Here is a 57,671-nt window from a genome sequence, read left to right on the forward strand (position 1 = left end):
AAGAGGAACAATCGCCTTGATGCAAAACATTGCAGTGCAAGGACTTAAAGGATTGGAGACGAACGGACTCGAACCGTCCACCCTTTGATTGCGAACCAAATGCTCTACCAGATGAGCTACGCCCCCAAATCTTTAAAATAATATCAAATCGGCCAGAAAAGCGCAATCTCTTGCTAAAAATCAATATAGGATTTAAAATGGTAAAATCACACTTATAGAGGAATTTATGGCACTTTCTATCCGCGAAAAATACGCAGACATGTTCAAGTCGCTCGCAAATCTTTCAGTGGCAGCGGCAAAAATCGACGAGACAAATGTTTATCAAAAGGAAAACCCGCAGACTCGCAAATTCATGGATATGCTGGTCGCTGACAATATGGCGGAAGGAAGCCGTCTTGAAGGCAAAGAAAATTTCCGTGCATTCCTGGACGCAGTAAAGGGCGGCAAGCACGGTCTTATTCTCATGGAGCATTATTCAAACACAGACCTTCCGGCCCTCTGCTATCTTTTGGAGCACGATCTGGGCGATGAAGGCAAAGACCTTTCAAAGAGAATCGTCGCAATCGCCGGAATGAAGCTCAACGAAGCAAATCCCCTTGTCCGTGCCTTTGCAGAAAGCTTTACCCGAGTCGTAATCTACCCTACCCGCTCACTCACCAAGGCCGAAGAAAAGGCTCAGTCTGAAGAAGAGCGGATCGAAGAAGAAAAACGCGCACGCACAATCAACCTGGCTGCAATGAGGGCTATGGACAAGTGCAAGCGTGACGGAGAAGTTATCCTCGTATTCCCAAGCGGCACCCGCTACCGCCCGGGCCACCCGGAGACAAAACGCGGTCTTCGCGAAATCGATTCATACCTTCGCATGTTCGATGTAATGATTTTGGTAACAATCAACGGAAGTGCACTCACAATCGACATGAACAACCCGGATGACATGCTGGCTGATTTGGTTGCGCCGGACGTACAGATTTTCACAGCAAGCCCGGTTATCGACTGCAAGCAGTTCAGAAAAGATTACCTTGCGACCCTTCCAAAAGAAGAGCAGGATCCAAAACAGAAGGTAATTGATCATATCATGGAGATTTTTGACGAGCAGCACGAAAAAATCGAAAAGTTGCGCTAGGGATTGTAGCCGCTTGTTCGCGAAGCGAATGGAGCGATAGCGTAACGGCGAAAAGCCCGACCGGCAGCCGAAGGCTGACGGTAGCGCCCTAGGAATCAATCTTCTTTAAAATCTTAATGAGGCCGTTCTTGTCGACTAGATCGATAGGGCGGCCTTCTGCGTATTTACGGCCTTCCTCACTAAAGAGACCCGCTGTAATACAGACGCCCTTGTCGGCCTTTGCCTCTGTGACCCGCGCATGGAATTCACGCACATACAAGTCAGCAACGGCACCAGTCGTTCGGTAGAATCTGAAAATATGAGTTTCTTCGGAGCGGACGAATTCAACGCTGACCAGAATCTCGATGTTCTCCGGCTTAACGGCAATGTCAACGATTTTTGTGACAGCCTTCTGATAAAACTTGAGGACGATTTTACGGCAGAGGGCAACATAGTCGCTCGAACTTGCCATGAGATAGGTCTGCAAATTTTTGTTCTGGTTGAGCTCGGAATAGCGGGCAAGGAGCTGAGGAACATCCTTGTACTGAGGATTGACAGCCTGGATAGACTGGAGATACTCAATACCCTTACCGATTATCTTCTGGGCAAAGTAAGCCAGGGCAAGACGGTAGCGGGTTTCGATTGAAATTTCCGGAGCCGCATTCTGATGCTTGAGGCCGATTTCAAAATCCTGGACAGCCTTGTCAGCTTCACCCTGCTTGAGATGATACATGCCGGCCGCAAGACAGGCCTTTGCGCCGAATTCCGGATCCGGACGAAGGTGCATGAAGACTTTCATTGCCTTGTCGCCGTAGCCGCTTTCGTTCATGCCGTCGGCCATAGCAAAAAGAGCCTCTTTGTTCTCAGGATTTTCGTCCAGAGCCCGCTTGAGGTATGGAAGTGATTCTTTGTAATGCTTTGCTTTATAAAGAGATAATCCGAGCGGAGAAGCGATTCCCGTTGCCTCAGGCTTTACGACAACGACCCTTTTGAAGCGTGGAACAGCCTTGTCAAACTCGTTGTTTTTGTAAAAAGCCAGACCCAGATAATAGTTGACTTCAAAATCGTTTGGATTAATCTGAACCGCCGTGCTCAAGCCCTTAAATGATTCGGCAATTTTATCAAGCTTGACCGCACAAATTCCCTGGCGGAGAGAAGCCTTGAAAACGTCGATTTCTTTATGGGCCGGCGCAATGCTCATCTGCGTTTCGTAAATCGGGTAAGCCTTATCCCAGGCACGCTCGTTATAATATAAATCGCCCAAAGCCATGAGGGCGTCAGGATTGTGAGGGTCCTGAGCGAGTTTTCGAGTAGATTCCTTTAAAATCTGGGCACGAGACTTCTGCTTGCCCTTTTTGCCCGTCTTTTTGCGGGTGGCAACTGAGAGAATAATTGCGCCAAAAGCAGCTATGATGACAACAGCGATTAAAGTACTCATATCGTGTCTATTATCGGCAGATTCTTATTATTTCCTTAATTCTTCAACGAATTCGGCGATTCTGTCCAAAGCTGTCTTCATTTTGTCGATTGCGGTTGCGTAACAACAGCGGATGTGACCTTCGCCACCCAGACCGAAAACGCTTCCTGGAACTACGGCAACATTGTGCTTCTGGAAAAGTTGGGTGGCAAATTCTTCGCTGGAAATACCGAGATTTTTGATGCTCGGGAACATGTAGAAGGCACCGGTTGGCTCTGGAACTTCAAGGCCCATATCGCAGAAAGCCTTGTACATGAGGTTTCGCCTCTGCTGATAGCTTACGCGCATTTTTTCAACGTCTTTCCAGCCGTGGCGCAGGCCTTCGACAGCCGCATACTGACTGAAAATCGGAGCACAGATTGTATTGTAGCCGTGGAGCTTTACGATTTGAGCCAGGACTTCTGAAGGAGCCGCAATGTAGCCGATTCGCCAGCCAGTCATTGCGAAAGATTTTGAGAAGCCGTTGAGGACAATTGTGTAGTCCTTCATGCCAGGGAAAGAGCCGACTGAAACGTGCTCTGCTCCGTCGTAGGCAAGCTCGCAGTAAATTTCGTCTGAGATACACCAGATTTGATTCTTGACGACGACTTTTGCGATTTTTTCAAGCTCGTCTTTTGGAATCATGGTGCCGGTCGGGTTGTTTGGCGAACACATCATGACGCACTTGGTCTTTGGTGTGATTGCCTTTTCAATCTGCTCGGCAGTCGGGTAGAATCCGTTTACGCTTGTATCGATTGGAACGACTTTTGCCCCGGTCAATTCTGCAAGCGGAGTGTAGTTTACGTAGCAAGGCTGAACGACGATGATTTCATCCCCAGGGTTCAAGATTGCGCGCAAAACGGCATCAACGCCCTCAGAAGCACCGACTGTAATCAGGATTTCGTTCTTTGGGTTGTAGTAAAGGTTGTAACGCTCCATGTATTTGGCGATTTCTTCACGAAGCTCAATCAAGCCCCAGTTTGAAGTGTATGAAGTGTGACCTTTTTCAAGATGGTAATATGCTTCCTCGCGGATTACCCAGGGAGTCGGGAAATCTGGTTCACCGACTGAAAGTGAAATTACGTCGTCATGACCAATCAGCATCTCAAAAAACTTGCGGATGCCCGACGGCGGAATATTCTGCATTGATTTTGATAATCTATCTTCTCTAGTATTCATTTAATTCTCCAAAATGGCTTAAGCCATGACTCCCTCACGGCGGTCTGATTCGTCCTCAACATAAAGAACGTCATTTTCTTTGTAAGTTTTGAGAAGGAAGTGAGTCTTTGTAGAGCGCACACCTTCAAGAGTTGAAAGCTTCTGGGCGACAAAAAGCGCGACTTCACGCAAATCATCACCTTCAATAACGACCTTCAAATCGTAGCCACCGCTCATCAGATAAAGCGACTTGACCTGCGGGAAGCGGTAAATTCGCTCGGCAAGGGCGTCAAATCCATGCTCACGCTCAGGCTGGCACTGAATCTCAATCTCAGCACGGACCTTGTCCTTTGTGTTGATGTCTTTTTCCGGGTTTACAATGGCGGCGTATTTTAAGATGATTCCTTCGTCTTCAAGGCCTTTGATAATCGCCTTAACTTCATCGGCGGATTTTTTTGTCATCGCCGAAATGTCTTCAACAGAGAGCCGCGCATTTTCACGCAGCAAATCCAAAATCTCTTCTTTTCCGTCCATAGTTTTTACCTCTGTAAACATTTTACTTTATTATAGAAGATTTTGAAAGTAGGAAATAAAAAACGGCGTGCAAACCTTTCGATTTACACGCCGGGGGAAAAAAAGGAGAAAAAGGATTTGATTATGGGGCTGGGTCAACCCAGTCGCCGAGTTTTGTAAGATAGCCCGGAGTTTCTGGAGTATCAATTACGGCATAGGTTACATCAGTATGTGTATTGGTATAAACTGTGCCATTTCCACCTGTAAGCCTATCACAAGAACGGAACATATCTGTTCCTGAATCTGTAACGGCACTTGTTTTCCATCCCTGTCCTACATAAATCTTTGTAAGGTTAAGACAAGAATTGAACATAGAAGCCATATTTGTGACACTACTTGTTTTGAAACTTGAAAGATCAAGCAATTCGAGAGATTCCATACCTTCGAACATAGAGGCCATGCTTGTAACGCTGCTTGTATCGAATTTGCTCAAATCAAGCTCGGTAATATACCACACGCTTTGGAATACTCCGCTCATATCAGTAACATGTGATGTATCAAAATCAGCTCCGAAATTTACACTGGAAAGTTCGGGGCACTCAGCGAACATGTTTTTCATATTCTTAAGAGCCGAAGTTTTAAAGTTTGACAAATCGAGTTCAGCAATAGCGGTGCCAGTAAACATTTCGCTCATATCTTCTACAGATTCTGTGTTGAAGCCTTGCAAATCCAAATCTTCAAGTCTTTCATCTTTAGAGAACATTTTGCTCATGTCTGTTACAGCGCTTGTATCAAAATTCTCGCCGAAATTAATTGAATCAAGATTTTTACATCCAGCAAACATCGAAGCCATATTAGTTACAACCGGAGTGCCATTACTATCTTTTGTTGTAAACCTGCTCAAATCAATATCTGTAAGAGTAGTAAGATCTTTAAACATTTCAGAACAGTCTGCATTCAATACAATTGGTCCTGTATAGCCTTCTGCACTGATTGTGATTGCTGCATTTAATCCAGTTCCAGATCTCCATGCCTTAACTTCGACAGTTGAAGACTCATCAGAAATAGTATAAGTATCTCCTGTAGGAGTATCTGTAGAAAATTTGAATATTTTAGTTCTCTTCAAATAAGTTGCAAATATCTCATTAAGCTTTTTACCACTCTTAAGCACAACCCTGTCAGTTGTTGGAACTGTATTTCCGCCGACATTCTTTGCAAGGACTGTAATCTCAATATATTCCGAAGCCATTGTATAGCCTTCTTGTCCTACTGTGCCACTTTCTCCATAGCGCAATCGGATAGAAGAACCAGATGATGCAGCAAATGAATCAGCTGTGACAAGATTCCAGCTTGTGCCGCTATTAGTAGAATATTGTAATCCTGCCATTGCGACAGTTGCATCATTAAAAGCAACTTTTCCGGTTTCAAGCCCTGTAGAGTCTTTAAGGCCTACACCAGTCGGAGCAGATTTCTGAACAGTAATATAAACGCTTGTGTCTGTGCCGCTTGCAATTGTGTAACCGTCTACCGAGATTGTTACATTAAGTTTCTTTGATGCAGAAAGTGCCGAATAATCCTCGAAATCACCTTTGAGCAAAGTGTTGCTGATTGTATTTCCGTAAATATCTTTGAGAATTCCAGAAAGTACCAGACTTGATTTATTAGGTTTGTTTCCTGCAATTACTTTTCCGCCGTACTGAATGTTAATTCCGGCGAGATCAAGAGTGCCTTGTGTAATAACCGCTTCTTCACCAGAAGACATTAACACGGCAGACGCATTTTCGTTACCAGCTGCAACCGTATGATAGATAACCTGACTTCCTTCCGTAACATCAGCTACAGAATAAGTTTTTGAAACCCTAAGCCCGATTTTCTTGCCAATTTTGTCGCTTGTGAGTTTGTAAGAATTTGTTGTTGCCCCGCTGATATCAGATTCAGTTTCACCGTCAATAGAATACCACTGATAAGTACAGGTTGATTTTATTTCCGTACCTAAAACGATAGTGTTTCCAATCTGAGGCCTGTTCTTTTTTGCTTCATCTGTAATTCCAGTATCCTGATAATTCAAAACCAAATCAGGCAAACTCTCTGCTTCGCCAGCATTTACGTATTTTCCGTAGAAAATTTTATGACCACGGCTTCCGGCAGGAATTTCTGTGACTGGAGTTCCGCTGAAGCTGGAATTGTCATACCATCCGCAGAAAAGTTTTGAATCAGAGTCGAGTTCATTTGTGCCGTCGGATTTTTTTGCGGCAGGAAGAGTGATTTTTTCTGAATGGCGAGTAAAACTTCCTGTTGCGTTCACAGATGGAGCCGGAATATAACTTATTGTATAAACGTCATCAAGACTCTGAACATATACAGATGATTCAGAAGTATTGTCCTTTACAATATAAACATATTCTTCGTAAGGATTTGCGTTCAGTTTGTTTCCGCCTGTAAGAGCATCGTAAAAATTGAATGCCGCAACGTATTTTCCAGCAGGAACATCAGAAAGTTCATATTTACTGCCTGTAAAACTCTTGAAAGAATATGCCTCTCCCTCAACAGGAACCAAAGTACCGTCTTCACCAGGAGCTTTGAAAAGCGCACCTTCAATTCGCTTTACAGCAGAAGATGTGTAGTTCACGATGACTGAAAGATTACCTGTTCCTTCCACATCTGTATCAATTTCTGTGAGAACAAGATGGAATTTTACATCTACGCTTGCTGCAGCATTTTCAATTACAATTGTAGTTTTGTCTGTTTCACCAGAATCATCATCTCTTCCGGTTGCAGAATATTTTGTGACGGTCTTTTTTTCTGTACCACCGTTTCCATCACCCACAGTGACGATTTTTTCGGCTGACAAAACCATATGCCATCTTCCGTAGCGAACACCAATAGATTCTGTGTTGAGCTTACTTAGAATACCAGCACCTGTTCCGGCTTCCCAGGTTTTTATTGTGACCCAGTTTGCATCTGTGGCAGATGGAGAGTTAGTTGTACCTTTGAGTGTCCATGTCCATTCATCATAATTATTGATGAGAGGATATGCCGTGCGGGCATTGTCATCGAGAGAGATTCGAATTGAGCCGTAACCTTCTCCAAAATCAACCTTTTCGGAATCGTCTCCACCGGCATTAAAATCCGTGCACGAAGCGAAGAGCAATACGAATGTTGAAATCAAAAACAGTATATTTTTCTTCAATTTAGCTTTCATAATTTACCTCCCTCTTAGTTGCTCACAACAATACTTGCGCCACCGATATGTTCAATGCCGTATTCATCAGTACCGTAAGCAGTAATCTGGTATGTGCCGTCTTTCAAATCCGAAAGAGTGAACTCAAGTTTTGCTTCTGTTCCTGGACTTCCGAGAACTTCAACAACACCAGTTGAAATGCCCTCAGCCTTCTTGAAGTTTGCAACGCTCATTCCGTCAACCTTCCAGCGAGTGATTGTAAAATTCTTAGTAAGATCTTCCGCAAGTTTGAATGTGACTGTACCACCAGACCTTGCGCCCGAAAGCTTTAAATCAGCCTTTTCTACGGTTACAATAGCATTTTTGATACCACGGATACCGTCGTTGTCGAAGCTGCTATAAGGAACATCTACGACTTCAGAAGCATGCTGCGTAATGTTGACTGTATACACGCGGCCATCAGAATCTTTTACAGTACATTTAGTTCCGTCGTTTGAAAATTCTGTTGCGGTGTATAAGTCAGTAAAACTTGGAGTATGCCAGGTGTTTGTACCAGTGTCGTAATAAACGATATTTTCATACAAGCCATCAACAAGGCCTTTCATCTTTGATCTGAGGGAAATAAACTGACTCTGACCAATGCTTGTAGTATAATACTCGCTTACAAGAGGTTTTTCAAAACAGCCGTCTCCGTTTGTATCCACAGGAATTGAATGCCAGCCTGTTTCGAGGCAGCGGTCAAATTCCTGCTGAATATTGTCTATTAAAGTTTGAGTTCTGGTATCTTCATCTTCCGCCGTTTTTGTAATATAAACAGCATTTAACTGGTCCATAGTCATACTCTCATAGTAGTCTTTCAGAGATTCAAAATATGTACGTGTAAACTCATAAGCATGAGTTGGAGCCAGTGTTGCATTGAATGCTACATGACCGATACTTACAGTTTTACGGTCATCTCCTTCCTTAAGAGAATTAGTTTTGAGCGTAACGGTTGTTTGTGCACCAGTAACAGGGTCTGTAACAGTTACCTCTTGGTTTTTACCAACAGCAGGAGGATTTGGTTTAATTGGGATTCCGGTAACAGTTACTGTTTTTGAATCATATCCTGTTGCTGAAACTGTAACTTCTACACTACCGGTTGAAGCACCATCTTCTGCAGAAACTTTTGTAATTGAAGAAACGCGACAATTGATTTGCGCCCCGTTGTTTGAATCTGTATTTGTAGTAAAGGTGCTTGGATTAAGCTCAGACATTGTTACAGAATCACCTGATTTTTTGGCAGGACCTGCATAGCTGAAACGTGGTTGAGTCATTTCACCGGCTTGAAGGTCAAAGCTACCGAGCTCAATTGTTTTTCTGCCAATATAAGGATAGTCTCTGTAAGCAGTTACTCTACCTTTTCCATTTTCACCCCAGTCTGCCTGTTTTACGGTATGAGATTCTGAAGTTGCACCTGTAGAGTTATATACTCCAGCTCCCAAAAACTCCACAATCCAACATATGTCTGTATATTGTGTAATCTGCTTTTCGCTTGAATCAAGCATCTTAAATGAAATGGCTTTACCAACCTGTCTGTCTCTGACTAATGCAATCTTAGAAATCATCTCGCGGGTACCGATATAGCCTACAAGATCAGACTCAGTTGGAACGTATGTTTCAGAATCTGCGATATATCCAATATTATAACCTTTAGCATTAGTATTAGTATTATTAACCCCATTATTGTTTATACCAAGTTGTAAGTCTGATGAAACAATCTGACATTTACTGCCAGTTGCAGCCATTGTTTCTGGAGTGGCACATGCCGTCGGAGTTAGCGTTTTATTGAAGATGGTTGTATTATGATAAGTAGAAACTTCTGTTTTCATAAAGGCAACCTTACCCTTATCAATACAATCAAGAATCTTATCTTCTGCTACCCCACCAAGATTTGCTTTTCCCCAGAGAATAATTGGAAGAACTTCTTTTGTAGGTTTCTTGTATTTTACAGAAATATAGGCTCCATTAACTCCAGTCAGAGATAAATCTTCATAGCCATCTGCTTTAAGAACAACATCATAACATTTAGAACCTGTTTCTTCATCTGGAGCTACAAGCGTTACACCTTCTGCAAAGGCAAGAGTTGGAGTAATTCCAAGACCACTAAGAGTCCAGCTATCGGAAGATTGATTATTATCATCGCAGACATTAGTTTTTACAACGTTATTAACGTCCTGATTCAATACATCATTACTTAAAGCATAACCACATAAAACAGCAATACTTTTGTTGTATTGAAGTTTAAAGGCATCTTTTACAAAAAGAGTTCCTTTTGCAACCGTTCCGGCTTCTGTAGATTTTTCAGTTGAATTCGTCTCAATATCATAGACACCGGATGTTTGAGCATTCGCTGTAATCGTGTATTTTTGCACGACCTCAACCTTGATTTTCTTTTTTGCATAGGTTGGTTTGAGCCAGATTGAAGAACTTGCAGGCGTTGAGTCAGCATTGCTTGCATCTGTATCGATTGTAACATCAGTTGCAGGGATTTCTGTCCAGCTCTCACCTTCTCCGTAATACCACTTCCAGCTTGCGATTGTTCCGAGGAACGGCACATCAGAAGAGTCATCATTATAGTAAGGAGTTGCAGTGATTTTGTGGCCAACCTTCAAAAGTCCGCTGAGAGGATGTTCAGTTTCGTCGGCAGTTACTCCATCATCATAAGTGAATTTAACACCCAGAACTGTCGGAACTTCGTTTTTATGAACGAATCTTGCCTTCAAGTCAAGATTTCCGACTCTTGATTTTTGTTCAATTTTTGTGATTCTGTTTGCAAAAGAAGTGTCACTTGTCTCGTACCAGCCAAGGAAAATGTGATTTTTGATGAAATCATTTTCTGAATCAAAATCACCTGTAACTGGCAAAGTAGTCTCGCTGCTCAAACGTGTATAGTGCGAAGGTGCGTTGTAACCACTGGCAAAGAGAGAAGCAAAATCAACATCGGAAGTGCCATCGTTATATTTATAGCTGATAGTAAATGTTCCGTTCGGGTCAATATTGAGTGTTGATTTGCTGGCAAGATTGTTAATGACATACGCATATTCCCTTGTCGAGCAGATGAAGATTTCCCTGTTGGCAGAATCTTTTCCATAAAGTTCAAAATCTGCGTAATACTGGCCTTCCGGAAGGTCGGCTACTTTGTATTCTTTTTCTGTGGCGTATACAAGTGTTGATTCATCTTTAAGCTGTGCAGGATTTTCCGTATCACCAGCTTTATAGAGTTTTGCTTTGATTGTCGAAACTCCGTTAGATTCTCCACAGTTTAGAGTTATAGCAAGACTACCGGTTTTGTTCACATCAAAGACATACTTGCTTGTACGGCTGAGTTCGAAAGAAACTTCATTAACCTCGCCAACTTCAGCAGTCGTAATCGTTTTTTTGCCCTCAAACAGGATAAAACTACCATCTTCGAGATTTCCGTCTGTGTCAAAAGTTCCACCGTAGTAGCCTTTGAGGGTAAATTCCCAAGTTTCAGGCGGTTCCATTGGAGGATATGTGAGCGGAATATACTGGTCATCCAGCAAAGCTCGATATGCTGTTTTAGTGACAGTTCCGTTCTCTTCTGTTTGCGTCCATGTTTTTGAGACTTTTGAGCTATTTCTAGTGCCTTCCAGATAAAACTGAGTAAACCCAGCATAACGAGATTCTTTGTCAGAAGCATTCTCAGTCGTAAAGTCCGGGAAAGCCGTTCGTGCCTCTTCAACAGAAGCCGAATCCAAAAGAACCTTGATGCAGCTGATTCCACCGAAAGGAGATTTTTCCTTCTGAACTGTCTTTTCCCCAGAATCATCTGAAAGATCGCCACATGATGAAAGAATCAGAGAAAAAGCCGTGATTAGTGCCAAAAAATATTTGTTTATCTTTTTCATAGTCTAAATCTCCTTAATTACCAACTGTCACTGTTGCAGTTGCGGTATAAATTTGACCATTGCCATCTTTTGCCTCAAGACGAATTACATATTTGTCATGGAGCCTGTATGTATCAGGAAGAGTGAAGCTGTTTGCAGTCGCATTTGAAACAATTTCACCGTCGAGATACCACTGATATGTGAAGCCTGTTAAACCAGCCTCTCTTGATGCAGTCACAGTCTTTCCGCTGACGGTAAGTTTTAGTTCACTGTCGTTGTTTACTGTGATGTCTGTAATCTTTCCGCTGTATTTGCCGACATGATCTGTCAAATAAACAGGTATCGAATCAGAAGCCTCTGTAATTCCAGAATAGCCTAAACCAGATTCAAGAAGAGCTTCATCCGTTGTATAGCCATCCCCAATCTTTTCACCAACGTGAGACACCCAAAGATTTTTATTGACATCATAGAATGCATAAAAGCCAATTCCAGTGCCACCAGTTTTGAAAGCACGCTTTCTGTAACGAATACGAATCGTTTGCTCTGATCCACCATTTGGTGCAAAAAGCCTTCCATCACCCTTGTTTCTGACGTATTCACCCAAAGAATCCGGCTTATCATTCTGAGGAATAATCGGATACCAGTGCTCCGCCTCAGAACCGTCTGCGGTGTACTCATAGAATGCAAGAGACGGGCCAAAGCCATCATTGATGCTCCTATCAGTGAAGGTATCATCAAACTTGATATGGCCGTATGGAATATATTCTACATCTTCTTTGAGAAGTGTATTTGCAGCAGACGAACCAGAGCCACCACCGCCGCCTTCTCCGCCGCCACCGATACTTGGTGCAGCCGCCTTGACGTCGATTTTTACTGGAACTGTCATCGTGTCATAGCCATTTACGGTAACTTTGACATTTACGTTTCCGCTTGAAGAAGGAGCCGTTGCGCCATCAAAATTAAAACTAGGATTTTTATCTGCTATTGTCACGGTCTCGTTCAAAGCATTCACAAATGAACCTGTTGCAGAAACTTTGCTGCCATCAAGAACTGTATCTGCAAGAACCTTTCCTTCTGTATAAGTAAGACTTATTCCAGAACTACTGATTACACCACCCGCTCCAATTGATGAGCTTGTAGCAGATTTTGTGATAGTTGCTGCAGGAGTTACCTTTGAGTAAGTGTAGACAGCTTCGGCCTTTATGGTTTTATTGTAACAAGTTGTGCGCAAATCCTCGTTGATTGTAAGGCTTGAAGTTTTACTGTGAGTAGATTCTTCTCGTGCTGATGTAATCTCTGAGTCGCCAGCATACCAATTCCAAGTGATTGTGCCGTAGCCGTCTGCGGTAAAGTCTATGCCCTCAGAATTTGTAAATGTTGGTTTTGCAGTTGCCGTGAGAGTGCCACAGACATTTGCGTTCCCAGAAATCTCAACCTTATCCAGCACGATTTTCTTTCCGAGACCAGAAGTTGTATTGTCTTTGTTAGAAGCTTCGGTCCAAGTGATTGTTTCCAAATCAAATGCGTCAGATTCCTTAATGTAGCCGGCTGTATCTGCCATGCCGGTGGCCTTGTATCGAAGCTGAATCACAATGTCTTGACCTGCCGTAAAGCCATCAAATTCAGAATCCGAAATATCATTCCAGGTTCCAGAAGTGCCAAATCTATACTGCATCGTTGCACTCTGTCCTTTAGAAGTCAAACTTGTGGAACTAGAGGTGAATTTGAGTTTTCGGTAAGTGATTGCGTAGTCGTTCGCCTTATCGAGAGCTGGTGACGTAGCAAGATTCGAAGTATTTGCCTCGTACTGAACATTGACGAATACATTTTTTGTTGTGCTCAAAGTTTCGTATGCATCAACAAAAGTTCCGCCAACATCTTTTACAGTGACATCAAATTTTACAGAAATGCTAGAAACCTCTCCAGAAGAAACATCAGGCGCATCCTTTGTATCATTGTAAGTTACAGTAACCTTGTAGTTTTCACCATTCGGCAAAGTCCATGTTCCGACTGTAGAATCTTTAAGAGTTCCAGTTTTTATTGCAAAATGATTTTCAAGTTCAGTTCCACGCACGGGCGTTTCGGTGTATTTAAGCACAACATCACCTGCATCAAGAGTTCCTTGTGAGATTTCTTTTTCTTCACTGTCCGTATGAACATAATCCGAAGCTGAATTGTTCAAAACAACAGAGCCAGAACTTAAATTTCTTGCATCATATTTTGGTACAACGCGAGCTTTAATCTTCTTTCCGTAGTATTTCGGTTCAACGGTGTATGTACTTGTAGCCGTGCAACCTGTTGAAACAGTTGTGATTTCTTTTTCCGCGCTACCGTCAACGTAGTACCAAATCCATTTTGAAACAGCACCGGCAAAGTTTCCGTCAGAAGTTTTTGCAGTCGCAGTGATTGTGCTTCCAACTTTTGCTTTTCCGCCTTCGTCCAAGCCTGTGATTGCAACTTCTGTAATATCAGCGGCATCCTCATCTTTTATGAAAACCGCACAGAAAGTCTTATTTCCGACAGTTTTCTTTGGGATTCCTGTGATTGCCGAAGTATTAATGAACGCATCGCCAGTAACACTTGTCGAATCTGAAGAAATATCAACCCATTTGATGAATTTGTAGCCGGTCATTGTCGGGGCGGTGAGACTAACTTCATTTCGTCTTGTGAACTGAGTCGGGTTAGGGTTTGAGGTTAATGACGAACCTCCAAGGATAGAGCTTTCACCAAGCACACCAGCCGTGTAAGTAATGCTATAAATACTGTCAACATCGCTGATAGAAATAGAAGCTTTTGCACCAAGCGAGTTGATGTTTACGGCTTCGAGCCACGTTCCCAAAAGAGCCTCTTTGTTTGTGTCGCCATAAAAATCAATCTGCGCGATATAAACACCGGCTGGAACACTTGATACCGAATATGTATAAGTTGGGGTAGAGTTTGTTACATTGTAAGAAGCAATCGGAAATCCTGCCGAGCTTCTATCAGAGGATTTCAACAGAGTTCCGGTGATTGCTTGAACCTGAGTGCTGGCCGCATCTTTTAGTTCAATAGCAATTTCGAGCGTTCCCGTGCCCGCACCAGTACCGACATTTACATCTTGAAGAAGAAGTTTGAATTGAAGAGAGTTTTCGCCAGAGCCGATTGTCTTTGTAAGTGTGCCTTCATAACTTGCAAGCTCAACCTCACCTTCTTTCACTTTGCCTGTCAGAGTGAAGTTCCATTCACCAGCAGAAATTGCAAGGGAATCTGAGGTCATTTTCTCATATGCAGAAGTTGTTCCGTCCTTCGCCCAGGTTTTATCGATTGAATTAATAACCGCCCCGGAAGTCGATCTAGTTCCTGTCAAATGATACTCAGTGATTTTAGAAGTATCCATTTCCGGGAAAGCCGTTCGTGCTTTTTCATCAACAACAGACACGACAATTGTAGGCACAGAGACAGTATTCTTTTCTTCATTGCTGGACTCCTCGCCAAAATTGTTACAAGAAGTCACAAGCAGAGAAAGCATCAACGGTACACCAAGTAAAAATCTATTTATTCTTGCTTTCATAATTCACCTCCTCTAGTTGCCGCTTCCGATTTTGACGGAATATATCGCAGAAAGCGTGTTCGATTCACGACTTGCCCAAAGAATCACCTGATAAACACCAGCTGGTGCACTGTCTTTGAATGTAAGGCTTGTTTTGTCTGACGAAACAGTTGCAATCGCATTTTCATCAGTAAGTTCTTCACCCGGGATTTCCCAATCAGAGATTGTTACGCCTGTTGGTACATTTGCAGTGAGAGTTTTACCAGAAGCCGTTAGCGTAACATCATTGTTGTCGAAAGTTATGGCAGGAGTTTGAGCAGCAACGTCCTTGATTACAACGCTGCGAGTTCCAACGTAATCAGTCAAACTTCCTGCCAAGTCAGCAGAAGCGGCCGAAGCAAGGATTGTGCCAGCAGTACCCCCATATGATTTTATTCGCAAATACAAGTGGTCTGGTTTTTGAATCTCTGTTCCTGTAGCAGCATCCGTCCAACCAGAATTTTCTGTTGGAGCTGTAGCTGCCGTTGAATACTGAAGGTGTGCATTTGCGGCTGTATCCGTGAATTTCAAATATCCGAGAGGAATGTCACCCTGACTTGTGCTCAAATAAGTTTCGACTCCAGACGGAACAGGCGACATAACGCTGATTGAAACCGAAAGACTCAAATCATTGTAGCCAGCACGACTTGCCTTTACGGAAACTGAACTTGCTCCGCTTGGAACTGTCGTATTTTCAAATGAAAGACTTGCCGATACGGAAGTTCCTGCCTGATTAGTGTATGTAAGTCCGCCAAGTTTGGTTGCATCAAGAGTGCCACCGAGAACAGCTGTAACAGAATATGTGAGCGTTCCACTTGAAGTGAGAGTGCCTTTTTCAACCGTGCCAGAAGTTGAATTAGAGACAGGATAATTCTTACCGTTCGGATGAGCCTGATTAACCTCAACCTTCAAATTCTTTCCGATTGCATCGGTAGTTCCGATTGTGTAAGAAGAACCCGTTGCACCAGAAATCTCCGTCCAGGTGTCGCCAGAGCCGTAGAACCACTTATAAGAAAGTGTTCCGTCAACTGAAACATCGTGAGTATGATTAACTTCTGTATACGAGACTGTTGCAGTAATAGTGTTGCCGAATTTGAGTGCTGTATCACCGAATGAAACGCCATTGATTATGACGAGAGTTCCTTGGTTTTCAGCAGCAATAGTAACTTGTGCTGGTTCTGACTTTTCAACAAATCCGACTTTGTTGCCAGTATCATCTGCTGTTCCTGCAATTTCTTTTACGCGAACCCAAAGTGCGCCAGGTTGTGTAAAGGCGGTTGTTGTTATATTGCTCCAGGTTGAATCTGTACCAGGTGCAGTTTCAACACCTCCTGGCGTTGTGTATTCAAGTGTTGGGTTTTCAGCAGTAAATGCGATACTTCCCTTTGGAATATTAGGTTTGTCTGTGCTGAGCAAGCCACTTGTTGAAGGTGGATTTGCCTTTACAGTTACGAAGATTGCATTAGAAAGCTCTTTGTTATCGTAACCGTCCGCAGAAGCAATCAAGTTCATGTAACCAGAAGTTGACGGTGCTTTTGCGCCAGTAGCAAAATTGAGATTTACAGTGATTTGATTTCCAGCCTGGTCAGTCAATGTAGCAGTCTGGTTTGTAAGCGACAAATCATCATCAATGAGAACAGAAGTTCCGTCATTGTATTTGAGCGAATCAGAAATAGTGCCGCTCAAAGTTCCAGTTGTTACTGTGACAGAACTTGTAGGTTCAACTGTTCGCGGTATTTCTGATACAGAATAAAGCCCTGTGGATTCTTCTGTGACTGTGTACTTTTGAGTAACTTTAACGGAAATCTTATTGTTTCCTTCTCCGTTTGTCACATCATCTTTTGTAAGCACGTACTCTTTGCTTGTCGCACCAGAGATCTCTTCATTTCCGCGATACCACTCATAAGAAACACTTCCTTCAAAAGTTTCAGTGCCAGCTTTAAGATTCGCAGTCAGTTTGTCACCGACCTTTGCCGAGCCACCAGTGCTGTCAGTAATTTCTACCGATGTAAGCTCTGGCATTTCCTTCTTGCTGATGAACTTTGGAGTGAGTGAAAGATTTTCTGCTTTTGTTCCGTTATCGATTTTGGTGATTTTCGTTCCGTCCGAATACCATCCCAAAAAAAGATTATCCACAGCAACAGCCACTGGAAGAGTGATATTGCTGAATCGGGAATAAGTTCCATATGAAGTCGCAGTGTCAGGCAGATTCCAAGAAATTTCATTGGCTTCATTTACATAGTCTTTTCCTTTCTCTGCATAAGTAATCTCATAAACCTTATTCTTGCTGTCTTTTGCATCAATTTCTTCTATATTTCTGCTCGTTCCGCCTTTTACAATCGTTGCATACTGAACGTTGTAGCCAGTCTGAACGCCATTCGCATCGTAGAATTTGAGAAGAATCTTGTAATAGCCCACATCAAGGTCAGCCCATTCGATTTTTGTTCCGGCTTCGCCCGCTGTAAAAGAAATGGCATTACTGCCCGTTTTGTTATCTGCCGTTTGCTCTACAAAAACTGAATCATCTCTCTTGTAAACAATCGCCTCAATCTTTTTCAACGAATTACCAGAATCTTTTACTGTGAGAGAAAGATTGCCTTTGCCAGTAATAGCTGGATCAAGTTCGGCGAGCGAAAGCTTGAATCTGATTTCATTTGCCCCAAAGTGCATTTCAATTGAATGCAAAATGTTACCTTCAGCATCAATCGTAGAGCCAGAATAGCAACCACTTCCTTCCTCAGAATCAAAATATGCTTTAAGCGTAAAACTATAAGAAGTTCCCTGTTCAACCATGATACTGTTATCAGCGGTCATCAGTTCGTATGCAGTTTTTCCACCTTCCGTTGTCTCGCTTTCCCATGATTCTGTTAGTGCACTTTCACTCCCCTTCTGATATATGAGTTTGAATTTCTTAACCTCTTCGGTTTTCTCAAAAGAAGGAAGTGCAGTTCTTGCATTTTCATCCAGAGAAATTCTAATTGTTGCAACCTCGTCTTCTTTTGAATCAGAACCGAAAAAGTCCGAGCAAGAAGAAAACAGAAGGGCAAAAGCCGTGATTATTACTAAGAAATATTTATTCAGTTTGTTTTTCATAGCCGTTTCTCCTCTCTCTTAGTTTGTTCCCACAGTGATGTACACCGTCGAAGAATAAGTTATCGAATCCTTTGAAGCCGTAACAACAATTCCATAAACGCCCGGAAGAGCATTGTCAGCAATTGTTACAGTTGCCGAGCTGCCATTTGCACCTATCGTGAGCGGATTGTTTGTATAGCCAAAGATTTCGGCTTCCGTCTTCCATTCAAAAACTGCGCCTTCAGGAGCATTCTCAACGGTGAGCGTGATTGACTTTCCTGTTCCACTCTGAGTGATTTCTGTTCCACTCTGAGTGATTTTGATGTCACTTTGAGACTCAAACTTAACGCTGACAATCTTAAGCGCATTCTTTTTACCGACGTTTTCTGAAGCTACAGAAATCGCATTGGAATAAATCACAGAAGGTTCGATATAACCGACAGGATTTTCCTTTCCGTCTGCCTCGCCAGCAGCACCAGCTCTTCGGATAAAGATTTTTTCACCGCCAGCAAACTCATTTTCACCATTTTTAAACTCAGCGTCAGTGAGTTTGTTCCAGCTTGCACCACTAGCAGGAGCCGTTGCACTTGAATCAGTTACCGTGTATTCCAGTCCTTCTGTGACAGGAGAAGTGAATTTTACATATCCGCCAGTAATTGTTGGATTTGGAGTCTCTTCCACAAGCGTTGGAATCTCTGTGCTTTCCACAGGAGGTCGCTTCACATAAACGAAAAGCGGACTTGCTTCTTCGCCAGTTCCACCAAGACTAATTTCAACATCCCCGTAGCCTTTTGCAGTCACTTTGATTTTGACAGGAACATAATCTGAAGAATTTGGAGCAGTCTGATTTTCAACAAGAGAAACGGCAACAGAAACCGTAACATCGTTTTCTTCACTGTCTTTTACCGTTCCGCTTGCAGGACTTACAGAAACTTTTGTGTTATACAAAGTTGAACCGATTATCGCAGGAAAATTGTGAGATTCGGCTGTGTTTCCATCGTAGAGAATAGTGAGGGTTTTAATCAGTTCTTTTATTTCCTCTTCTTTCAAACTTCCCTTTGCAACATCCTTTGTTTCCGAAGAAACCGGATTATTGTCAGTCTTAACGACATTGATTTTCTTTGCCTCATCTTTCTGTACCGTGTATTTCTGAATAACTTCCACACGGATTTTTTGACCGTTATCTTCTGCATCTTCTTGGGCAAGCTGGTATTCAGATTCCGTAGCACCAGCGATTAAAGTCCATTCTGAATCAGAAATAGTGCCGTCGTCGTCAGAATCTTTTCCTCGGTACCATTTGTAAGATGCAACTTCACCTGTAAATTTGTCATTTTCGGTGGTCTCACCTTCTTTTGTATATGGCACGGCTTTTACTTTCTTTCCGACTTTGACATCGCCCTCGATTTTTACGCTCTTGATTGGAGTAACATCAGCAAGGCTCATGTATTTTGCGTAGAATTTCTGCGCGCCCACTGTGTTCTCAGGGATTTCTGTAATTGCTGTGGCTGTATATCCCTGGGCATCCGCATTGGTTGCGAACCAGCCGCAGAATTCGTATCCTTCTTTTGAAACAGCCGGTGATTCAATATTTGGAAGAACGACTTTTGTATGGCGGGTGTATTTTTCCGTTGTTGAAGTCTCGCCGTAGTGGTAAGTGATTGTATAAGTGCTGTCGAGGCTTTTCAATTCCACGCTTGAAGAACTTGTTTTGCCTGGAACGACAATCGCATATTCCGGGCAAGTTCCCAAAAGCAATCCGTTTTCATCATAAAAATTGAACACAACCTTGTAGCTTCCAGCGTCGAGATTTTCAAAACTTGCCGAGCCTCCTGTAATTGGCGATTCGTTTTGTACAAGAGTGCCAGTCTCGTCATTTTTGTATAAAGCGGCTTTTACAACGCTAAGTTCGCCCGGAGGTGTAACGCTTATGCCTACTGAGAGATTGCCTTTTCCGCTTTCAGGAATCGTAATCAAATCAATTTTGAACTCAATATCGTTTGCTCCAAGCGAAAGAGTTTTTGTGACAAAGCCTTCGTAAGCAGTGCCGCTCGCTTCCGTTGCCTTTAAGCGGAAAGTCCACTCGCCCACTTCAATTTGAATTTTCGCGTCCTTCATCAAATCATAGGCTGTCTTGTTTGCCGTTGCATCAGATTCCCATGATTTAATAGAAGATTCTGCGCCAGTGCCAAACTTTCCAAAAAGCTCAAATTTATTGAATTCAGAAAGTTCGTAAGAAGGAAGGGCTGTTCGTACCACTTCATTTTTTACGCTGAGAGAAATATATGCTTTGTTGTCGATGGAATTTTCGGAATCACCCGAACTTCCATTCATATTGCTGCAGGAGAATGCAAGCAAAGCAACAAGTGCGGTCATAAAAGCAAAGCAGCTTGTAGTTATCTTTCTTTTCATACCCTACTTCTCCTTATTCCTTAGTTACAGTGATGCTTGTGTTGTAATCAATACCGTTCTTCTTGCCCACGACAGTGATTGTGTAGCTACCCGTTTTCATGTCGTTCTTAGACAATTTAAGAGTGCCACCCGAAGCCGTAGCCCATGTGGTAGAAGAAGTGAGTGATTTTCCGTCAATCTTCCATTCGTAAGATGAATATCCGTCTGCCGCCGTGAGAACTATATTTGAGTCAGGCTCAGCCTCTTTAACTTCAATATCACCGCCCAAACTGACTTTTACTGTAATCACAGGTTTCTGACCGATGTTATCACTATAAGCGACTTCAACAGCGTCAGAAGGTGCGATATATCCAGGCTGGCCGGAAGTTCCCTGCTCTTTAGAACGTACAAGAAGTTTGTTCGGAGATTCAGGAGCATCGAATTCTTCATTTGTAAGCGTTTTCCATGTAGTTCCGCCGTCTGTTGAATATTCAAATTTGCCTGTCTGTGCTTCGGTTGGCTCGAATTTGAGGCAGCCGCCGCTGATGTTGCCTTTATCCGTGCTCAGTACAGGAATTTCGCTTTCCTGCGGCTCTTTTGCCTTAACAGGAACGTAAACGCTTGCTTCATAAGGCTCAAATCCTTCTTTGCTGATTGTTATAGCCACATTTGAAGATTCCGTGATTGCCTTATCTTCTTTGAATGTGACCGTGAATCCGCTTTCTGAATCAGGTGAGCTTCCGTCTGCATATTTGAGCAAGACTTTTGATGCAAGAGGTTTGTCGCCAGAAAGAGCGCCGCCGTCATATTCAGTCGTGAGATCATCCAAAGTGAAGGTTCCTTTCTGCTCCTTTACAGAAATTGTTACAGGATTTGACGGAGCAAGATAACCTTCCCCGCCTTCTGTGCCCTGGGCTGCCGCACGCACGAGAATTGAGTCGCCGTCAACTGTAATTGCCTCATCTGTAAGTGGCTTCCAAGTTTCGCCGCCATCTGTTGAATATTCGTACTTGCCTGTCTGTTCATCCGTGACTTTGAACTGAACTTTTCCCTCCTGGACTTTTGACTTGTCCTCTGCAAACGAAGGAATTTCGGCCTCTGTCGGAGTTTTTACTTTTACAGCAACAATCTTTTCTGTGCGAGGAGAATCTTTTACTGTTAAATCTTGCGACTTTGGATTTGTATAAGTGACTTTAACATAAAGGATTTTGCCGACTTCGTTTTCGCCCGGAGTGAAGTCTTTTCCGGTAGCTCCTTCGATTGGGCTTCCTTCGCTAGTAGCGTCATCTGCCGCATACCACTGATATTCAATCAGAGAGCTATCCGTGAGGTCACTTTCATCTTCGCCAATGACTTTTACAGAAAGAACTTCATCTTCTTTTGAAGCACCATTCAGCGTAATGCCGTCTTCTTTGATTTCAACGACCTTTTCTCCTTTATTTTCAGATGAGAAAGAAATTTCTTTTGCATCACTTGGAGCAATATAGCCGTCTTTGCCCTCTTCGCCCACAGCTTTTGTCCTTACGAGGATTTTATCAGTTTCGTTTGCCGGAGGAGCGAAAGAATTTGTGCTCAAATCAGTCCATGTTTTGCCGCCGTCAGTTGAATATTCAGCACCATCAGGAATCGGCTCTGCAAATGCAATGTCTCCATGATGAAGATTTTCAATATCCGTGCTGAGTTTTGGTTCTGGGCTCAAAGCACCAGCTTTAACCGTGACATAGAGCGTTATCAGTTCTGGCTCATAGCCTTGTGCCTCAATCTTGACCGTGAGGGTCTTTGAAGAATCCAAAGTATCTGAAGAAATTTCTTTGCCCTCAGAGTTCACGAATGTGACTTTTTCTGGAGTGATTTCGTTTCCGCTCTGATCTTTGAGAGTGCCTGAGCTTAATTTTGCGCTCTCGACAGTTAAAGAATCAGACCCCTTTGTGAAAATCAATTTTCCGTCTTTTGGACTTGCTTTTCCGTCCGCAACTGAGAACTCTTTTCCATCATAGCTTATCGTGAAATCCTTGCTGGCAAGGCTTCCCTTTTCAACCTTCTCGGAAGTTCCATCTTTTGTTTTGGTCTTGCCCTTGTCATCCTGACTTGCAACGGCCTTTAAGACTTTGCCGACATCTTCTGGAGTGACTTTGTAAGTGTTTTGAGTTGCGCCCTCAATTGCTTCGTTATCTCTGTACCATTGCCATTTAACAGAATCAGAAATATCAACATTCTTTGAGGAAATTGCCTTTGCCGTGATTGTAGTGCCAGTTTTTGCCTGACCAGACAGCGTGACTTCATTTAGTTTTTCTGCAGCAACGCTTCCGCCCTTTGTGCTTACATCAAGGGTTGAATCTTCGACCTGTTTTGCAGTTTCTGCGGTGTCAGTAAGTTCACCTACTTTGATAGTGTAATTACCCGGTGGAAGGACTGTATCATAAATTCCGTCACCATCTTCATCATTCAACTCGTAGACTACAGTTTTTTCAGTTTCGTCTTCTTTTACGGTAGTCTCGGCGAAAACCTTCTTGTCCTTTTGGGCAGTGACGCTTGCAGGGAAAAGGTTTGGCTCAACTTCAACAGATGCATTTCCAGATGTATCTTTTACAGGATTGCCGTTTTCATCTTTTTGGTAAGTTCCATCTTCATTTTTAACAAATATTTCCGGTTCACTCAGCTTGTCTTTTGCAACATAAACCGCCTCCGTGTAATATCCGACAGCGATATCATTTTTATCATAAAGGACAAAGCGTGCATAAACGAGGCTGCCACTCGGAACTTCATTATCTTCAAAAACCAGAGAATAAAATCCATCATCGCCCTTTGTTATTTCTGAACCTTCAAAAGTCACTAATTCTTTTCCATCAACAAGCTCACCACCTGTTGCGCTTGTGTAAAGTCCGCAGGTTACTTTTGCAACGCCACTTGCAGCATATTTGAGAGGAATCCGCACACTTCCGAAACCGATAGTGCTTGCTCTGAGAGGCATGGTGACTGTAGCGGTAGCAGAGTTTGCAAGGTCAATTTCTTCACTTTCGCCTTCAAAGACAGATTCCTCCTCGGGCTCGCCACTTTCGTTTATCGCATAGGCAAGAATATAGAAAATCCATTTTGAACGGGTCATTGCAAATTTCTGGCTGCTCAAATCATCTACATTAAGATTTTGTGCCAGAGATTTTTCTGCCCCTGATTTTGAATTTTTTGCCTTAATCTCATAAAGATACTGAGTAAAATCAATGCTTGGCAAAGCCGTTCTTGAATTTGCAGCGAATTTTGAGGTGATTCTGAAAGAAACACTTGCTTCTGATGAAGAAATGTTTTCATCTCCAGAATCGCCTTGAACTATATCCGAACATGAAGCAAAAAGCAGAGCCAACACAAAAATCAATATGCTGAATCCCGCTGATAAAAATCTGATTCGATTTTTCATAAAAGCTCCTCCTTACTCACTCTCTGATGAATCTGCTGGTTCTATTGTTATTTTGCAATCAGAACTGTAAGAAACGCCATTAACCGTTCCCACCACAAGCAAAGTATAATTTTTTCCAACCAAAAGTTTTTCCGTGTCAAGAACACAGCTTGCGCCGTTTTTGCTTTTGAACACATCTGAATCTTCCTTTCCGTCCATCGACCATGAATATACAACGCCTTCATCACCCAGGCCTGTTGCAGTGGCTGTGGAACTTTCTGAGTCATAGCCGAGAAGCAGAGTCTTGAATTCAACCTCGACCTCAACATCAACATCGATGGTAGGCTCCGGAGCAGAAGGAGCTATCAAATCTTCAATATGACTGCTGCATGCCGCAAAAATCAGGGCCGCAGCCATTGTGTATGGTAAAAATCTTTTCATATTCAGCTCCTTACTTCCTGATTATGAATTCGATGCGGCGGTTCTTCCACCAGTTCGCACGATCTTTGCGTGATGCAATCGGATTTGCACCGCCTTTTCCTGTAGCCGAAAGTGACTCCTGATTTATTCCACGAGCTGCAAGTTCTTTTACGATAAAGTCTGCACGCTCCTGGCTCAAAGGAATAAGTTCTTCCGTATCTTCTTTTGCAGTTCCGCTGATGTTGTTTGCATAGCCTTCAACCACGACATTTGAGCCCGGATGTGCTGTAATCTGCTCCGCAACTTCGTCAAGAGTCTCGGCATTGGCCTTAAGCTGCTCAGAATTCAAGCCATCGAATGAAGCGCCGCCACCAGCAAAGTAAATTGTATTGACGACGATTTTCCATTCATGCTCTGGAACAATTACCTGCAAAAGCAAGCCTGTGTGAACTTCAGTGCTTGTCTCAGCATTTTTTGCACCGCTTCGAGTTCGGTCATGTCGAGATGGAATTACGGTGAGTTTTGACTTGTAAACGTTTCGTGAATAAACGGCTTCGCCCCTGTCGCTCAAACCGTCCCATTCAATTGATTCCGGCAGGGCGCCCTTTCCTTTGAACGTTCGGAATGGATTTCCCTGCGGATCATCAATTGCGAGAATCCAGCTTTCAGGAGCTTCTTCTACATAATTAATACTTGGCTGGAAGGTAACGCTGTCATGCTGACCGTCTCCGTCCGGCGTAAAGTTTGTGCCGCCAATAACAGCAAGAACGGCTTCTGGTGCAGGCCATGCGGCAATTTCTGCCTTGCGGGCTTCTTCGGCGGCAACACGTGCAGCTTCTTCCTCAGCCCTTTTGCGCTCTTCTTCTGCAATTCGGGCAGCCTCTTCTTCGGCAGCCTTTCGGGCTTCTTCGGCCTTTCGCAATTCTTCTTCGGCAGCACGGCGAGATTCTTCATCTGCGGCCTCTGCGATTGCCTTGCGTCGGGCTTCTTCTTCTTCACGCAAACGCTTTGCCTCGGCTTCCTGACGTTCGATTTCAAGCCTTTTCTGCTCAGCGAGTGCAGCATCTTTCTTTTCTTTGCTTTCTTTAAGCTTTTTCGTTATGAAATTCTGGATGTGATAAACAAAACCAAGCCTTACGCCAATCTGAGTTACCATGTGAGAGCTTGCTTCCGGAGTTATCGTAAAAAGAGGACTTGCTTCGATTTCAAGATCCGGGACAGCCTTTGGGATAAAGCGGAATGCCGGTGCAAGACCAATCACAGAACCAAGATAAGTTCCGCTGGCTTTTGCTCCGTTCTGAGCTTCCGTGCTGAAAAGCGATGCTCCCAGGCTGAGTTCCGGCTGAAAGGCAAACCAGGCTCCCTTTACAGAAAATGGAACCCTGAGCCAGAGACCGCCAGAAAAACGCATTTCCGTTTCACTTTTAAGCGTGCTGCCTGATTTTGGGGAAACGACAAGGAAATCAGCCCTCGCCGAAATGCCCAAATCAAGATTATTCGGTAATACAAGTGGGAGTGTATATTCCGCATCTACTTCACCACCAAAATTGCATGTGGCATAATCTGAATATTCACCCAATGCCCATTGATTGATGAAACTGGCACCCAAAGCAAAACCTTCGTAGCGGGGAACGTCATCCGTAAAGAATTCAATCGACTTCTCAGCCGCAAGCGGTATGCTTAAAGAAAAAAGTGCCACCAGGGTAAGAAAAATTTTTTTCATAGGAAACTCCTAATTTTTGCAGTGAAATGATTAAAATCAGAAAGATTCAATAAAGCCACCACAATGTATAAAAAGACCTCAATGAATTGCGAAAATACACAACATTGCGGTTAGATGCGAGAAGAATAAATTAAGGAAGATTTTGAATAATTAGCTTTGTGCATAAACTAAGTTTAACACAATTTTAGGATAAATCAAGCCAAATTTAAGAAGAATTTAATAGTTAGTTAATTATATTTTAATAAAGGAAGCACAGCCCCGGCCTTACACCTTGAATTTGCTCACAGCCTCACCAAGAGACTCGATGCTGTGCGTATTTTTGTGAGTCATGTCGTTGACTTCGTTTATCGAGCGGTTGATTGACTCGATTCCGATTGACATTTCATCCATGCTTGCCGTGATTTCTTCTGTGAGGCGCATGAGATTGTCCATTTTGACGTTCGCATCACGGGTCGCATCTTCCATTGCATCGCTGGAACCCTTTACGCTCGCCGTTACATCCTGAATCTGCTTGATTGCCTCAAGAATCTGCTCGCCACCTTCGGACTGCTCGTGCATTGCGTTCATAATCGTGAGTTCCTGCCGTGCGACAGTCTGAGTCAAATCATAAATCTCGTTGAACTGATTCTGCAGCTGCTCAGAAGAATCTGTGACTTCTTTGACGCTTGCAAGGACAACTTTGAGGTTGCTCGTGATGTTTTTGCCCTGCTTGTTTGAATCTTCTGCAAGCTTACGGATTTCATCGGCAACGACAGAGAAGCCTCTGCCACTCTCGCCCGCATGAGCCGCCTCAATTGCCGCATTCATAGCAAGCATGTTTGTCTGGCTCGCGATTGCCTGAATGATTTTACTTGCTTCAAGAAGGGTGCCCGACTGTTCCTGAATCTTTTTGATTGACTCGACCGAATTGGCTATGCTGACTTTTCCAGATTCAGAAGAATTTTCGAGAGACTTGATTGTGACGCCGTTCTTTTCGAGAATTCCAGTGACAGAACGGATATTTGCGACCATTTCTTCGATTGCCGAAGAAGATTCGACAACGCTTGAACTCTGGCTTTGGATATTTGAAACCAAATCGTTCACGCTGCTGTTGATTGAGCCGAGCGCGTCCTTTGCCTCGTGAACATTCCGCCCCTGCTGCTGAACCTGCTTGTTAACTGAATCGATGTTGGCCGTGATTTCGTTTGCACTTGCCGCCGTGTCATTCATGCTGTCACCAAGAGTTGCGCCTTGTTCAGTAAGGTGCGTCGCCGCATCTTTGACCTGCGCAATGGAATTCTGAATCTTTTCAATAGTGAGATTGAAGAATTTGTACATTTTTCCAAGCTCGTTGTCGGTCTTAACCTCCATGCGGACAGTCAAATCACCGTCTCCCTGCGCGATATTCTGCATTGCAGAGACACCTTTGTTCATTTCTTTGACAACGCCCTGAATAATCAGGAAGAGAACAAAAAGAATTACAAGAGCGGTGAGGACAAAGGCAACAGTCGAAATGAAGAAAACAGCCTTTGCTGCCGCCGTGATTTCTGATTCTTTCGCATTAAGACCAAGGAACCAGACTTCTTTTGCATCTTCAACTTTAAATGGCTGATAATATTTGTAGACACTCTCGCCTTTTTCTTTGACAGTCATGCCAAAAGGCTGGAGAGAAGATTTGCTAGACTGAAAAAGCGGGCCAGTCGAAGAATCAGTATAAGCCGCAAGATTCTGACCTTCGTTCTCCGAGTCATAATCAACCGCAAGAAGCCCGGAATCGGAAATTAGCGAGAGATAGCCGGAATCATAGACTTTGACCTGCTTAAGAAGAGAAGAAAGAGTGTCGAGCGACATATCAAGGCCGATTACACCGATTGGCCTGCCGTCTTTGCCGTGAATCGGGAACGCGACGCCACAAACCCAGATAGTTTTGCCACCAATTTCATAAGGATTCGGGTCAATAAGAATACCTGTGGGACTTTTAAGCGGATTTACATACCAAAAGCCATTTTCGTAATCAGTGAGCGGTGTACATTCAATCGTAGAGCCAACTTTAGTCCAATAAGGAATAAAACGGCCTGTGGAATCGTGATTTTCAGTGTTCGCATACTGAGAATCAAGGCCGTCCAATGCGTTCGGCTCGTAAACTACCCAGGTATCAACAAAATTTTCGTTGGCGATTAGAGCCTGTTTTAAAATAGCGTTCACAAAATCACGCCGCTGGGCAGGAGGAACATTTTCTACCTGCTCAACGACAGTTTTGAGCGCGCTGCAAGTGGCATATTCATGTGCAATAATCGCCTTTGTTGTTTCGGAATAGTAAGAAGCCATTTCATGCAGATAACTGTCGGAAATATTGCGGAAACGACTGGAAACATTGCGCAAAATGAATACAGAGCAAAGTGCAAGGAGCACAAGCAGGAAAAGGCCGATTGTAAGAACAAGCTGCGTACGGATACTTTTGAAGCCACAACTGGCTTTGGTCTTTTGTGTCATAGAAACTCCTGTAAAAACTCTGCGCCAGAAGACTTGCAAAAACATGCCCGCCCTGCCAGGTTTTGCTAAGGTGATTATATGACTATTTTAACCTAGTTTTAATAAAAAGCCAAATTTATTTAAAGGTATTTTTAATTTTTTTACACAATAACGCCTTTTGTGCTTGGAACTTCACCGTTTCGCCGAGGATCAATTTCGACCGCACTTCGGATTGCACGGGCAGCAGCCTTAAAAAGACCTTCCATTTTGTGATGGTCGCTTCTGCCGCGGAGAGTGTCCAGATGAAGGTTGCATTTTGCCGCCTGAACAAAGCCGTTCCAGAAATCGTCAAAGCAATCGGTCTGGAAGGTCCCCTGCTTTCCGTCCTGAACGCTCACCAGCGGGATATTTGAAAGATCTGCATTGCAGACAAGGAAAGGACGTCCGCCAAAATCAACGGCAGCGCGAAGGAGAGATTCATCCATGGGATAAAGGAAGGAGCCGCTTCGGAAAATACCGGCACAGTCACCGAGAGCTTTAGCAAAACACTGACCCAAAACGATGCCGGTGTCTTCAATTGTGTGGTGCTGGTCAACGTTCAAATCGCCCTTGATGGAGCCGGAAAGGTCAAAAAGTCCGTGCTTACAGAAAGACTTGAGCAGGTGGTCAAAAAAGCCGATCGGATTCTCCACGCTACACTTTCCAGTGCCATCAAGATTAAGAGTAAGCGAAATCTGAGTCTCGCCAGTAATTCGTTCGATTGTAGCTGTTCTCACAATAAACTCCTTTGGGGGGCGTTGCGGGGAACTCCCCGCAGAAGGGGTAGCGACCAACGAAGTGGGCGCGCAGGGGAAGGCTTTCCCCTATCTTACAACTTTTCGCAATGCATATTCCAAAATGTCCGTTGCGCCCAGAGACTGCAATTTTGGAAGCAGGGTTGGGACTTCGCTCTTTTTGACTGCGATTTTTACTGCATAGCCGTCATCGCCGAAAAGAGGGCTGACTGTCGGGCTTTTCATTGACGGAAGTGCCTTGATAAGACCGTCGAACTTGTCCTTTGCAACGTTCATTTCGAGCATTACACGGCCGCGTGCGTTCAAAACAGACTCGAAGAGCATTTTGAGCTCCATGATTTTCTGTTTTTTTGCAGGGTCTTTGAGGGCTTCTTTTGAAGCGTACATGCGTGTTGAAGAAGTCATGAGGGTGTCGACGATTTTGAGGTTGTTTGCACGCAGGCTTGAACCTGTCGATGTGTTGTCAATCAAAACCTGTGCGAGTGAGTCTTCGTTGTCCTGAACGAAACCTTCGCTTGTGCCCCATGTGCGGAAGATTTTTCCGTCAATCTTCTTTTCTTCGACCCATTTTTTGCTGAGGGTCTGATATTCTGTGGCGATTGTGACCGGCTTTTTGATGAGGGCGTCGAAATCAACTGTGTTAGGGATTGCGGCTACGATGCGAACCGGGTCAAAGCCCAAGTCCATAATTTCCTCGACTTCGTCCTGAACGCCGTTTTCGTAAACCCAGTCTTTGCCAGAGAAGCCGACATCAGCTTTGTTTGAAGCCAGAAGTGCGCTTGCAATCTGTGGTTTTACGACCTGGAAAGCCAAATCGTCCTGATTTGTCGAAGGGAAATAAGTGCGCTCAGCGAGTTTGAGGGAAATACCGACATCGCTCAAAAGTTCGTAAACTGATTCGTAAATTCTGCCTTTTGCCAATAATACTCTGAGTTTATCCATAATAAATTCCTTTCTTATATAATATTTTTAAAATTATACAAAATTTTCGGAAAGAATACAATTTCTATTTAGAGAAACTAAAAAAGGGAAAACGCAACCCAAAGGTTTCTTTTTCCCTTTCAATCTCTTTTTTTTCCTTGACAATTCAGACTTTATTTCTTAAAATAAATTTATTATGTGGAAAACACCAGTTTTATTGCTCGAAAAATGCTATTTCTCAACCCTTCGATAGGGGTAGTGGGCCTTTTTCAGAAAACTGTGGTTTTAGAAGTCCTTTTTTCTAAAATCCAATTACATTAACATCCTCACTCTCCCCTTTTTCACGTTTTATTTTTCAAATTTCATTCTTACGAAAAAGGTGGCATATTATGTTAAACATAAAAAAACAAATCGGTCGTTTATACTCGTCTGCAATTTTAGGACAGCTTTCACTTTCGGGAGCCTGGGTCGCGATTCTTGCTTCCCGCGGATTTTCCCTCGCTCAGATTGGCTTTGCGGAAACTATCTTCCATATAGTAAGCCTTATGTTTGAGATTCCGTCGGGAGTTCTGGCGGATGTTTTCGGGCGCAAAAAGACTCTGGTCATTTCCTGCATCATGCGCATGGCCGGAGATATCGTCATGATATTCTCCAACAATTTTGCCATGGTCTGCATTTCGATTGGACTTCACGCCCTCTGCTACAATTTTGCTTCCGGTTCCGGCGACGCCCTTGCCTACGATTCCCTAAAATCTGTGGGGCAGGAAAAAGGCTTTGAAAAATATGCTTCGAATCAGCTCATCATTTACCGCACCTGTGAAGGTCTTTCGACTTTGACAGCCGGTTTTGCCCTGGTTCTCGGCTACAAAATCGCGTATTCAACAGGCGTTTTTGCTTCCTTAATTCAGCTTTTTCTGCTTGCAGGTCTTGTTGAAGTAAGGCTTGAAGAAGCCCCAAAGGAATTCCACATCTGGAAGGAATTGAGCTCTTGCTTTAAGCAGAGTCTGCTTTTCCTAAAGGAAGCCCGAAAGGCTCTTGCGATGATGTTCATCAATTCCTTTGTCGGGGCCATGGACATTCTGCTTCTCTTCTTTTTGCAGGCCAAGCTCCCAATGGCGGGAATTCCAAAATGGGCTTTGGGTCTTGCCCTTCTCTTGCTCCAGGCAGGCGGCGTAATCGGTGCGAAAATCATTCTTTACGCAAAGAATCTCCGTTACCGTACGGTTTTCACCCTTTCCACGCTGATAATTCTTTCGGGAATTGCCCTCGAACACTCAGGCCTCTATGTGCTCATGACTCTGGGAGGATTTCTGGCTGCCCTTGCAGACGACGCCCTTCAGGTCCGCACGAATGCCCGGCTTCAGGACATGTTCCCTTCCGAGCAGAGGGCGACTTTGATTTCAGTTGAGTCCTTCACATTCTCCTGCATCATGATTGTGCTTTCGCCTCTGGCGGGACTCTTCTTCGAGCGCTGGTAATAATGCTATCTATCACAATTTCCATCAAACTGTTATAATTGTAATGATTTTAAAAATTTGGTGGGAATTATGATAGTTACAGTAATTTATGGCGGAAAATCCGGCGAACACGAAATCTCTTTGATTTCAGCAGCAGCAGTTTCACGCAACATCGATAAAAAAAATACAGTCCAGCTGATTGCAATCACAAAGGACGGAAGATGGTTCCTGCAGCCTCAGAGCGAATTCGAGCGAATCAAGGCTGATCCAAAAGCATCTTTCAAAATCATTGAGGACGATTCTCAGGAAGTCAGCGTCATTCCAGGCGGCGGAAGCAAGAGAACTTTCCGGGTCGGCGATAAAGTCATTGCAAGCGACGTAATTTTCCCGGTATTGCACGGACCTTTCGGTGAAGACGGCACTATCCAGGGTCTCTTTGAAATGGTCGACGTTCCATACGTTGGCTGTACAACTTTGGGAAGCGCAATCACTATGGACAAGGAAAAGACTAAGGTTGCACTTGAGCAGGCAGGAATTCCTGTCGTTCCTGGCATTTGTGTCCGCCGCTCTGATTTGGCTACAGCAAACGGCTACGACAAAATCCTTGAAAAAGCAGAAAAAGAGCTGGGCTTCCCTCTCTTTGTAAAGCCGTGTGCCGCAGGAAGTTCAGACGGAGCAACTCTGGCAAAAGACCTTCAGCACTTGAACGGCGCAATCATGGAAGCCTTCCTCTGGGACGACAAGATTCTGATTGAAAAGGCCGTAAATGCCCGCGAAATCGAGTGCTCGGTAACAGGAAACCCGACTGTTGATGACGGCTCTGTTGCGGCAGAAAAGCTCACAGCCTACGGACCTGGCGAAATTGCCCCGAAACACGACTTCTACGACTACGATGCAAAATACAACGACCCGGACGGAGCAGATTTATTGATTCCTGCCAAATTACCGGAAGAAAGGCTTGAGGAAGTACGCAGTCTGGCTAAAAAAGCCTTTGCAGCCCTCGACCTTGCTGGTTTAAGCCGGGTTGACTTTTTCATCGACAAGGACACGGACAAGCTTTACCTCAACGAAATCAACACGATGCCTGGCTTCACACAAATCAGCATGTTCCCGAAAATGTGCGGAGCTTTCGGTCTTGATTTCACCAGCCTCACAAATCTTTTGATTGACGAGGCAATTGCCCGCTTCAAGAAGACAAGAAATTTGCAGACTTCACGATAAATCTAAAGGAAGGAGAATTTTATGTCAGACGCACACGAACCGCTTCCACCTGTACCACACACTTACCCGCAGGGATGTTTTTTCAAATCAATCGACGACATCGAGGGAAAACATGTCACCGTCATGGGACTGGGCTTGAATGGCGGCGGTGAGGCTTCCGTGCGCTTTCTTTTGAACCACGGAGCTTATGTAATCGCAACTGACATGAAATCTGAGTCTGACTTACAGACGACCGTAGATTCAATCAACAACGACGCTTCGCTTGATAAAAGCCGGCTCACTTACCGGCTGGGCGAGCACCGCATCGAAGACTTTGAAAACGCCGACTGCGTAATCAAAAATCCGGGCGTAAAATACGACGGAAACAAATACTTGGCCGCAGCTAAGGCAATCGAATCTGACATTTCCCTCTTTTTAGCATTCAGCAAGGCTCCGATTATCGCCGTCACAGGAAGCAAAGGCAAATCTTCAACCGTAAGCGCGATTTACTACGGACTCAAGGCTTCGGGCTTCAGCGCATTTTTGGGCGGCAACATCACAGTTTCTCCGCTCACCTTCCTCGACCAGACTGACGAGACAACTCCGGTTGTTCTGGAGCTTTCAAGCTGGCAGCTGGCAGACTTGCGGGGCCGAAAACTTCTCAAGCCAAAAGTTTCAATCATCACAAAAATCATTCCTGACCACCAGAATTTCTACCACTCGATGCTGGCTTATGTAAACGACAAAAAATTGATTTACGCAGACCAGACAAAGAAAGACTTCGCGATTTTTGATTTCGACCCTGACCCGGCCGCAGACGGCGGAACTTTAATCGACAACTGGGGCGAAGTTTTTGCAAAGGAATGCAAGGCAACAATCCTCCGCTATAGCAAAAAGCAGCTCCCGGAAGGCGTTTTAGGAGTATGGCAGGACAAAAAAGGCAACGGAATCGCCCGCCTTTCAACAAAAATCCTCGACACACTTCCACAGGATTACGAAAAAACGACTGAAACAGTCCTCAAGGACTTAATCGTTCCCGGAAAGCACATGAGGGCAAACGTCTTGAACGCAGCCCTTGTCCTAAGAATCATGGGCGTTTCCCCTGAACGGATTATCGAAGTTCTGGGCCGCTGGAACGGAATCGAGCACCGCCTTGAATTCTTCCACGAGTGCAAAATCAACAAGACGACTTACCGCTTCTACAACGACTCAGCCGCAACAGTCCCGGAAGCCGCAGCCGAAGCGACACAGGCATTCGGAAAGCCGGTAATTTTCCTCACAGGCGGCACAGATAAAGGACTTGATTTAAGCCCGGTAGCCAACGGAATCTGTGACAACGGAAAGAACATAGCACCGCACGCAGTTTATTTGCTGGCAGGAAGCGCAACCGACAAAATGATTCCAGACTTTAATGCAAAAAAAATCGCATACAAGGGGCCATTCGCGTCCCTGGACGAAATGCTTGCCCAGCTCAAAAGCGACCTTGAAGCAAGCGAAAACGCAGAAAAAGTTCAGGTCGTCGTTTTCTCGCCTGGAGCCACCAGCTTCGGCATGTTCAAAAACGAGTTCGACCGCGGAAATCAGTTCAAGGCAAAGGTAAAGAAAATTTTCGCCTGACGCCATATAACTCAAATTCTGTGTTATAATCTTAAAATAAATGAAAAAGTTTCTCTCGCTGATTCTGATATTCCTAGCATCAAAATGTTTTTCTCAGTTATCGTCTGCAAGCTCCCTGCCCCAGCAGGCTTTTTCCAGCCATTCATTCTGTCCGGCTGAAATAAAGGCCTTCATGCGCTGCTACCCCGACATCGACTACACCACCACTTTCGACCTTGAACAGAACGACTGGAAAATCGACATGACGGCGGACCTCTTCTTTGAGCGCACCAAAAAGCCAAAAGGCAAAAAATCAGCAAGTCTTTACTGGGCTGGCGGCAGGCTTTTGCCAAAGGAAGAACTGGCAAACAAGGAAAATTACTGGGTTCTTCAATACAAATACGAAAACAAACTCCGTGACCCGAAAAGCTATACAAAGGAAGAAATCGAGCAGATAAAGCAGTTTGGTTCGGCAGAGAACCGCAGAAACGCGCCGGGCACTCCAATGTTCTTTTTTGACTGGCTTTATTCGGCTCAATCCCGGGTGATAATCGAAGACCACATCATCAAAACGACTTTTCTCGGAAGACCGACCCGGATTCACGAACGCGTTTATGACAAGCTCAAAATCGTCGAAAAGAAAATCCTCGAAAAAAAGAATGAGCCGGAAGTCAAAGCCTTTCTCAGCAATCTAAAGTCCGCGGACGCCTATCACTGGCGGGAAATCGTTCAGACCTCACGCAAATCTTTTCACGCCTACGGAATCGCAATCGACATCCTGCCAAAAAGACTGAACCGCAAGGCAATTTACTGGAGCTGGGAAAAGGACAAGCTGGGCGAAGACCGCTGGATGCTGGTTCCGCTCGAAAAACGCTGGATGCCGCCCAAGGAAGTCATAAAAATCTTTGAAAATGAAGGATTTATCTGGGGCGGTTACTGGGCAATTTACGATAACATGCACTTTGAGTACCACCCGGAACTTACCGGTCAGTCCGGCCAATCCTGAATCCGAATGTGTAGTAAGAATAGCAGGGCTGATAGCGCGAGCCGTAGTGGTGTCCACTGAATCCTATCTCGCAAAGCTCCCTGGCACTCGCAGAAGAGCCACCCTTGTGAATTCTGTAGTAATTTGAGTCTTTTTTTAAGCGGTCCCAGCACCATTCCCAGACATTTCCGCTCATATCGTAAAGTCCGTAGCCGTTTGCAGTTTTTGTGCCAGCTTCGTGAGACTTGTATTCGCTGTTGCCCTTGAACCAGGCAACCTGGTCGATATTGCCGCTGCCTGAATATTTGTAAGCCTGACCGCCTTTTGCCGCGAATTCCCATTCTTCCACGGTCAGAAGCCTGAATCCGTCGGCATTTAAATCCTGAACAACATCAGCTGAAATCGAGCTTCCCCCGTGCGGAGAATAATCCCAGTCGTCCGGATTTGAAGAGTCGCCCACGCTGTAGACCGGCGTTTTTCCAAGAAGCAGACTGAGCCGGTTGCAGAATACGATACAGTCGTACCAGTTGACGGTGTTTACAGGGAAGTTTCCTTCCGCATAGCTGCTGGGATTTTCGCCCATGACGATTTCGTAAACTTCGCAGGTGACTTCAGTTTTGCCGACGAAATAATTCCGCCCGGGGATTTTAATCATTTCAAAAACCGCGGAAACTTCTTCCTCTTCAACGCTTGCTGTAACCGTAAAGGATTCGGTCTGTGAAAAAAGCGGGAAAGAGAGAAAAAACAAAAATATAATGGAAAAAAGTTTATTCCTCATATTCAGCACAGGCATATGCGTTGTGATAATGAATGCTTTCCTCTGTCTCAGCTTCGACATTGAACCATTTGAAGCCCATTTGCTTTAAGCCCAGGTAGACTTCGCGCACCACGTCTTCAACAAAACGCGGATTGTCGTAAGCGTGCTCGGTAACGAACTTTTCGTCCTGGCGCTTCAAAACCGAATAAAGCGGTGTTGAGGCACAGCTTTCAATCATCGAAATCACGTCCTCAATCCAGAAGAAGTTAGTGTAAAGCACTTTGACTTTAACAAATCCCCGCTGATTGTGGGCTCCGTACTCAGAGATTGCCTTTGAGCAAGGGCAAAGAGTTGCGATTGGAACCTTGATTGAAATAAAGAAGCGGGCAACCGGGGGCGTTACGGGGGTGTCCCCCGTAGAAGGGGTAGCGGAAAACGCGCTAGCGTTTGGAGCGAGGGGAAGGCTTTCCCCCTTGAGATTGCTAATTGTAACTTCCCCTTCGTATGAACATGTGTATTCCATAAAGCCGGAGTTGCCTGAAACCGGGGCCTTTTTTTCGATAAAGTACGGGAAGCTGATTCTGCCGAAAGCCCGCTCCGCCTGAAGCTTTGTGCGGATTTCCTCAAGCATCTCAAGAAAATTGTTCATCGAAATGTCGTTGTGGTACTTGTGGAAGACTTCGATGAAGCGGCTCATGTGGGTGCCCTTGAAATTGTGGGGCAGGTTCACGAAGAGGTTGATGCTTGCCGTCGTGCTTTGAGTCTTTCGGTTTTTGTCGAGCACTTGAACAGGATAGCGGACGTTTTTAACGCCGACTTTCTGCAAGGGTACTTCGCGTGTGTCTGGTGTGGACTGGATGTCTATCATTTTTATGCGTTTGCCTTATTCTCCGCAGCTTCCAATGTGTTATACATGAGCATTGCGATTGTCATCGGGCCGACTCCGCCTGGAACCGGTGTGATGTAGCTTGCCTTTTCCTTGAGCTCGTCGAAATCGCAGTCGCCGATTAAGCGGAAGCCGCTCTTTTTTGTGCTGTCAGGGATTCGGTTTACGCCTACGTCGATGATTACGGCTCCGTCTTTTACCATGTCAGCTGTGACTGTGTGAGGGTGGCCGCTTGCAGCAATCAGAATTTCTGCCTGGCGGGTGATTTCAGCCATGTTTTTTGTGCCTGTGTGGCAGATTGTTACGGTGCAGTTTGTTTCCTTGCGGGCGAGCAAAAGTGAAACCGGCTTTCCAACGATGTTGCTTCGGCCGATTACGACTGCGTGCTTGCCGCTTGTTTCGATTCCCATGCGCTCAAGAAGGACGATGATTCCGTGCGGTGTGCAAGGGAGGAAGGCTTTTTTGCCGATTACGAGGTTGCCCACGTTGACCGGGTGGAAGCCGTCTACGTCTTTTTCTGGCGAGATTGCCATGATTACTTTGTCTTCGTTGATGTGCTTTGGAAGAGGGAGCTGTACGAGGATTCCGTGAACAGAGTCGTCTTTGTTGAGTTTATCGATGAGGGAAAGAAGTTCTTCTTCGCTTGTGTTTTCCGGCAAAACTTCGCTTCGGTCTGCCATGCCTGCTTCTGCCAGTGCCTTGCGCTTTCCTGTGACATAGCTTACGCTGGCAGGATTTTCACCTACGAGAACGACTGCAAGACAAGGTGTGATTCCCTTTGCCTTTAGTGCCGCAACTTTTTCTGCAACGCCGGCCCTTACGTCCAGTGCAATCTGTTTTCCATCGATAATCTGTGCGCTCATTTTGTAACCTCTTCGCATTTGTTTTCTTTATTCTATAGAATTGAAAATATACAGTATTTTCAGTAGAATTACTATCTATTTTATAAAACACGAGGATTTATGAAACGCTTTCTTGCGCTTTTCTGTGCGCTTTTTATGATTTCAAGTTTCGCTTTTGCGGACGACGACGATGCTGACATTTACGATGACATTGATCAGGGCGAAGAAGAAGACGATGACATCACTTTAAGAACTTCAGGAAACATCAACGAAGCTGGCGATCAGTACATCAAAATCGGCCTCATGGTAACCTGTCCCCTCAACTTTGGCGGCAGCTTCCCATTATATAAGGAAGGAAAACTTGCTACTGGCGGCGCCGGCATGATCGGCTACCATCGCTTCATCACAAACTGGTGGGCAGCAGGAATCAACATCTACTTCGGCTATCACCCAACTCTGGGCGAAAACATCTTCACTTACATCCCATTCGTTGTAGACACCACTTTCCAGCCCACTTTCAAAAAATTCGAATTTCCAATCACTCTGGGAGTCGGTGCGGCCATGGAAAACTATCTCAGCCGAACATATTTCCCGGGCTTAGTCCTTCGTGGAGCAGCAGGTGTATTCTACAGGGCCACTCCAAGCTGGTCTTTCGGCGTTGAAGGTGATTGTATGTACATGCCTCAGTGGTACTCTAATCCGAAATACAATGACTACGGAGTCTTTGGCTCGATGTTATTTACAGCAAGGTATCACTTCTAATTTTGCAGGAACGAAAAATGAAAAAGACTTTTTTTAAAAATATGAAATTTCCGGCTTTTCTTTTGAGCCTCCTTCCCCTCTTCTTCTCTTGTCACGGAGTCATTTTTGACACAATCCGTGATGAAGTAAAGCTCGCCGATGCCAAAATCTCCGGCGACATTCAGAACATCATCCGCTACAAGGATGACATTTTCGTTTCAACAGGAAAAATCTCTTACCGCAACGTTTCACTCACAAAAGATTTAAGCGGCAAAACTCAGGAGGACTACACTGCAGCGGCTCCAACAGAAGTCTTTGTTGCTGCAGTAGACAAAAAAGTCGAGTTCGAAAGTTTTTCTTCACCAGTCGGCTACATTTATTCTCTGGCGGCCGATTCATCAAATCTCTATGCACTTTCAGTAATTATCGAAGAAGACGATGACGGATACAACGTTGCCACCAAACGAATCCTCTTCAGCTACAACAGCGAGTCAAAAGAATGGAAGGAAATCTGGTCAAAATCTTATGACGGCGACAAAAATGACAAAGCCCTTCTTTTCTGCACAAATTCTCCAAAAGAGGCCAACCGCCACGCATATTTCCGCTACCGCTCAAATGTTTATGAATTAACTGGCGAAAAACTTGGCGACACAGGCATGACTTTGGGCACAACGGACCATTCAACCGCTCCAACTTCATCAACAGAAAGCTGCACAGTTCTTGGTTCAACAGTTTATTTCAGCTCGGCATATGCGATGACTTCAAATGAAACCCCGGAAAAAGATTCCACCTACATTTACCGTTGCAACGGCGACACCGTATATTACTCAACAGACGGAAAATGGTCTGACTCTGCTAGCGTTGATTTAAGCAGCGACACAATCATTTCACTTGCATTCACAAAAAATTATCTTCTCGCAGGAACATCAAGCGGCATCGTTCATACGCCTTTAAAAGCCGACAGCAGCAATGTTTATGCCATTCCAAGTTCCGGCAACTCAGATTTTGACACAAACGCAGACTCAACACTTTCTTCATACTACGAAGTTCCGGCCCTGCTGGTAATTGATTCAAGCAGAAGCGAATATGACTCAACGATTTTCGCCACCTGTCTCACTTCAAGCACCAGCGCTTCCCTCAACAACGTAGGACTCTGGTCATATTTCGCAAGCGAAGGTGAATGGAATAGAGAATAATTCGAACAAAAAAATCACCGCATCGAGCACAACAACGATAGTGCTCGATGCGGTGATTTTTTTGTTTTTAAACTTTCCACTTTCTATGGTATAATTTCCTTTATGGCGGATTTATTTGATTCCTCAAAAGCAGAAAAACAACCTCTTGCTGCCCGGATGCGGCCCCGAAATTTGGACGAGTACATCGGCCAGGACCACATCGTGGGTAAGGGCCGTCTTTTGCGCCGTGCCATTGCCGCTGACCAGCTTTCTTCCGTCATTTTTTACGGACCGCCGGGCACAGGAAAGACAACTCTTGCCCGCGTTATCGCAAACCACACAAAATCCAATTTCATCACGCTCAATGCCGTCCTCACCGGCGTTGCAGACATCCGCGCTGCAATTAAGACCGCCGACGATTTTTTCAAGCTTTATAATAGAAGAACAATTCTCTTCGTCGACGAAGTTCACCGCTGGAACAAGGCCCAGCAGGACGCACTTTTGCCCTGGGTCGAAAACGGCACGATTATCCTGATTGGAGCCACCACAGAAAATCCCTTTTTTGAAGTAAACAAGGCTTTGGTCAGCCGCAGCCGCGTTTTCCAGCTCAAGGCCCTCACCAAAGAAGACTTGATGAAGGCCGCCCGCATGGCTCTTTCAGACGTTGAGCGCGGTTACGGTCACTGGAAGGTCGAGTTTGAAAAAGGCGCCCTTGAGCATCTTGTGGACACGGCAAACGGAGACGCACGAAGCCTTTTGAACGCCCTTGAGCTTGCCGTCGAAACCACGCCCGAAAAATGGAACCCTGAGGCAAGAATCCCTGAGCCCGCCTGGGGAAGCACGATTTACATCTCAAAGGAAACGGCGGAAGAGTCGATTCAGAAAAAGGTCGTGCTTTATGACCGCGACGGCGACTATCACTACGACATTATCTCAGCTTTCATAAAATCCCTGCGCGGCCGAGACCCGGATGCGGCAATGTACTGGCTTGCCCGCATGATCCGCGCCGGAGAAGACCCGCATTTTATCTTCCGCCGTATGCTGATTTCAGCCTGCGAGGACACGGGACTTGCTGACCCATACGCACTTGGAGTCGTAACCAGCTGTGCAGACGCTTTTGACCGGGTTGGCTTACCCGAAGGCCGCTACCACCTTGCACACGCAGCCCTTTATCTTGCAACAGCACCAAAATCGAACTCAAGCATGGCCTTTTTTGACGCCCTTTCTTCAGTCGAAAAGGAAGACGTTGAAGTTCCGAACCACCTGCGCGATTCAAGCCGGGATGCGGAAGGCTTCGGCCACGGAGACGGCTACCTCTACCCTCACGCCTACCGGGACCACTGGGTTGCACAGCAATATTTGCCGACCGAGCTTGTCGGCCGCGTTTTCTACACGCCAAGCACGCAGGGCTACGAGGCAAAAATCCGCGATGATGTACTGAGCCGAAGAGAAATGCAGATTTCTTCTATTTTAGAGAACATTTCTCCAGAAAAGCCGGAGACCGATGCCAGCTGCGGAATGCATCCTCTTCCCCACTTTGCAAATGATTTTTCAAATCCGATCGGTGAATGGTGGATTAACAGGAATTTCAGCCAGAACAACACGGTCAAATCAGAAAACCTCACTTTCACACCCAAGGACGAGCGCAAGGAAAGTGCCCTTGACCGTGCCGATAAATCATGGCGAAGCCGCTTGGACTCTAACCGGGCCGAAGTGCTCCTTTCAATCCGTGATGCAATGATAAACCTTGCCCGCTTAACCCGTCACACCCGCTCGCTGGTCTGGAACGCCGACGACGGACTTTTACTCTGGGATGTAAGCCGTAAAACACCGGAAGGAATCACATGCGGAATCTGCCGCAGCGAAAAAGGCAAGGAAATCATGGAGCAGTACGGCCGCACCCTCGACGACCTCGACAGGCCCATCCTTTCAGTTCGCCCTCAGACAAGCGAAAACTATCTTTCAAGCGAGGGCTTTAAGGAAGTGCTCAATTCCTTCGCTGAAAAGGAAATACTTTTTGACAGAATCTTCTTCCGCGACCCATTCACAAGCCAGGATTCAGCTGACGTTCTGGCATACGCTCTGAATGAAACAAAGTCTCTCGTTTCATCAGATTTTTCCGTCATTATTTCCCAGCGCATTCCTTCTCATGGACAGAGAATCTCAGACCTCGTCCGCAGTCAGGTTCTCACAGGAATCGGCTCAAAGGACTCAGACGGAGAAAACGGCTTCCCTAAAAAATTCGAATATATATTGAAGAAAATGGAGCTGGCCGAAAACGAATTCTTCTCGGACAAGGAAAATCCCCTTTTCAACTGGAACGCTGACTCAATTTCCGAAAGTTTCAGAAAATACGGATTTGAGGTAAAGTCCGCCTCAAAAGTAGTGACCGAAAAACGCCGTATCAGCGAGGCCGAAATCAACAAATGGTTTGACGCCAAAAATTCTGCCTACGGAACTGCCCTTTCAGCTGCTGTCGGCAACGAGGACCTGGAAAAAATCAAAAATCTTCTCGTCACCGCAAGCCAGAAAACTCTCTTCAACTGGAACACAGAGATAGAATTTATCACGGTTTCTGTGATAGAATAAAAATATAGGAGAAAAACATGAACTTTATTTTTTTAGGACCACCGGGAGCTGGAAAAGGCACACTCGCTAAGGAAGTTGCCGTTGCATACGCAATTCCACACATCTCAACAGGAGACATTTTCCGCGAGAACATCAAGAACGGAACAGAACTTGGCAAAAAGGCAAAGGCAATCATTGATGCCGGCGGTTTGGTAAGCGATGAAATCACAATCGGCCTGGTAAAAGACCGTCTTTCAAAAGATGATACTAAAAACGGCTACATCCTCGACGGATTCCCACGCACAATCCCACAGGCAGAAGCTCTTGCTACATTCGCAAAAATCGACGCAGCAGTAAACTTCGACATCGAAGACAATGCAGTTGTAGAGCGACTTGGCGGACGTATCTGCTGCAAAGACTGCGGCCAGATGTATCACGTCGTAAACAACAAGCCTAAGACAGAGGGCAAATGCGACAAATGTGGCGGCGAATTGTATACACGCGACGACGACAAGCCTGAGTCAATCAAGCACCGTCTTGAAGTATACCGCGAGTCAACAGCACCGCTTATCGACTTCTACAAGGGCAAGGGAAATCTCGTAGACATCGATGCAAAAGGCTCTCCAGACAAGGTTCTTGAGGAATTCAAGAAAAAATTCCCGAAAAATTAAATTTTTTTTATAAGAGCCAAAAAATCAAATGGCGGACCTTAAGCCTGCTGAAACTACCACATATAGTGTATATGGTCATTTTGGCAGGCTTACTAGCCATATATATAGAACTTATTAGCCAGCATTTCTCCTCTTTTCCCACATTTTTCAATCTTTCTATCAGATATTTTTCAGTTTACTTTTTTCTTATTTAGAGCAATAATAGTAGAGAAAGTATATAAAAATCAGGAGAATATTTATGGCTGGAAAAATTGAAAACAACAGACCTGTAGACCCAAATGCAAAAGACATTCAGATTAAAACCAAACTTATCGCCATGGTTGGAGCGGTAATCGTTTTTTCTTCTGTCGTGGCCGTAACCCTCAGCCTCACGGTTTTTGATAAAAAGCAAGTTCAGGCAACAGAGGTCCAGCTCCTTCATTCTGCCGACGGTGCAATGCACGTTATGCAGGACTGGGTTGACACCTTGAAGAACTGTGCTGCCATAACGGCAAACCGCAGCGATATCGCAAACGCATATGCCACCGAAAACACTGATTTTTTCAACGAGTTAGTAAACACATATACCGAGCTTCTTGACTATGATTTCATGGCCTTTGTTGATACAAACGGCATTGTTACCCTTGGCGGTAAAGATGGTTTCCAAAAAGGCATGAACCTTTCATCAAGTTATGCCGTCAGAAAGGCTCTTTCGGGCTCACCGGCATATTCTTTCGAAGAACTTCCAGGCTATCCTTACAGTGCAATTTATGCCTATCCTGTAAAGGTAGATGGTCAGGTTGTTTCAGCAACGGTTTTTGCTTACAGTCTGGCCACTACGGATTTTCTCAATCTCATGCAGGTTTCATACGATGTTGAATGTACAATTTTTTCCAATGACATACGTGTAAAATCAACTATTCCTGGAGTTGAGGGCACAGCTCTCGCCAACCCGGAAATCTCAGAGAAGGTTCTCGTAAAGGGCGAAAACTACAAGGGCCGCAACAAAATCAAGGGCAAGGATTATATCTCCGTCTACTCACCACTTAAAAATGATGACGGTAAAATCACCGGTATCCTCTTCATCGCAAAATCTCTTGAGGACGTCGAGGCAATCAAATTCATGACCATTAAGATTGTCGTTCCTATCGCACTGGCAATTGCCATCGGCCTCATGTTCCTCAGCTACCTCTTCATCCGCTGGCTCATGTGGCGAATCGCAAACGTTACAAGGCAGCTCAAGGAAATGGCAACCGGCGAGGCAGACCTTACCAAGCGAGTCACCCTCCGAGTCCTCGATGAAATCGGTGATCTGGTAATCAACTTCAACGCCTTCTGTGACAAGTTGCAGCAGATTATCGGCGAAACAAAGAAATCCAAGAACGAACTCAGCAATTCCGGCGAAAGCATGTCAGCAAGTACCCAGGAAACGGCAAGTTCTATCACACAGATTATCTCAAACATCGAAAGCATCTCTCATCAGATTAACACTCAGAGCGGTAGCGTTCAGCAGACAGCGGGTGCAGTTGATGAGATTTCTGCAAATATCGAATCTTTGAACCAGATGATTGAGCATCAGTCTTCGGGCGTAAGCCAGGCTAGTGCGGCTGTCGAGCAGATGATCGGAAATATTTCTTCTGTAAACAACTCAGTCGAAAAAATGGCTTCATCTTTCGAAGAGCTCCAGAGCAATGCAAACACTGGTTTCAAAATGCAGAACGATGTCAATGAACGAATTTTGCAGATTGAAACGCAGAGCGAAATGCTTCAGGATGCAAACACCGCAATTTCAAGCATTGCAGAACAGACAAACTTGCTTGCTATGAACGCGGCAATTGAGGCGGCTCACGCAGGTGAGGCAGGCAAAGGCTTCGCAGTCGTTGCAGACGAAATCCGTAAGCTTTCAGAAACTTCATCTGCACAGTCAAAAACTATCGGCGAGCAGCTCAACAAAATCAAAGCTCAGATTAACGAAGTCGTTGCGGCTTCAAACGAGTCAAGCCGCTCATTCGGAGTTGTATCACAAAAAATCCAGGAAACTGACCAGCTCGTCATGCAGATTAAGGCCGCTATGGAAGAGCAGAATCAGGGTTCTCAGCAGATTACCGGCGCGCTCAAAACTATGAACGACAGCACAGAAGAAGTCCGTGCGGCATCTGTCGAAATGTCAAACGGGAACAAGATGATTCTTCAGGAAGTTCAGCATCTTCAGGCTGCAACTCTCGAAATGAAGGGCAGCATGGATGAAATGTCATCTGGTGCACGAAAAATCAACGAAACAGGTGCGGCTCTGGCTGATATTTCAAGTCAAGTTCAGGAAGCAATCGGTAAGATTGGCACCCAGATTGATTTGTTCAAAGTCTAATAATCCTTATAAAACCACTTCCCGCCTTCACAAAAAAAGGCGGGATTTTTTTTTAATATTCGCTTGACAAATTATGTTGTATACAATATATTTTATACAGTTAGATTGAATACAACATAATTCTGACAAAGGATATGGAGGTTTATATGGCAATTTATGATTACACAGTTTTGGACAGAAAGGGAAACGAAGTTTCAATGGCAGATTTCAAAGGCAAGGTACTTTTGATCGTTAACACTGCGACAGGCTGTGGCTTCACACCACAGTACAAGGGCCTGGAGGAATTGTGGCAGAAATATCACGACAAGGGTCTTGAAATCCTCGACTTTCCATGCGACCAGTTCGGTCATCAGGCTCCGGAAGACGATGAAGGAATCCACGAGTTCTGCCAGATGAAATACAACACAAGTTTCGACAACTTCAAAAAAATCGAAGTCAACGGCGAAAATGAGATTCCGCTTTACACATACCTCAAAAGCCAGAAAGGTTTTGCTGGCTTCACAGGTGCAAAAGGTGCTTTCATGAGTCTTTTCATCGGAAAAGCAGATCCAAACTTCAAAGAGACTCCAAGCATCAAATGGAACTTCACAAAATTCCTGGTTGACCGCGAAGGAAATGTAATTGAAAGATTTGAATCAACGGTTGAGCCAAAAAAAATCGCTGAAAAAATCGAAAACTTGCTGTAGGATATAATTATGAACTTTGACATCATCATAATCGGAGCGGGGCCGGCCGGCATTTCGGCAGCCCTTTATGGAAAACGCGCAAATCTCAACGTAGCCGTAATTTATTCGGGAGAAAGCCAGCTAGAAAAGGCACACAAAATTGATAACTATTACGGCTTCCCGGAAGGCATCACTGGCCCGGATTTGTATGCAAACGGTATCACACAGGCTAAAAATCTCGGTATTGAGGTGATTCAGGCTGAAGTCACTCATATCGAAATGATTGCACCCCCACCAAAGGCCCAGTATTCCGTAAAAGCTGGCGGAATTGAATATTCTGCTCCGAGCGTAATTCTTGCCACAGGAAACAAAAAACTCCGCCCGCCAATCGAGGGAATCGTCGATTTTGAGGGTAAGGGCGTTTCATACTGTGCAATTTGCGACGGATTCTTCTACCGCAAAAAGACAGTGGCCGTAATCGGCAACGGTACATTCGCAGCTGAAGAAGCAAGTCACCTTGCCCACCTTGCCGACAGCGTAACAATCCTCACGGACGGCAAAGATGATGTTGAAGTTCGAAAAGAATTGGAAAAGACTCCGGAACTTGCAGCAAAAATCAAAATTGACAGCCGCAAGGTTTCGAAAATCATTCCGAATGCAGAAAATACAAAAGTCGGCGGCCTGATTTTTGCTGACGGCGAAAACCTTACAGCTGACGGCATTTTCGTAGCACTGGGTTCAGCCGGAGCCGCTGACTTTGCAAAAAAACTTGGCCTCATGCTCAATGGCGACTCAATTGCCACAAACGAAAAAATGGCGACAAACGCCCCTGGAATCTTCTCATGCGGAAACGCAAACGGCGGACTTCTCCAGGTATGCAAGGCCGTTTATGAGGGCGGAGTTGCAGGATTAAGTGCTGTAGACTATATCCGAAATCTGAAAAAAGGTGCATAATAAGACCAAGAGGTTTTTATGCAGCAAAACCGTGAAAAGACAATAATTCGCACGAGTATTCTCGGAATTTTAGCAAATATCGCTCTGGCAGCTTTTAAGGCGACAGTAGGACTCCTTTCAAACTCAATCGCAATCATTTTGGATGCAGTCAACAATCTTACTGACGCCCTTTCTTCGGTAGTTACGATTATCGGAATGAAGCTTGCCAGTAAACCGGCCGACAAACAGCATCCCTTCGGTCACGGCCGGTCAGAATACATTTCCGCACTGGTGATTTCAATCATCATCATGTATGCGGGTCTCACGGCTCTGATTGAATCGGTCAAAAAATTCTTTGAGCCGACCACTCCGGACTACACTCCCCTCACCCTGATTGTCGTCGGCATGGCAGTCATTGTAAAAATCAGCCTCGGTCTTTATGTTAAATCAACAGGCAAGAGGGTAAACTCCGATTCACTGGTTGCCAGCGGAAAAGACGCCCTCATGGATTCAGTCATTGCGGCTTCAACTTTGCTTGCGGCGGCCGTATTCCTGATTTTCGGCTTTTCACTTGAAGCATATCTCGGCATCCTGATTTCACTTGCAATCATAAAGGCCGGCTACGAAACCCTGCAGGAAACCCTGAGCAAGATTCTTGGCGAGCGCATTGATGCAAAAATGGCACATGCAATCAAAAAGACGGTTTTAACGGTAGACCCGGAAATCCGCGGAGCATACGACCTCGTTCTGAACAACTACGGACCGGACAGGCACCTGGGTTCAATTCATATCGAAGTACCTGACACCTGGACAGCTGACAAAATCGACACCGTCACCCGCAAAATTACAAGGGAAATTTATTTAAATCACAATGTCGCTATGTCGGCTGTTGGCGTTTACAGCGTAAACACAAAGCGCAACTCAGCCGCTGAAATCCGCTCAAACGTAAGCAAAATCGTGCATGAGCACAAGGACATCCTCCAGATGCACGGATTTTATATCAATGAAGAAGAAAAAATCATGCGCTTCGACCTGGTTGTGTCATTTGACTCGCCAAACATGAAGACCATGTACAACCATGTCATTGACGATGTCCGTGCCGCATATCCTGATTACGATATTCAGGCCCAGTTTGATTTTGATGTAAGTGACTAAAAAAGGATTAGAAGATGCAAGACTACGACTGCTTGAAACTTGAAAACCAGCTTTGCTTTCCCCTTTATGCGGCAAGCCGTGAAATTTTACGAAAATATACTCCCCTTCTTAAAAAAATCGGACTGACTTACACTCAGTACATCGTAATGATGGTCATGTGGGAACATAAGACCCTCAATGTCGGCGAGCTTGGCAAAAAGCTCTATCTCGACACAGGAACTCTTTCCCCACTTCTCAAATCAATGGAAGAAAAGGAACTCCTCACCCGGACAAGGCAAAAGGGCGACGAGAGGGTTGTTACAATCGAAATCACACAAAAGGGCATGGACTTACAAAAAGAAGCTGTCTCCGTTCCAGAGCAGATTGTAAAGTGCGTGAACCTTTCCCCGGAAGAAGCCGAAAATCTTTACAAAATTTTATATAAATTACTCGCTCAAAATTAATATTGAAAATTTACGAAAGATTATGTAATATTAAATGTTATGAAAATTCTTTGCGTATGTTTGAGCGCTACCATCCAGCGCACAGTTTGTTTCGATTCATTTGCAGTCGAAACCGTCAACCGCTCACAAAATTGGCGTGAAGATGCAAGCGGCAAAGCCTTAAATGCAGCCCGCGTCCTCAATCAGCTCGAACCAGGAAGTTCTGTTGCACTCTGCCCTGTCGGCAATGCAAACGCAGAACGCTTTATGGTGCTTGCCTCAAATGACTGCGATTTGTACGTCACTCCAATCTACATTGAAGGCAACACACGCGAATGCTGGACTCTTCTGGACACCGCAAAAGGCACGACAACCGAAGTAGTCACTGACGAGGCACACAATCCAGCCCACATCGCCGGAGCCGAGGCAGAGCTTAAGCTTCTCGAATTCGTACGCAAATACATGGTTTCCTTTGACGCACTTTTGTTCGCAGGAAGCCGCCCTCACAACTGGTCAGCAAACATCTGTGCCCGCATCTGCGAAGTTGCACACAAGGCCGGCAAGCTCATTCTTGCTGATTTCCGTGGCAACGACCTGCTCGGCGCACTCAAAGTCTGCAAGCCAGAAATCATTAAAATCAACGAAGAAGAATTCTGTCAGACTTTCGGCGGATTGCTTTTGAGCGAAGAAGAGCTCGTTTCAGCAATTTCAAAGAAGAGCGAAGAACTTCAGAATATTATCGTCGTCACAAGGGACTGCAAAGACATTCTTGCTTCAGAAAAGGGCAAAAATTACCGCTTCCCAATCGAAAAGGTCGAAAAAGTTATCAATACGACTGCCTGCGGTGACACATTCTCTGCCGGTTTCCTCCACGATTACCTTTTGAACAAAAACATCGAAAGCGCAATCAAGGCCGGAACCCACTGTGCAGCCCTCAACGCGCAGACAATCGTTCCTGGCTCACTCAAGCAGCCAAACGCAGACGAGCGATAGTATTTACGGCAATACTGTAAATGAGTCTCAACTGCAACGAAATTGATTTAATTCTCTCAGAACTAGATTTGGCTGGCGGCTTTGTTCAGGAAGTCGTTCAGCCAAATTTTAATTCCATCGCAATCTACACTTACAAGCCTGGCCTTCCCAAAACAGTCTTTATTTCACTTGCAGCCGGAGAATGCCGGATTTGCGAGACAAGGCGAAAAATCACCAAAAACGAAAAGCCACTACGCTTCAACGAAATGCTCAAGTCCAAAATCAAGGGGGCAAGAATTCTTTCATGCAGCCAGATTGGCAAAGAGCGAATCATTAAAATCGAACTGGAAAAGGCGGGTGCAATCTATGTCATGCCTCAGGCCCAGCAGCATGCCGCCAAAAAGGCAAAATCCCTGCAAAATAACGAGGAAGACGAGCTTTTTACGCTTTACATCCGCCTTTGGTCAAACGCCGGAAACATTTTCCTCTGCGATAAGGACGGAATCATTCTCGATTCATTTTACCGCCGTCCGGCCAAGGGTGAAAAAACAGGCGAAAAACTTGAACTGCCAGAAGAAAAATCCCTTTCAGAAGAAGAAGTCCGCGCCCTCAATGAAAAGTTCAAGGTGCGCGAATTTGAAGAGCTTTCTGCAGATTATGCCGCTAAAAATCCCGAATACCCGGACCTTACTTTCAACCAGAAAGTCGATTTGTATTATTCAGAAAATGCGGCCGCAACTTCGCTGGAATCCCTGCTGGAACAGGCTGAAAAATGGTATGAGTCCCACAGGAGCAGGCTCGCTTCTTCACTAGAACGCCTCAAGGAAAAAAGAGAGAGCTTCAAGAATGCAGGCCAGTACAAGCATCAGGGGGACTTGATTTTAGCATACGGCTACCAGATTGACGGAAAATCAAACTTCCTCGAATGTGAAGATTTTGAAACCGGCAAAAAAATCAGCATCAAAATCGATCCAAAAAAATCAGCCCAGGAAAACGCCGCTTCATATTACGACACTTACAAAAAACAGACCAGTGGCATGGAAAATCTTGATTTCGACATTGAGTCTTCCGAAAAGGAACTGGCCGCCCTCGAAAAGCAATACCATGATATTGTCGCAGAAAAAAATCCGATTAAGCTTGAACAGATTCTGCGCAAAACACAAAAACCCAAGCAGCAGGAAAAGAAATCTCACCCCGGACTAGACTTTTTGATTGACGGCTGGCAGATTATCGTTGGCCGCGATGCCACAGAAAACGACGAACTTCTCCGCCACACGGTCAAAGGCGCTGACATGTGGCTCCATGTGCGCGATTATCACGGCGGCTACGTCTTCATCAAAAACAGGCCCGGAAAAACCGTTCCGCTGGAAATCTTGCTTGCAGCAGGAAATCTCGCAGTCTATTTTTCAAAAGCCCGCAAAAACGGCAGCGCAGACTTGTATTACACCCAGGTAAAACACTTGCGGCGGGCGAAAAACGCCCCCAAAGGCACAGTCTTGCCGACAAACGAAAAAAATCTCTTCATCAAACTGGACGAGGCCAAGATAAGGAAGATTCTGTCAGGAATTGAATAAACTCGCTAGCGAAGCGGTGACTTCCCCCATGTTTTTTAGTATAATTCAACCTATGAAAATTGTAGACATTTTGAATTCCAAAAAAGTATCTCTTTCTTTTGAAGTTTTTCCGCCTAAAAAACAGGAAGCACTCGAATCAATCAAAAAAACAGCCGTAGAACTCACTTCACTCAATCCAGATTTTATCAGCGTTACATTCGGAGCTGGCGGCAGCACTCAGGGATACACAGCCGACATCGCACAGGCAATCGAAAACCAGGGCACGACGGCACTTGCCCACCTCACCTGCGTACGCTCAACAAGCGAAGCCCTCAATCACATAATCAGCAACCTCAAAGAAAAAAATATCTCCAACGTACTCGCCCTGCGCGGTGACTTTCCAAAAGATTCAGTCGAAGGCGAAAATGTCTTCCCCTCAGGATTTGTTCACGCCTCAGATTTGGTCACTTTGCTCAAAAAAGAAGGATTCTGCGTGGGCGGAGCCTGCTACCCGGAAGGACACCCGGAAAGTACAAGCCGCGAAACAGACATCGAAAACCTCAAGCACAAGGTTGACGCCGGAGTCGATTTTTTGACCACTCAGATGTTCTTTGACAACGACATGCTCTATTCCTTCCTCTACAGGCTTCAGTCAGCCGGAATCCATGTGCCGGTCCTTGCCGGAATAATGCCGATAACAAACGCAAATCAGGTAAGCCGCATGGTAGACCTTTCAAACGCCTACATCCCGCGAAAACTCCTTGCAATCTGCGACCGCTTCAAGAACAGCCCGGAAGCAATGAAGCAGGCCGGAATCGCCTACGCCACAGACCAGATTATCGACCTGATTTCAAACGGCGTCCGCGGAATCCACATCTACACAATGAACAAGCCGGAAATCGCAAAAGCAATCATCAGCAACGTGAACGAGATTATCAAGGCTACGAATTTGTAAATGGGCGTAACGGCTTTGCCGTCGGGCTATCCGCGGTTCCGCTATCGCTCCATTGCATCGTTCGCTTCGCTCACTAAGCAACGGCTAACGCCGCCGCTACTATCCCTTACGCATAAAAAAAGCACTTCCCGCAAAGGAAGTGCTTTTTTCGTTTTAGATTATCGGGAGAACCCCGATAATGCTAACTTATTTCTTTGAAGCCTTGATAACAGCCGTCGCACGCTAACGCGTGCTTAACGAGTTTTGCTTGCGCAAAACTCGCGTGATTGTCATACTATTTGTTTGATTTGATTACAGCTTGAGCACCAGCCAAACGAGCTGCTGGTACGCGGAATGGTGAACAAGAAACGTAGTTCAAACCGAGCTTGTAGCAGAGTGCGATAGAAGCTGGGTCACCACCGTGCTCACCACAGATTCCGAGGTGAAGGTCAGCTTTAACAGCGCGGCCTTTCTCTTCTGCGAGACCGATCATTACGCCAACACCGTCTTCGTCCAAAGTCTTGAATGGATCCTGGAGGAGAACCTTCTGATCCAAGTAAGAATCGATGAACTTAGAGTAGTCGTCGCGGCTGAAGCCGAATGTTGTCTGAGTAAGGTCGTTTGTACCGAATGAGAAGAAGTCAGCGTACTCAGCAATCTGGTTAGCTGTAGCAGCAGCGCGCGGGAACTCGATCATAGAACCAATCTGGAACTTGAGTGATGTTCCGAGCTCTTTGTTAACGTTAGCGATAACAGCCTCTGCCTGAGCGCGAATCTGTTTGAGCTCAGCGAATGTTGTTACGTTTGGAATCATGATGCGAACGTCATGTTTGAGACCTTCTTTCTCAGCCTGTGCTGTAGCACGAGCGATAGCCTCAACCTGAGTCTCGTAAATCTCTGGATATGTGATAGCGAGACGGCAACCACGGTGTCCGAGCATTGGGTTGTGCTCATTGAGCTCTGAGTATTTCTTGTTGATAACTTCAACGCTTACGCCGAGTTTTTTAGCAAGAGCAGCTGCCAATTCTGGTGTTTCTGCCTGTACGAACTCGTTGAGTGGCGGGTCAAGAAGACGGATAGTAACTGCGCGTCCTTCCATTGTCTTGATGATTCCGTAGAAGTCTTTCTGCTGGAGTGGGAGAATTGCAGCGAGGTTAGCCTTGCGCTCTTCTGTTGTGTCAGAAATGATCATCTTCTGGAATGATGTGAGTTTTGGCTCTTCGAAGAACATGTGCTCTGTACGGCAGAGACCGATACCAGCTGCACCGAAGCGGAATGCCTGTGGAGCTTCGTTCTGTTCTGCGTTAGCGAGAACGTCGAATCCCTTAACTGTTTTTCCAGATGGAGTTGTGCGAACTGAAGCGTTGCGAACTTCGTCTGCCCAAGAGAGGAATGTCTCGAGGTCGCCAGAAACTGAAGCTGGAGTTACTGGGATAACTTCGCCGTATACTTTACCTGTTGAACCGTCGATAGAAATGTAGTCACCTTTCTTGAACTCTTTTCCACCGATTGTAACAGTGTCTTTTCCTGTGAATACAACGTCTGAACAACCACAAACACATGGTGTACCCATACCGCGAGCAACAACAGCTGCGTGTGATGTACGTCCACCTGTAGAAGTCAAGATACCCTGAGCAACGTACATTCCGGCGATGTCGTCTGGAGATGTCTCTTTGCGAACGAGGATAACTTTTTTGCCTGCTTTGTCTTCTGCAACAGCCTCGTCAGCAGTGAATACGATTTCACCACAACCAGCTCCAGGAGAAGCGTTGAGAGCAGATGCCAATGGTTTAGCAGATTTGAGAGCTTTAGCCTCGAACTGTGGGTGCAAGAGCTGATCAAGCTGATCCGGTTTAACGCGGAGAAGAGCTTCTTCTTTTGTGATCATTTTTTCTGCAACCATGTCTACAGCCATCTTAACGGCTGCCGGACCTGTTCGTTTACCGTTGCGGCACTGGAGCATGAAGAGTTTACCTTCCTGAACTGTGAACTCCATGTCCTGCATATCGTGATAGTGAGCCTCGAGGCGGTCACGGATTGTAGAAATTTCTTTGAAGATTTCTGGCTGCTGTTTCTCAAGAGCAGAGATATCCATTGGAGTGCGGATACCAGCAACAACGTCTTCACCCTGAGCGTTGATGAGGTACTCAGCCATGAAGTGGTTCTCACCTGTAGATGGGTCGCGAGAGAATGCAACACCAGTTCCTGATGTTTCACCCATGTTACCGAATACCATAGCCATTACAGTTACAGCAGTTCCTTTGATAACGTTCTCGTCGATGTTGTTGAGCTTGCGGTAGATGATAGCGCGCTCGTTCATCCAAGAGCCGAATACAGCGCCGATTGCGCCCCACATCTGAACCTGTGGATCCTGTGGGAAGTCTTCGCCCTTTTCTTTTTTGTACATTTCCTTGTACTTAGCAACGATTTCCTGGAGGTTCTCTGTTGTGAGTTCTGTATCTTCTTTAACTCCAGCCTTTGCTTTTACAGAAGAAATGATTTCCTCGAATTTGTCATGGTCAACGCCCATAGCAACGTTACCGTACATCTGGATGAAGCGGCGGTAAGCGTCCCATGCGAAACGCGGGTTGTTTGTTTTGTTAGCAAGGCCAACAACTGATTTATCGTTAAGACCGAGGTTGAGGATTGTGTCCATCATACCTGGCATAGACTCTGCAGCACCTGAGCGAACAGAAACCAACAATGGATCGTTCTCGTCGCCAAGTTTTTTGCCGAATGTTGTCTCAAGTTTGTTGAGGTATTTTGCAACTTCTGCATCAAGGCCAGCAGGATATTTTTTGCCGAGCTTGTAGTATTCCTGACATACGTCGATAGAAATTGTGAATCCAGGTGGAACTGGAAGACTCAAAGGAGCTTTTGCCATCTGAGCAAGGTTAGCACCCTTACCACCAAGAATTGGACGCATTGACTCATCGCCCTCAGCGTCTCCGTTACCAAAGAAGTAAACATACTTTGTAGCCATTGTTTTCTCCATTTAGAATATAAAAATAATTAGATTATAATAAGAAGATAGTAGCTTTTATAGAAATTATAGTCAATTGTCTATTAAGTATTTTTAATAAAAAATGTGTACGGAATAGTACAAATTAACTGGAATTAGCACGATTCTGCAACGAAATTTTCATGCGCGAATCTCCGGGCTACGGGCTATTTTTGCCTATCATTGAACTAGCCTTGTTTTTTCTATAAAATAAGTTTCTATGAATAAGAGCAAGAAACCAACTTTCCGTGAATTTTTGAAATCTCAGGTTGAGGCCGGACTACCGGTATTTTTTGACGGCGGAATCGGCACTATGATTCAAAAGACAGGCTTCACTGACTACGACATTCCAGAAGATATTTCAATTGAAAAGCCGGAGATTATCGAGGACATACACAAGGCTTACCTCCGGGCAGGCGCAAATGTGATTACGGCCAACACTTTTGGTGCCTTGCCGCTCAAACTGATTTCAGCAAAATATTCCTGCAAAGAGTACATCGAGGCAGAAATTGCCCTAGAAAAAAAATGTATCGAAGAAATTGAAGCAGAAGGAAATACTCGCCCTCATTACGCTTCATGGGATACCAGCCAGATTGGTCGTCTTCTGGAGCCCATGGGAGAACTGACTTTTGACGAAGCCTACGAGACTTACAAAGAAGCGGCCATGATTGCGGAGGCAGCCGGGGCTGAGATTGCGATTATCGAGACAATGGCTGATTTACGGGAAGTTAAGGCTGCGGTTCTTGCCACAAAAGAAAACACTAACCTTCCGATTTTTGCCAGCATGACTTTCCAGCCCAATTTGCGAACTTTGACCGGAGCTGACATACGCACGGTGGTGGTTTATCTTGAGTCGCTTGGAGTCGATTTAATTGGATTTAACTGCGGCGGTTCTTTGAACGAAGATGACAAAATCGTTGCTGAGTTCATGCGTTACGCACATCTGCCTGTTTGCGTGGAGCCGAATGCGGGATTGCCGACGGTTATCAACGGAAAGGCAGTCTTTCTTGTCGGGGCAGAAGAATTTGCAGAGCATCACAAAAAATATCGCGGGCTTGGAGTAAGCGTTTTTGGCGGTTGCTGCGGAACGACACCTGAGCATATTGCCGAAATGGTTAAAGTGATTGAATCCATGCCGCCTCAGAAACGAAAGCCATGTGAATTTGAAAACGCAACTTTTATCTGCTCTTACAACTCAAGCGTTCAGATTGGCGGAAACGCAGGCCCTCAGATTATCGGCGAGCGAATCAACCCTACCGGCAAAAAGAAGGTCAAAGAAGCCTTGCTTGCTCACAACATGAATTTCGTGCTTGGCGAGGCGGAAAGCCAGATTAACGCGGGCGCTCAGATTCTTGACGTGAACGTAGGTCTTCCTGGCATTGATGAGGCTCAGACCATGGTGGACGCGGTAAAGACGATTCAGGGGGCTTTCAACACGCCGCTCCAGATTGATTCGAGCGAAGGGCCTGTTCTGGAAAAGGCACTGCGTTATTACAACGGAAAAGCCCTGATAAACTCAACCAACGGCCGCCAGGATGTGATGGACAAAGTTCTTCCTCTGGTAAAAAAATACGGCGGAGCTGTGGTCGCCCTTTGTATCGATGAGGCTGGAATCGCACCCACTGCGGAAGGTCGTGTTGCGGTGGCCGAAAAAATCATCGCGGAGGCGGCAAAATACGGAATCCCGGTTCGTGACATCGTTATTGACACCCTTACGCTCACAGTTTCAAGCCAGCAAAAAGAAGCTCTGGAAACCGTCCGGGCAATTCAGATTCTTAAGGAAAAATACGGCTCACAGGGACTGCAGTTCGTGCTGGGAGTCTCAAATATCTCGTTCGGAATCCCGCGGCGAGACATCATCAATTCCAGATTCTTTGCGATGGCACTTTATGCAGGATTGAGCGCATGTATCATCAATCCGCTCATGCAGCCAATGATGGAAACTTACTACGGCTACCGGGCCCTGGCAGGCTTTGACGAAAACTGCCTTGACTACATCGAAAAATACAACGACACCCCGGCCCCAGTTTATGGGCTTACGGCTGAGCAGGCGGCTTCTGCAAGGGGGGCTTCCTCCACAGTAACAAAGGCAAAAAGTCCTGAAACAGCGGCCGTAAAACTTCCCGAAAACCTCACGGAAGCGGAAAGCTCGCTCATTAACATAATCTGCAAGGGCTTCAAAGACTCGTCTCCTGACGCAACAAAAAAACTGCTCGAAGAAGGAAAAGAGCCCGTCGAAATCATTGACCGCTGCATCGTGCCCGCCCTCGACATCGTAGGAAAAGACTTCGAAGTCGGAAAGAAATTCCTGCCCCAGCTTTTGCTCTCGGCCGACACGGTAAGCAACAGTTTCGCCGTCATCAAAGCCCACCTCGAAGCAAGCGGAGTCGCACAGGAGTCAAAGGGAAGCATCGTAATCTGCACGGTCTTCGGCGACATCCACGACATCGGAAAGAACATCGTCAAGGCAATGCTTGAAAACTACGGCTACACGGTAATCGATTTGGGAAAAAACGTCCCGGCAGAAAAGGTCGTGGAAACAGTGCTCGAAAAAGACATCCAGCTGGTCGGACTGAGCGCGCTCATGACAACGACGGTCGCCAATATGGAAGACACAATCAAACTTCTGCGGGAAAAACTCGGCGCGTTGGGAAAGACCTGCAAGATTATGGTAGGCGGGGCAGTCCTCACGGAAGACTACGCAAGCCAGATTGGGGCGGATTATTATGCGAAGGACGCGATGGTGTCAGTTTCCATAGTAAAAGAAGTGTTTGGGAAGTAGAAAAACG

General features: G+C 45.1%; 36 protein-coding genes and 1 tRNA gene. 18 read left to right on the forward strand and 19 right to left on the reverse strand.

Translation table 11 applies throughout. From position 1 onward, the window contains the following. Nucleotides 1–53: 53 nt before the first annotated feature. Nucleotides 54–126 (reverse strand) — tRNA-Ala (locus HNP76_RS13340). Between the two features lie 100 nt (nt 127–226). Here HNP76_RS13340 and HNP76_RS13345 point away from each other — a divergent pair. Then, on the forward strand, nt 227–1,123 hold the full coding sequence (locus HNP76_RS13345; RefSeq protein ID WP_184661380.1) for a 1-acyl-sn-glycerol-3-phosphate acyltransferase: 897 nt from the start codon (nt 227–229) through the stop codon (nt 1,121–1,123). Between the two features lie 88 nt (nt 1,124–1,211). Here the strand turns inward: HNP76_RS13345 and HNP76_RS13350 are convergent, their stop codons facing one another. The 14 genes from HNP76_RS13350 to hisG all read right to left on the reverse strand — a co-directional run bounded on the left by HNP76_RS13350 (nt 1,212) and on the right by hisG (nt 30,046). Beyond that, complete coding sequence (locus HNP76_RS13350; protein WP_184661381.1) at nt 1,212–2,540, reverse strand: tetratricopeptide repeat protein; 1,329 nt, start codon at nt 2,538–2,540, stop codon at nt 1,212–1,214. 27 nt (nt 2,541–2,567) lie between these two features. After that, entirely contained in the window at nt 2,568–3,737 is a 1,170-nt protein-coding gene (locus HNP76_RS13355; protein ID WP_184661383.1) for a pyridoxal phosphate-dependent aminotransferase, read from the reverse strand. Nucleotides 3,738–3,755: 18 nt separating this feature from the next. Next, the gene (locus tag HNP76_RS13360; RefSeq protein ID WP_184661578.1) at nt 3,756–4,250 is read right to left on the reverse strand and encodes an Lrp/AsnC family transcriptional regulator; all 495 of its coding nucleotides are present in this window, start codon (nt 4,248–4,250) and stop codon (nt 3,756–3,758) included. A gap of 121 nt (nt 4,251–4,371) precedes the next feature. Beyond that, nucleotides 4,372–7,431, reverse strand: coding sequence for a BspA family leucine-rich repeat surface protein (locus HNP76_RS13365; RefSeq protein WP_184661385.1), 3,060 nt, complete (start codon nt 7,429–7,431; stop codon nt 4,372–4,374). Nucleotides 7,432–7,445: 14 nt separating this feature from the next. Continuing rightward, nucleotides 7,446–11,318: a hypothetical protein gene (locus HNP76_RS13370; protein WP_184661388.1), complete on the reverse strand. Its 3,873-nt coding sequence runs from the start codon at nt 11,316–11,318 to the stop codon at nt 7,446–7,448. Between the two features lie 13 nt (nt 11,319–11,331). After that, nucleotides 11,332–14,847: a hypothetical protein gene (locus HNP76_RS13375; protein WP_184661390.1), complete on the reverse strand. Its 3,516-nt coding sequence runs from the start codon at nt 14,845–14,847 to the stop codon at nt 11,332–11,334. A 12-nt stretch (nt 14,848–14,859) separates the two neighbouring features. Beyond that, nucleotides 14,860–17,958, reverse strand: coding sequence for a hypothetical protein (locus HNP76_RS13380; protein WP_184661392.1), 3,099 nt, complete (start codon nt 17,956–17,958; stop codon nt 14,860–14,862). Between the two features lie 18 nt (nt 17,959–17,976). After that, nucleotides 17,977–20,346, reverse strand: a complete 2,370-nt coding sequence (locus HNP76_RS13385) for an InlB B-repeat-containing protein (RefSeq protein WP_184661394.1) — start codon at nt 20,344–20,346, stop codon at nt 17,977–17,979. Nucleotides 20,347–20,359: 13 nt separating this feature from the next. Then, nucleotides 20,360–23,737 (reverse strand): hypothetical protein, encoded by a 3,378-nt coding sequence (locus tag HNP76_RS13390; protein ID WP_184661395.1) that lies wholly within the window; start codon nt 23,735–23,737, stop codon nt 20,360–20,362. A 12-nt stretch (nt 23,738–23,749) separates the two neighbouring features. Beyond that, on the reverse strand, nt 23,750–24,157 hold the full coding sequence (locus tag HNP76_RS13395; RefSeq protein WP_184661397.1) for a hypothetical protein: 408 nt from the start codon (nt 24,155–24,157) through the stop codon (nt 23,750–23,752). A gap of 10 nt (nt 24,158–24,167) precedes the next feature. Continuing rightward, nucleotides 24,168–25,859 (reverse strand): OmpA family protein, encoded by a 1,692-nt coding sequence (locus HNP76_RS13400; protein ID WP_184661398.1) that lies wholly within the window; start codon nt 25,857–25,859, stop codon nt 24,168–24,170. A gap of 264 nt (nt 25,860–26,123) precedes the next feature. Next, complete coding sequence (locus HNP76_RS13405; protein ID WP_184661400.1) at nt 26,124–28,331, reverse strand: methyl-accepting chemotaxis protein; 2,208 nt, start codon at nt 28,329–28,331, stop codon at nt 26,124–26,126. Between the two features lie 140 nt (nt 28,332–28,471). Next, entirely contained in the window at nt 28,472–29,089 is a 618-nt protein-coding gene (locus HNP76_RS13410; protein ID WP_184661580.1) for an imidazoleglycerol-phosphate dehydratase, read from the reverse strand. A gap of 84 nt (nt 29,090–29,173) precedes the next feature. Continuing rightward, nucleotides 29,174–30,046, reverse strand: a complete 873-nt coding sequence (gene hisG, locus HNP76_RS13415; RefSeq protein ID WP_184661402.1) for an ATP phosphoribosyltransferase — start codon at nt 30,044–30,046, stop codon at nt 29,174–29,176. A 368-nt stretch (nt 30,047–30,414) separates the two neighbouring features. On the opposite strand from hisG, the gene HNP76_RS13420 reads away from it, so the two are divergent. The 4 genes from HNP76_RS13420 to HNP76_RS13435 all read left to right on the forward strand — a co-directional run bounded on the left by HNP76_RS13420 (nt 30,415) and on the right by HNP76_RS13435 (nt 35,284). Then, the gene (locus HNP76_RS13420) at nt 30,415–31,503 is read left to right on the forward strand and encodes an MFS transporter (RefSeq protein WP_184661404.1); all 1,089 of its coding nucleotides are present in this window, start codon (nt 30,415–30,417) and stop codon (nt 31,501–31,503) included. A gap of 69 nt (nt 31,504–31,572) precedes the next feature. Further along, nucleotides 31,573–32,703: a D-alanine--D-alanine ligase family protein gene (locus tag HNP76_RS13425; protein ID WP_184661406.1), complete on the forward strand. Its 1,131-nt coding sequence runs from the start codon at nt 31,573–31,575 to the stop codon at nt 32,701–32,703. A 21-nt stretch (nt 32,704–32,724) separates the two neighbouring features. After that, nucleotides 32,725–34,299, forward strand: a complete 1,575-nt coding sequence (murD, locus tag HNP76_RS13430; RefSeq protein ID WP_184661408.1) for a UDP-N-acetylmuramoyl-L-alanine--D-glutamate ligase — start codon at nt 32,725–32,727, stop codon at nt 34,297–34,299. Nucleotides 34,300–34,339: 40 nt separating this feature from the next. Next, nucleotides 34,340–35,284 (forward strand): M15 family metallopeptidase, encoded by a 945-nt coding sequence (locus HNP76_RS13435; RefSeq protein ID WP_184661410.1) that lies wholly within the window; start codon nt 34,340–34,342, stop codon nt 35,282–35,284. Here the strand turns inward: HNP76_RS13435 and HNP76_RS13440 are convergent. Genes HNP76_RS13440 through folD form a run of 3 tightly spaced genes read right to left on the reverse strand, consistent with a single transcriptional unit; the run spans nt 35,259 to nt 37,769 of the window. Next, nucleotides 35,259–36,011, reverse strand: a complete 753-nt coding sequence (locus tag HNP76_RS13440; RefSeq protein WP_184661417.1) for a formylglycine-generating enzyme family protein — start codon at nt 36,009–36,011, stop codon at nt 35,259–35,261. The two genes, HNP76_RS13435 and HNP76_RS13440, sit on opposite strands and share 26 nt — an antisense overlap. A 19-nt stretch (nt 36,012–36,030) precedes the next feature. Further along, a complete protein-coding gene (folE2, locus tag HNP76_RS13445; protein WP_184661419.1) occupies nt 36,031–36,888 on the reverse strand; it encodes a GTP cyclohydrolase FolE2 in 858 nt (285 codons plus the stop codon). Nucleotides 36,889–36,890: 2 nt separating this feature from the next. After that, nucleotides 36,891–37,769, reverse strand: a complete 879-nt coding sequence (folD, locus tag HNP76_RS13450; protein ID WP_184661421.1) for a bifunctional methylenetetrahydrofolate dehydrogenase/methenyltetrahydrofolate cyclohydrolase FolD — start codon at nt 37,767–37,769, stop codon at nt 36,891–36,893. Between the two features lie 99 nt (nt 37,770–37,868). Here folD and HNP76_RS13455 point away from each other — a divergent pair, with 99 nt between their 5' ends. The 12 genes from HNP76_RS13455 to metF all read left to right on the forward strand — a co-directional run bounded on the left by HNP76_RS13455 (nt 37,869) and on the right by metF (nt 51,902). Continuing rightward, nucleotides 37,869–38,510 carry a TP0733 family outer membrane beta-barrel protein gene (locus tag HNP76_RS13455; RefSeq protein WP_184661423.1) on the forward strand — a complete coding sequence of 214 codons (642 nt, stop codon included), beginning with the start codon at nt 37,869–37,871 and terminating at the stop codon, nt 38,508–38,510. Nucleotides 38,511–38,527: 17 nt separating this feature from the next. Further along, a complete protein-coding gene (locus HNP76_RS13460; protein WP_184661425.1) occupies nt 38,528–39,685 on the forward strand; it encodes a hypothetical protein in 1,158 nt (385 codons plus the stop codon). 102 nt (nt 39,686–39,787) lie between these two features. Continuing rightward, nucleotides 39,788–42,253 carry an AAA family ATPase gene (locus tag HNP76_RS13465; protein WP_184661427.1) on the forward strand — a complete coding sequence of 822 codons (2,466 nt, stop codon included), beginning with the start codon at nt 39,788–39,790 and terminating at the stop codon, nt 42,251–42,253. A gap of 17 nt (nt 42,254–42,270) precedes the next feature. After that, nucleotides 42,271–42,903 (forward strand): adenylate kinase, encoded by a 633-nt coding sequence (locus tag HNP76_RS13470; RefSeq protein ID WP_184661429.1) that lies wholly within the window; start codon nt 42,271–42,273, stop codon nt 42,901–42,903. 238 nt (nt 42,904–43,141) lie between these two features. Next, nucleotides 43,142–45,247, forward strand: coding sequence for a methyl-accepting chemotaxis protein (locus HNP76_RS13475; protein ID WP_184661431.1), 2,106 nt, complete (start codon nt 43,142–43,144; stop codon nt 45,245–45,247). A gap of 146 nt (nt 45,248–45,393) precedes the next feature. After that, entirely contained in the window at nt 45,394–45,933 is a 540-nt protein-coding gene (locus HNP76_RS13480; RefSeq protein WP_184661433.1) for a glutathione peroxidase, read from the forward strand. Between the two features lie 9 nt (nt 45,934–45,942). Further along, nucleotides 45,943–46,866, forward strand: a complete 924-nt coding sequence (locus HNP76_RS13485) for an NAD(P)/FAD-dependent oxidoreductase (RefSeq protein WP_184661435.1) — start codon at nt 45,943–45,945, stop codon at nt 46,864–46,866. 18 nt (nt 46,867–46,884) lie between these two features. Further along, entirely contained in the window at nt 46,885–48,000 is a 1,116-nt protein-coding gene (locus tag HNP76_RS13490; protein WP_184661437.1) for a cation diffusion facilitator family transporter, read from the forward strand. Nucleotides 48,001–48,014: 14 nt separating this feature from the next. After that, nucleotides 48,015–48,443, forward strand: a complete 429-nt coding sequence (locus tag HNP76_RS13495) for a MarR family winged helix-turn-helix transcriptional regulator (RefSeq protein ID WP_184661439.1) — start codon at nt 48,015–48,017, stop codon at nt 48,441–48,443. Nucleotides 48,444–48,482: 39 nt separating this feature from the next. Further along, nucleotides 48,483–49,415, forward strand: coding sequence for a 1-phosphofructokinase family hexose kinase (locus HNP76_RS13500; protein ID WP_184661441.1), 933 nt, complete (start codon nt 48,483–48,485; stop codon nt 49,413–49,415). A 20-nt stretch (nt 49,416–49,435) separates the two neighbouring features. After that, nucleotides 49,436–50,968, forward strand: a complete 1,533-nt coding sequence (locus tag HNP76_RS13505) for an NFACT RNA binding domain-containing protein (protein WP_184661443.1) — start codon at nt 49,436–49,438, stop codon at nt 50,966–50,968. Nucleotides 50,969–51,020: 52 nt separating this feature from the next. Next, nucleotides 51,021–51,902 carry a methylenetetrahydrofolate reductase [NAD(P)H] gene (gene metF, locus HNP76_RS13510; protein ID WP_184661445.1) on the forward strand — a complete coding sequence of 294 codons (882 nt, stop codon included), beginning with the start codon at nt 51,021–51,023 and terminating at the stop codon, nt 51,900–51,902. A 274-nt stretch (nt 51,903–52,176) separates the two neighbouring features. Here the strand turns inward: metF and ppdK are convergent, their stop codons facing one another. After that, on the reverse strand, nt 52,177–54,864 hold the full coding sequence (ppdK, locus tag HNP76_RS13515; protein WP_184661447.1) for a pyruvate, phosphate dikinase: 2,688 nt from the start codon (nt 54,862–54,864) through the stop codon (nt 52,177–52,179). Between the two features lie 238 nt (nt 54,865–55,102). On the opposite strand from ppdK, the gene HNP76_RS13520 reads away from it, so the two are divergent. Next, nucleotides 55,103–57,664: a homocysteine S-methyltransferase family protein gene (locus HNP76_RS13520; protein ID WP_184661449.1), complete on the forward strand. Its 2,562-nt coding sequence runs from the start codon at nt 55,103–55,105 to the stop codon at nt 57,662–57,664. The last annotated feature ends 7 nt before the right edge of the window (nt 57,665–57,671 follow it).

It is taken from the genome of Treponema ruminis, assembly GCF_014201975.1.
GTDB classification, from domain to species: domain Bacteria; phylum Spirochaetota; class Spirochaetia; order Treponematales; family Treponemataceae; genus Treponema_D; species Treponema_D ruminis.

Excerpts from the sequence above, each read along its gene's own strand:
- HNP76_RS13345 (WP_184661380.1), top strand. The coding sequence starts at position 227 with ATGGCACTTTCTATCCGCGAAAAATACGCAGACATGTTCAAGTCGCTC.
- HNP76_RS13350 (WP_184661381.1), bottom strand. The coding sequence starts at position 2,540 with ATGAGTACTTTAATCGCTGTTGTCATCATAGCTGCTTTTGGCGCAATT.
- HNP76_RS13355 (WP_184661383.1), bottom strand. The coding sequence starts at position 3,737 with ATGAATACTAGAGAAGATAGATTATCAAAATCAATGCAGAATATTCCG.
- HNP76_RS13360 (WP_184661578.1), bottom strand. The coding sequence starts at position 4,250 with ATGGACGGAAAAGAAGAGATTTTGGATTTGCTGCGTGAAAATGCGCGG.
- HNP76_RS13365 (WP_184661385.1), bottom strand. The coding sequence starts at position 7,431 with ATGAAAGCTAAATTGAAGAAAAATATACTGTTTTTGATTTCAACATTC.
- HNP76_RS13370 (WP_184661388.1), bottom strand. The coding sequence starts at position 11,318 with ATGAAAAAGATAAACAAATATTTTTTGGCACTAATCACGGCTTTTTCT.
- HNP76_RS13375 (WP_184661390.1), bottom strand. The coding sequence starts at position 14,847 with ATGAAAGCAAGAATAAATAGATTTTTACTTGGTGTACCGTTGATGCTT.
- HNP76_RS13380 (WP_184661392.1), bottom strand. The coding sequence starts at position 17,958 with ATGAAAAACAAACTGAATAAATATTTCTTAGTAATAATCACGGCTTTT.
- HNP76_RS13385 (WP_184661394.1), bottom strand. The coding sequence starts at position 20,346 with ATGAAAAGAAAGATAACTACAAGCTGCTTTGCTTTTATGACCGCACTT.
- HNP76_RS13390 (WP_184661395.1), bottom strand. The coding sequence starts at position 23,737 with ATGAAAAATCGAATCAGATTTTTATCAGCGGGATTCAGCATATTGATT.
- HNP76_RS13395 (WP_184661397.1), bottom strand. The coding sequence starts at position 24,157 with ATGAAAAGATTTTTACCATACACAATGGCTGCGGCCCTGATTTTTGCG.
- HNP76_RS13400 (WP_184661398.1), bottom strand. The coding sequence starts at position 25,859 with ATGAAAAAAATTTTTCTTACCCTGGTGGCACTTTTTTCTTTAAGCATA.
- HNP76_RS13405 (WP_184661400.1), bottom strand. The coding sequence starts at position 28,331 with ATGACACAAAAGACCAAAGCCAGTTGTGGCTTCAAAAGTATCCGTACG.
- hisG (WP_184661402.1), bottom strand. The coding sequence starts at position 30,046 with ATGGATAAACTCAGAGTATTATTGGCAAAAGGCAGAATTTACGAATCA.
- HNP76_RS13420 (WP_184661404.1), top strand. The coding sequence starts at position 30,415 with ATGTTAAACATAAAAAAACAAATCGGTCGTTTATACTCGTCTGCAATT.
- HNP76_RS13425 (WP_184661406.1), top strand. The coding sequence starts at position 31,573 with ATGATAGTTACAGTAATTTATGGCGGAAAATCCGGCGAACACGAAATC.
- murD (WP_184661408.1), top strand. The coding sequence starts at position 32,725 with ATGTCAGACGCACACGAACCGCTTCCACCTGTACCACACACTTACCCG.
- HNP76_RS13435 (WP_184661410.1), top strand. The coding sequence starts at position 34,340 with ATGAAAAAGTTTCTCTCGCTGATTCTGATATTCCTAGCATCAAAATGT.
- folE2 (WP_184661419.1), bottom strand. The coding sequence starts at position 36,888 with ATGATAGACATCCAGTCCACACCAGACACACGCGAAGTACCCTTGCAG.
- folD (WP_184661421.1), bottom strand. The coding sequence starts at position 37,769 with ATGAGCGCACAGATTATCGATGGAAAACAGATTGCACTGGACGTAAGG.
- HNP76_RS13455 (WP_184661423.1), top strand. The coding sequence starts at position 37,869 with ATGAAACGCTTTCTTGCGCTTTTCTGTGCGCTTTTTATGATTTCAAGT.
- HNP76_RS13460 (WP_184661425.1), top strand. The coding sequence starts at position 38,528 with ATGAAAAAGACTTTTTTTAAAAATATGAAATTTCCGGCTTTTCTTTTG.
- HNP76_RS13465 (WP_184661427.1), top strand. The coding sequence starts at position 39,788 with ATGGCGGATTTATTTGATTCCTCAAAAGCAGAAAAACAACCTCTTGCT.
- HNP76_RS13470 (WP_184661429.1), top strand. The coding sequence starts at position 42,271 with ATGAACTTTATTTTTTTAGGACCACCGGGAGCTGGAAAAGGCACACTC.
- HNP76_RS13475 (WP_184661431.1), top strand. The coding sequence starts at position 43,142 with ATGGCTGGAAAAATTGAAAACAACAGACCTGTAGACCCAAATGCAAAA.
- HNP76_RS13480 (WP_184661433.1), top strand. The coding sequence starts at position 45,394 with ATGGCAATTTATGATTACACAGTTTTGGACAGAAAGGGAAACGAAGTT.
- HNP76_RS13485 (WP_184661435.1), top strand. The coding sequence starts at position 45,943 with ATGAACTTTGACATCATCATAATCGGAGCGGGGCCGGCCGGCATTTCG.
- HNP76_RS13490 (WP_184661437.1), top strand. The coding sequence starts at position 46,885 with ATGCAGCAAAACCGTGAAAAGACAATAATTCGCACGAGTATTCTCGGA.
- HNP76_RS13495 (WP_184661439.1), top strand. The coding sequence starts at position 48,015 with ATGCAAGACTACGACTGCTTGAAACTTGAAAACCAGCTTTGCTTTCCC.
- HNP76_RS13500 (WP_184661441.1), top strand. The coding sequence starts at position 48,483 with ATGAAAATTCTTTGCGTATGTTTGAGCGCTACCATCCAGCGCACAGTT.
- HNP76_RS13505 (WP_184661443.1), top strand. The coding sequence starts at position 49,436 with ATGAGTCTCAACTGCAACGAAATTGATTTAATTCTCTCAGAACTAGAT.
- metF (WP_184661445.1), top strand. The coding sequence starts at position 51,021 with ATGAAAATTGTAGACATTTTGAATTCCAAAAAAGTATCTCTTTCTTTT.
- ppdK (WP_184661447.1), bottom strand. The coding sequence starts at position 54,864 with ATGGCTACAAAGTATGTTTACTTCTTTGGTAACGGAGACGCTGAGGGC.
- HNP76_RS13520 (WP_184661449.1), top strand. The coding sequence starts at position 55,103 with ATGAATAAGAGCAAGAAACCAACTTTCCGTGAATTTTTGAAATCTCAG.